Source organism: Kovacikia sp. CALU 1929 (genome assembly GCF_056784235.1).
The window spans coordinates 57,672-115,342 of the sequence record NZ_JBXBCF010000066.1 but is presented as its reverse complement, the minus strand read 5'-3'; the positions used below and the strand labels follow the sequence as shown (position 1 = coordinate 115,342).

42 protein-coding genes (2 of these 42 cut by a window edge) are annotated in these 57,671 nt (G+C 48.7%); 35 read left to right on the top strand and 7 right to left on the bottom strand.

Annotated features, from left to right (window positions below; all coding sequences use genetic code 11):
- The 5 genes from AC1S52_RS14555 to AC1S52_RS14535 all read left to right on the top strand — a co-directional run.
- On the top strand, window positions 1-436 hold the 3' portion of the coding sequence (locus AC1S52_RS14555) for a hypothetical protein (RefSeq protein WP_482029744.1). It extends 5 nt beyond the left edge of the window; only the last 436 of its 441 coding nucleotides appear in the window; the start codon falls outside the window, past its left edge; its stop codon occupies window positions 434-436.
- 9 nt (window positions 437-445) lie between these two features.
- Window positions 446-1,207 carry a class I SAM-dependent methyltransferase gene (locus tag AC1S52_RS14550; RefSeq protein WP_482029743.1) on the top strand — a complete coding sequence of 254 codons (762 nt, stop codon included), beginning with the start codon at window positions 446-448 and terminating at the stop codon, window positions 1,205-1,207.
- Between the two features lie 153 nt (window positions 1,208-1,360).
- Window positions 1,361-2,518: an anhydro-N-acetylmuramic acid kinase gene (locus AC1S52_RS14545; protein WP_482029742.1), complete on the top strand. Its 1,158-nt coding sequence runs from the start codon at window positions 1,361-1,363 to the stop codon at window positions 2,516-2,518.
- Between the two features lie 65 nt (window positions 2,519-2,583).
- Window positions 2,584-3,030 (top strand): hypothetical protein, encoded by a 447-nt coding sequence (locus AC1S52_RS14540; RefSeq protein WP_482029741.1) that lies wholly within the window; start codon window positions 2,584-2,586, stop codon window positions 3,028-3,030.
- 214 nt (window positions 3,031-3,244) lie between these two features.
- Window positions 3,245-4,786 carry a serine/threonine protein kinase gene (locus AC1S52_RS14535; RefSeq protein WP_482029740.1) on the top strand — a complete coding sequence of 514 codons (1,542 nt, stop codon included), beginning with the start codon at window positions 3,245-3,247 and terminating at the stop codon, window positions 4,784-4,786.
- Window positions 4,787-4,959: 173 nt separating this feature from the next.
- On the opposite strand, the gene AC1S52_RS14530 is transcribed toward AC1S52_RS14535, so the two are convergent.
- Together AC1S52_RS14530 and AC1S52_RS14525 are read right to left on the bottom strand one after the other, a co-directional pair.
- Window positions 4,960-5,841 (bottom strand): universal stress protein, encoded by an 882-nt coding sequence (locus AC1S52_RS14530; protein ID WP_482029739.1) that lies wholly within the window; start codon window positions 5,839-5,841, stop codon window positions 4,960-4,962.
- A 414-nt stretch (window positions 5,842-6,255) separates the two neighbouring features.
- Window positions 6,256-6,486, bottom strand: a complete 231-nt coding sequence (locus AC1S52_RS14525) for an NblA/ycf18 family protein (protein WP_482029738.1) — start codon at window positions 6,484-6,486, stop codon at window positions 6,256-6,258.
- A gap of 559 nt (window positions 6,487-7,045) precedes the next feature.
- Between AC1S52_RS14525 and thrC the strand changes: the two genes are divergently transcribed.
- On the top strand, window positions 7,046-8,362 hold the full coding sequence (thrC, locus tag AC1S52_RS14520) for a threonine synthase (RefSeq protein ID WP_482029737.1): 1,317 nt from the start codon (window positions 7,046-7,048) through the stop codon (window positions 8,360-8,362).
- A gap of 159 nt (window positions 8,363-8,521) precedes the next feature.
- Complete coding sequence (locus tag AC1S52_RS14515; RefSeq protein WP_482029736.1) at window positions 8,522-8,797, top strand: MoaD/ThiS family protein; 276 nt, start codon at window positions 8,522-8,524, stop codon at window positions 8,795-8,797.
- A 126-nt stretch (window positions 8,798-8,923) separates the two neighbouring features.
- On the opposite strand, the gene AC1S52_RS14510 is transcribed toward AC1S52_RS14515, so the two are convergent.
- Entirely contained in the window at window positions 8,924-10,549 is a 1,626-nt protein-coding gene (locus tag AC1S52_RS14510) for an HD domain-containing phosphohydrolase (protein ID WP_482029735.1), read from the bottom strand.
- Window positions 10,550-11,796: 1,247 nt separating this feature from the next.
- On the opposite strand from AC1S52_RS14510, the gene AC1S52_RS14505 reads away from it, so the two are divergent.
- The 3 genes from AC1S52_RS14505 (at window position 11,797) to AC1S52_RS14495 (ending at window position 14,236) form a co-directional block, all read left to right on the top strand.
- A complete protein-coding gene (locus AC1S52_RS14505) occupies window positions 11,797-12,618 on the top strand; it encodes a creatininase family protein (protein WP_482029734.1) in 822 nt (273 codons plus the stop codon).
- 215 nt (window positions 12,619-12,833) lie between these two features.
- A complete protein-coding gene (locus AC1S52_RS14500; protein WP_482029733.1) occupies window positions 12,834-13,499 on the top strand; it encodes a MotA/TolQ/ExbB proton channel family protein in 666 nt (221 codons plus the stop codon).
- A 125-nt stretch (window positions 13,500-13,624) separates the two neighbouring features.
- Window positions 13,625-14,236, top strand: coding sequence for an ExbD/TolR family protein (locus AC1S52_RS14495; protein WP_482029732.1), 612 nt, complete (start codon window positions 13,625-13,627; stop codon window positions 14,234-14,236).
- 97 nt (window positions 14,237-14,333) lie between these two features.
- On the opposite strand, the gene rpe is transcribed toward AC1S52_RS14495, so the two are convergent.
- A complete protein-coding gene (gene rpe / locus AC1S52_RS14490) occupies window positions 14,334-15,041 on the bottom strand; it encodes a ribulose-phosphate 3-epimerase (protein ID WP_482029731.1) in 708 nt (235 codons plus the stop codon).
- A 134-nt stretch (window positions 15,042-15,175) separates the two neighbouring features.
- On the opposite strand from rpe, the gene AC1S52_RS14485 reads away from it, so the two are divergent.
- The 6 genes from AC1S52_RS14485 to AC1S52_RS14460 all read left to right on the top strand — a co-directional run bounded on the left by AC1S52_RS14485 (window position 15,176) and on the right by AC1S52_RS14460 (window position 28,307).
- Entirely contained in the window at window positions 15,176-16,909 is a 1,734-nt protein-coding gene (locus AC1S52_RS14485; RefSeq protein ID WP_482029730.1) for a S8 family serine peptidase, read from the top strand.
- Window positions 16,910-17,147: 238 nt separating this feature from the next.
- Entirely contained in the window at window positions 17,148-22,403 is a 5,256-nt protein-coding gene (locus AC1S52_RS14480) for a PAS domain S-box protein (protein ID WP_482029729.1), read from the top strand.
- A gap of 132 nt (window positions 22,404-22,535) precedes the next feature.
- Window positions 22,536-23,900 carry a hybrid sensor histidine kinase/response regulator gene (locus AC1S52_RS14475; protein WP_482029728.1) on the top strand — a complete coding sequence of 455 codons (1,365 nt, stop codon included), beginning with the start codon at window positions 22,536-22,538 and terminating at the stop codon, window positions 23,898-23,900.
- A 172-nt stretch (window positions 23,901-24,072) separates the two neighbouring features.
- Window positions 24,073-25,899 (top strand): sensor histidine kinase, encoded by a 1,827-nt coding sequence (locus AC1S52_RS14470; RefSeq protein WP_482029727.1) that lies wholly within the window; start codon window positions 24,073-24,075, stop codon window positions 25,897-25,899.
- A gap of 79 nt (window positions 25,900-25,978) precedes the next feature.
- The gene (locus AC1S52_RS14465) at window positions 25,979-27,526 is read left to right on the top strand and encodes a response regulator (protein ID WP_482029726.1); all 1,548 of its coding nucleotides are present in this window, start codon (window positions 25,979-25,981) and stop codon (window positions 27,524-27,526) included.
- Between the two features lie 394 nt (window positions 27,527-27,920).
- On the top strand, window positions 27,921-28,307 hold the full coding sequence (locus tag AC1S52_RS14460) for a response regulator (protein WP_482029725.1): 387 nt from the start codon (window positions 27,921-27,923) through the stop codon (window positions 28,305-28,307).
- A 4-nt stretch (window positions 28,308-28,311) separates the two neighbouring features.
- Here AC1S52_RS14460 and AC1S52_RS14455 read toward each other — a convergent pair whose 3' ends face one another.
- Window positions 28,312-30,579 carry an MHYT domain-containing protein gene (locus AC1S52_RS14455; RefSeq protein ID WP_482029724.1) on the bottom strand — a complete coding sequence of 756 codons (2,268 nt, stop codon included), beginning with the start codon at window positions 30,577-30,579 and terminating at the stop codon, window positions 28,312-28,314.
- Window positions 30,580-31,121: 542 nt separating this feature from the next.
- On the opposite strand from AC1S52_RS14455, the gene AC1S52_RS14450 reads away from it, so the two are divergent.
- The 17 genes from AC1S52_RS14450 (at window position 31,122) to AC1S52_RS14370 (ending at window position 53,552) form a co-directional block, all read left to right on the top strand.
- On the top strand, window positions 31,122-31,439 hold the full coding sequence (locus AC1S52_RS14450; protein WP_482029723.1) for a hypothetical protein: 318 nt from the start codon (window positions 31,122-31,124) through the stop codon (window positions 31,437-31,439).
- 198 nt (window positions 31,440-31,637) lie between these two features.
- The gene (locus AC1S52_RS14445) at window positions 31,638-32,714 is read left to right on the top strand and encodes a putative bifunctional diguanylate cyclase/phosphodiesterase (RefSeq protein ID WP_482029722.1); all 1,077 of its coding nucleotides are present in this window, start codon (window positions 31,638-31,640) and stop codon (window positions 32,712-32,714) included.
- Between the two features lie 264 nt (window positions 32,715-32,978).
- Window positions 32,979-34,568 carry an ATP-binding response regulator gene (locus tag AC1S52_RS14440; protein ID WP_482029721.1) on the top strand — a complete coding sequence of 530 codons (1,590 nt, stop codon included), beginning with the start codon at window positions 32,979-32,981 and terminating at the stop codon, window positions 34,566-34,568.
- Window positions 34,569-34,577: 9 nt separating this feature from the next.
- Window positions 34,578-39,011 (top strand): PAS domain S-box protein, encoded by a 4,434-nt coding sequence (locus AC1S52_RS14435; RefSeq protein WP_482029720.1) that lies wholly within the window; start codon window positions 34,578-34,580, stop codon window positions 39,009-39,011.
- Window positions 39,004-39,366: a CHASE2 domain-containing protein gene (locus tag AC1S52_RS14430; RefSeq protein WP_482029719.1), complete on the top strand. Its 363-nt coding sequence runs from the start codon at window positions 39,004-39,006 to the stop codon at window positions 39,364-39,366. Before AC1S52_RS14435 ends, AC1S52_RS14430 begins: the two co-directional genes overlap by 8 nt.
- Window positions 39,367-39,398: 32 nt before the next feature.
- Window positions 39,399-42,155, top strand: coding sequence for an ATP-binding protein (locus AC1S52_RS14425; protein WP_482029718.1), 2,757 nt, complete (start codon window positions 39,399-39,401; stop codon window positions 42,153-42,155).
- A 97-nt stretch (window positions 42,156-42,252) separates the two neighbouring features.
- Window positions 42,253-44,121, top strand: a complete 1,869-nt coding sequence (locus AC1S52_RS14420; RefSeq protein ID WP_482029717.1) for a methyl-accepting chemotaxis protein — start codon at window positions 42,253-42,255, stop codon at window positions 44,119-44,121.
- A 69-nt stretch (window positions 44,122-44,190) separates the two neighbouring features.
- Window positions 44,191-45,330: a response regulator gene (locus AC1S52_RS14415; RefSeq protein WP_482029716.1), complete on the top strand. Its 1,140-nt coding sequence runs from the start codon at window positions 44,191-44,193 to the stop codon at window positions 45,328-45,330.
- Window positions 45,331-45,837: 507 nt separating this feature from the next.
- Window positions 45,838-47,505 (top strand): bicarbonate transporter BicA, encoded by a 1,668-nt coding sequence (gene bicA, locus AC1S52_RS14410; protein WP_482029715.1) that lies wholly within the window; start codon window positions 45,838-45,840, stop codon window positions 47,503-47,505.
- Between the two features lie 92 nt (window positions 47,506-47,597).
- On the top strand, window positions 47,598-49,010 hold the full coding sequence (locus AC1S52_RS14405) for a cation:proton antiporter (protein WP_482029714.1): 1,413 nt from the start codon (window positions 47,598-47,600) through the stop codon (window positions 49,008-49,010).
- A 225-nt stretch (window positions 49,011-49,235) separates the two neighbouring features.
- Window positions 49,236-49,571 (top strand): cation:proton antiporter subunit C, encoded by a 336-nt coding sequence (locus tag AC1S52_RS14400; protein WP_482029713.1) that lies wholly within the window; start codon window positions 49,236-49,238, stop codon window positions 49,569-49,571.
- Window positions 49,568-50,998: a cation:proton antiporter gene (locus AC1S52_RS14395; RefSeq protein WP_482029712.1), complete on the top strand. Its 1,431-nt coding sequence runs from the start codon at window positions 49,568-49,570 to the stop codon at window positions 50,996-50,998. Before AC1S52_RS14400 ends, AC1S52_RS14395 begins: the two co-directional genes overlap by 4 nt.
- A complete protein-coding gene (locus AC1S52_RS14390; RefSeq protein WP_482029711.1) occupies window positions 50,995-51,396 on the top strand; it encodes a cation:proton antiporter in 402 nt (133 codons plus the stop codon). Before AC1S52_RS14395 ends, AC1S52_RS14390 begins: the two co-directional genes overlap by 4 nt.
- Before the next feature lie 144 nt (window positions 51,397-51,540).
- Window positions 51,541-51,798 (top strand): hypothetical protein, encoded by a 258-nt coding sequence (locus AC1S52_RS14385; protein WP_482029710.1) that lies wholly within the window; start codon window positions 51,541-51,543, stop codon window positions 51,796-51,798.
- Between the two features lie 188 nt (window positions 51,799-51,986).
- On the top strand, window positions 51,987-52,268 hold the full coding sequence (locus tag AC1S52_RS14380) for a monovalent cation/H(+) antiporter subunit G (protein WP_482029709.1): 282 nt from the start codon (window positions 51,987-51,989) through the stop codon (window positions 52,266-52,268).
- Window positions 52,258-52,893, top strand: coding sequence for a DUF4040 domain-containing protein (locus AC1S52_RS14375; protein WP_482029708.1), 636 nt, complete (start codon window positions 52,258-52,260; stop codon window positions 52,891-52,893). The genes AC1S52_RS14380 and AC1S52_RS14375 overlap by 11 nt, the downstream gene beginning before the upstream one ends.
- Window positions 52,890-53,552, top strand: a complete 663-nt coding sequence (locus AC1S52_RS14370; protein ID WP_482029707.1) for a Na(+)/H(+) antiporter subunit B — start codon at window positions 52,890-52,892, stop codon at window positions 53,550-53,552. Before AC1S52_RS14375 ends, AC1S52_RS14370 begins: the two co-directional genes overlap by 4 nt.
- 62 nt (window positions 53,553-53,614) lie before the next feature.
- Here the strand turns inward: AC1S52_RS14370 and AC1S52_RS14365 are convergent, their stop codons facing one another.
- A complete protein-coding gene (locus AC1S52_RS14365; RefSeq protein ID WP_482029706.1) occupies window positions 53,615-54,859 on the bottom strand; it encodes a cation:proton antiporter in 1,245 nt (414 codons plus the stop codon).
- Window positions 54,860-55,528: 669 nt separating this feature from the next.
- On the opposite strand from AC1S52_RS14365, the gene AC1S52_RS14360 reads away from it, so the two are divergent.
- Complete coding sequence (locus AC1S52_RS14360; RefSeq protein WP_482029705.1) at window positions 55,529-56,020, top strand: hypothetical protein; 492 nt, start codon at window positions 55,529-55,531, stop codon at window positions 56,018-56,020.
- 453 nt (window positions 56,021-56,473) lie between these two features.
- Window positions 56,474-57,127: a L,D-transpeptidase gene (locus AC1S52_RS14355; RefSeq protein WP_482029704.1), complete on the top strand. Its 654-nt coding sequence runs from the start codon at window positions 56,474-56,476 to the stop codon at window positions 57,125-57,127.
- Window positions 57,128-57,155: 28 nt separating this feature from the next.
- Here the strand turns inward: AC1S52_RS14355 and AC1S52_RS14350 are convergent, their stop codons facing one another.
- On the bottom strand, window positions 57,156-57,671 hold the 3' portion of the coding sequence (locus tag AC1S52_RS14350) for a ferritin-like domain-containing protein (RefSeq protein ID WP_482029703.1). The gene runs 174 nt beyond the window's last position; 516 of the gene's 690 nt are visible here — the last part of the coding sequence; its start codon lies off the right edge, out of view; the stop codon is at window positions 57,156-57,158.

The following is a 57,671-nucleotide window of genomic DNA, read 5'->3' as shown; positions in this document are numbered from 1 at the left end:
TCAGAAACCATTTTTTGCTGTTGTGTTGTCCCTGATTCCCACCATTGCTCTTGCCACGCCTGATTTGCCAAAACCTAACCCCAATGGTGATTATGCAACGCGCACAGGGCATCGACTTTGGGTAGTGGTTGATTCTGACCCGCGTGGATTAAACTGCCGTTGGTCTCCGGCAATGCCCGCTAACTGGTACGCTCCTTCAGCCGCACTGCCACCTGCCAATATAGGTCAGTGGCCCATTGTGCGACGCTTTAAGAGAAATGCAGTTTTGACCGCCAACACCGCTCCGGCTGGGTTTGGGCTGATGTACGATACTAGCAATAAACCCTGGCTCAAGGTCAATGTGGGCACTAAAGAGCAGATCTGCCTGGTTCGCGCTAATTCACAGTTTATTCAACCTATCCGACGCAAGCCAACAGGCGGTACTAATTTAAGGTAATTGCACAGAATGACAACAACGCCATTTAAAGATTACTTCTCTAAACTGGCACAGGGCTATGCCCGTTACCGCCCCCATTATCCCCAATCCTTGTTTGAATATCTGGCAAGTCTCATCCCTGAGGGCACGGTTGCCTGGGACTGTGCCACAGGAAATGGGCAGGTTGCGCTCAACCTGACGAATTATTTTCAACAGGTGTATGCGACCGATGCCAGCCCGCAGCAAATTGACCAGGCATTCCAGCATGAGCGCATTCATTACCAGGTTGCCCCAGCCGAGCGAACAAAACTGGCAGATCATTCGGTTGATCTGGTAACCGTAGGGCAGGCACTTCACTGGTTTAATCTGGAACAGTTTTACAGGGAGGTGCAACGAGTTGCCAAGCCAACGGGCATCGTTGCTGTCTGGTGCTATGGTTTTTTTGAGATCCCTGGGGTCACTGAATCGATTCACCAGGCTTTGCAGGATTTCTTTGCGCTAATTGAGCCATTTTGGACTCCAGAACGGGATCTGGTAATTCAGCATTATCAAACAATCCCTTTTCCTTTTGAGGAAGTGGTAGCTCCGACTTTTGAAATGGTTGTGGATTGGACAGTCCATCATTTGATTGGCTATCTAAGTACCTGGTCGGCTGTGCATTTGTTTTCTGAACAAGAAGGGATGAAGGTGATCTCCTCTGCCTGGAAGCGCATAGAAAATGCCTGGGGAGATCCTGAGACTACTCAACCGATTCAATGGCAGATCCACTCCAGGATTGGCAGAGTCGTGTAGGAGTATGCCGCCAGATAAATCCAAATAAACATTAGTCTATAGAAATTCTCAGCTTTGTGAGGTACGTTTTTGGCCGTTCTTGGTCATTGGTCATTAGTCGTGAGTGTTCCAGCGCGTGGCATAATCACAATCACGATCCCTATACTCACCAAAATGCTCCTCATCGGACTCATTAGCGGCACCTCTGTAGACGGCATTGATGCTGCACTGGTCGAAATTTTGGATTCTGATGGAGCATCCCTGCAAGTCAAACTTTTAGCTGGAGAAACTTACCCCTACCCGGCTGAACTGCGTGAACGAATTCTTGCGGTGTGTGGAGGTAGTCCTCTGTCAATGGAGGAGTTTGCCGGACTCGATGATGCGATCGCTCATCAATTTGCCCAGGCAGCCCTCAATATCCAAACTGGACATCCCCCTGTGGACGCGATCGGCTCCCACGGGCAGACTGTGTTCCATCGGCCCGCTTCGCCCCGCACCCCTCACTCTTCCATCGGCTACTCCCTTCAACTCGGACGCGGTGCCCTGATTGCGCACCTGACAGGCATTACCACAATCAGTAATTTCCGTGCCGCTGACATTGCGGCTGGAGGACAGGGTGCCCCTCTGGTCTCTGCCCTGGATGTTGCGCTCCTCTCCCACCCAACCCTCAGCCGCTGTGTCCAGAACATTGGTGGAATTGGCAACCTCACCTATCTTCCTGCCAGGTCCCAGCCATCCCCCCCGGCTTCTGCCATCCTGGGATGGGACACCGGACCCGGCAATGTTTTACTCGATCTGGCAGTCCAGCGTCTATCAGGAGGAACAAAAACCTACGATAAGGACGGAGCCTGGGCAGCCAGTGGCACCCCCTGCATAGAATTAGTCGATCAGTGGTTACAGCAAGGGTTTTTCCAAATCCCCCCTCCCAAGTCCACCGGAAGAGAATTATTTAGTCCTGCTTATTTGGAGCAGCGTCTCGCAGATGCAGCCCAGCACTGCCTCACGGCTGCGAATACTCTGGCAACCCTAACCGAACTGACCGCTGCTTCCATTGCGCTCAACTACCATCGCTTTCTACCCCAACTGCCTGATCAGGTTTTACTGTGTGGAGGAGGCAGCAAGAATCTATACTTGAGGAAGCGGCTACAAGCCCATCTGGAAGCCTCTTCTGTTCTCACAACGGATGAAGTCGGATTGAGCGCAGACTTTAAAGAGGCGATCGCCTTTGCCCTGCTTGCCTACTGGCGGCAAAAAGGCATTCCCGGTAATCTTCCTGAAGTAACCGGGGCAGCGAAAGCCGTCCTTTTAGGGGAAATTTACCAGGTGGATTGAACAACTGCGTGATAGCATGAATTACCGCTGGCATAGCCAAACGCAATCATCGCAAGGATAGGGCTGTGGCTCACACCTTTCTAATGCAGGCAGGACGCTGGTCCCTTCAGGGTAGCTGGCTTGAACGCAACGGAGCACCCATTACCGTTAAAGGTCGAACCCTGGTAGGTTGGAGCCGGGATAACTGGTTCACACTGGTGACGAAGCTGATTTTTCCGGGAACTGACCGGGAGGAGATCTCCTTTCAGTATCGTGGGCGTATGGATGCTGGAGAGCGCCAATACACGTTTGTTTTACAACACAGCCTGTTGGGGCGGGTTGAAGGTGAGGGTTGGGTAGCTCCCGAGTCCATTATTCAACGCTACTGGGTTTTGGGTGATCGCCAGCGTCGCAGTGGGTTTGAGACCCTGTACCGCATGAATGACGACACCTATTACTTTTCCAGTGGCATTATGGCAGGGCACTACCTGACAAGCACGATGGAAGCGATCCTGGAACGCCAGTCAGACTAGCCCTCATTACTAGTCCTCATTGCTTCAGATCACTGCCTGAGTATAAATTTGGGATGACCAGATCGCTACAATAACTTTACGGGATTACTAGAAATAAAGGTGTATTTACGATAATCGAATTGGCGTTTCACGGTTTCCTGCATTGATTGCTCTGTTTTGCGGATCATCAAAACGCATTGGAAAACCAGCGTGGGATTTCTCTTGCAGTGAATGTATGACAACAGATCCCTATATTGGACGGCTGCTCTCAAACCGTTACCAGATTGTAGAACTGGTTGGCAAAGGAGCAATGGGAAGAGTCTACCGGGCAGAAGATATTCTCCTGGGAGGAGTGATCGCGGTCAAACTCCTATCCCATGCCTTACTCAATAAGAAAATGCGCGATCGCTTCAAAGCTGAAGCTCGTACCTGCGCTCAACTGGGTCAAAAAACAATTCACATTGTCCGTGTGACTGACTATGGCGTAGACGATGAAGATATTCCCTTCTACGTGATGGAGTATTTACAGGGCGAAAGTCTGAGTGAAATCATCAGCTACCAGCCCGTTCCACTGCTCCGCTTTCTCAGCCTATCGCGCCAAATTTGCCTGGGATTGCAGTGCGCCCACCAGGGAATGAAGGTTGACAACAAATTGTGCCCCATCATTCACCGGGATATTAAACCCAGCAATATTCTGGTCAGTCAGGACACCAGCCTTGGAGAACTGGTCAAAATTCTTGATTTTGGCATCGCCAAATTGATCCAGGAAGATAGCGGCCAGACCAACTCTTTTATGGGAACGCTGGCGTATTGTTCGCCGGAGCAAATGGAAGGTCGAGAACTGGATGCCCGCTCCGACATTTACAGCCTGGGCGTGATGATGTTTGAAATGCTAACAGGCAAAATGCCCCTCCAGGCTGAAACCCACTCCTTTGGAGCCTGGTATCGGGCACACCACTCGCAGTCACCCCACAGTTTTACAGCCGCCAACCCCAGCCTGAAAATACCCAAGGCGCTGGAAAATTTGGTGATGAGCTGTTTAGAAAAAACCCCAAAGGATCGCCCCCAATCTGCGTCTGAGGTTTTGAGAGCCTTGGAGCCTTTGGAACAGCGCTACAGTGCCAGTCGAAATATCAGCGATCGCATCAGTGGTGTCCTACCCAAAAAATTAGACAGCGTCGAACTCGCTTACAAAAATCCGCCCTTTGTTGATGAAATCTGCCAATCGATAACCTGGCCTCCCAGTAAACCCACCGCCCAAATTGTCTTTGCCCAGAAAATTACCACCAGTAAAGGCGCACTGCCCGCCATTTGGGTCATGTTGCCCCAGCAGCAAATTCAAAATCTTCAAGTTTATAAGCTTTATAACAAGATTTACAAACAATTTATTTGTATCATGCAGCCCCATCCCATGCTGTTGTGGATTACGGCTGTTTACAATCCCTACCAGGGGCATGAGCAAGGACCCCGATGGATGCCCTGCTACCTGGATCTAAAGACTCCTCACGGACAGGAAACACTCCGCTTGCTGGCTGACAAAGGTCAATATCAGGTTCTACTGTTTGCCCTCGAGCGTCCTGAACAATGCGCTCACACTATTTCTGTGGGCATTAACGCTGCCCAATGTTCTGACCTCAAGCAATGGGCAATTACCAGCCCCTCATCTGTATCAGTTGGCAAACCAACCTTCAGCAAAGACCTGTTGAAAGCAGAACTAGAAAAACTCAAGCCCAAAGTCTCAGAAGAGATAGGAAACGACTCCTTTCCACCCCTTTAATTCGCGTTCAAGGGTAGTAGTCCGTCAGGATAGATTTGAGTTACTCCTCAAATCTACAAAACCGATTTTTGAGATGTTTTGACAGACCAGTAGGGATGACCAGTAGGGATAGATGGTGGGTAAGGGAGAGAACCCATCCCCGCTGCTCCCCTACTCTCCCATCTCCCTGCCATTTAGCGGCTCTGAGGTGGAAAGTAAATAATTGGATGCCAGCTTCGGTGCATTAGTTCACGGGTGAAGCTAGGAATTGACCATTCCTGAGGCTTGCCCAAACGGCTAGAGGTCACTGCGATCGCACTAACATCTGCCATCTGCGCGGCATCCAGGATTTCAACGATTGAGTCACCCTGACGGACTTCTGTAGGTTCTACAGATAGATTGATTGACTCCAACCCAGCTTTGACTTCGTTTAGCTCCTTCATAGCTGGTTCCACCTGGTAATCCTTGGGCAATCCGCGCCGGGTCACATCATCGACAACCCAGCAGAGATGACACTGTTGTAAGGAGTTTGAAGGTCTTTCCGCAGCCCTGGATTTAATTTGCTCAACTAAATACCTGGCGGTATCCGTTCCGTCGTAGGGTATCAGCAAGTTACGAAACAAATGCCGACAGCGTAACTCTAGTTCCTCACTGGTGTAGGTCGAGATTAGCTGAGGACGAACAATCATCAAAGGTACTCCCGTCCGTTCACATACTTTCATAGCAGTGCTGCCGAATAACTTTTCCGTAATTCGACTGCGAACGGGCATTCCTAGAATAATCAAATCAGCCTGGTAGCGTGTAGCAGTCTGCAAAATCAGGTCGCTTGGTCGCCCCGACTCAACCTCCACTTTGACTTCAACCCCTGCCGGAACATTTTGCAAAGCAACGCTCAAGCGTTCACGCGCTTTTTCAACCGCGACCTGATCCACTCTGGGAATTGTTCCACCGTCCAGGGATACGGTATGGAAAAAAATGATCTGGCTTGCGCCAGTTTCCGCTAAAAAGGGAACAAAGTGTGCAAAACGATGTAACCCATCAGAGAAATCGGTACAAAAGAGCAATCTTTGAAACATGGAAAATTAAGCTGCAAAGTTCAGGCTTACATGCTCCTAACACTAACACTCCAGACATCAATTAGCGCTAGTTTGGCAACCATTTCGCAGTGTCAGGTGCCAGATCGGAAGGATACTTTTAAATCTTTTGAATTGATTCCAGGCTGGCTTATACCAGCAACACAACTTGGAGTCAGGCAACTATCAGGCAACTAAAATAATAGAATAAATAAACCTATCGCTGCTTAGACCTTGAAGATAAGCGAGACGAAACAACCCATAGATACGAAGAATAGTTTAAAGGTTAGCAAACCCATCGTTTAGACAGTCCTCATCAGTCAGGAGGACTCGCACTGACGCCCCGTCGTCCCCAGCTTCTTTCCCACAAAGGAACAAAACAAGAGATAGAGGTCGCCCCTGCGATTGATCCAGAGACTACTGGAACTGGGGACCCGGCTCCAAACCCCACTCGTGCTTCAAGAAATGCTTATACATATTTTCGCGCATCACCATCTGCTCGTAGAGCTTGACCAGAAAATCTTGAGCTTGTTCACGACTCATTTTCTGGACCTGGGTTTCGAAGGATCGAATACTGAATTGTTGCTCCAGAGTTAACTCAATCGGTGTATCCATCATGTTCGACTCCAATATGAGAGAGTAGGTCATCAATTCCCACGACTCCAGATGCCCAGAGCAATGGTTTTGTTATAGCGACTGCCGGGTTATCCAGTATGGTTCCCCAATCAGGGCACCCAGCAACACTTCGTATTACAGAATATAACAATTGTTTGACAAAGTGCGTATACCCCCAAGTGGGTAATTTTGTCAGCTTTTTCTGACACCACGGGATGATTTTTTGATATTTGCATAGGATTTTCATCATCTAAATCCCTCCTATGGCAGGAGTTTGGGGGTGGCTTGCGGTTTCCGTTCTGTTCCATTAGAGAAGAGCAAATAGCCTTTGATAACGACTCGCTAACTAGATCAAAGGTTTAGAAGAGTCTTGTCTGACTTGCCCAGACTTTCAGTTACTGAGACAACACTTTGGACTGAGTAATGAATTTTCACCTGCGAGTAGGGGCTTTCAGGATACCCGATAAATTTTGTCGGGTATGTTTGACCGTGCATTTAGCCCGTGCTAGTATCGATTCCAACGAGTGTTTAATGAATGTTCAATTTCACCGAATCGCTCCCACCGATTGCTCCTACGAAGAGACTTTGACCCATGACCCAGGCAACGCAAACCCAGGCAACCCAACTAAAATCTCAGTCGGCGGCTACTTTTCGAGCGCTGAAATGTAAGGAATGCGGAACAGAGTATGAGCCGAAAGCGACTCACGTTTGTGAGTTTTGCTTTGGTCCCCTTGAAGTAGCTTATGATTACGATGCCCTGCGGCAAACGGTGACTCGTGAAAGCATTCAGGCTGGACCCCATTCCATTTGGCGCTACCGCCCATTTCTGCCTGTAATGACCGATCAGCCAATCGATGTGGGCACAGGCATGACTCCTCTGGTTCAGGCAAATCGGTTGGCTCGTCGTCTCGGGCTAAACAAGCTTTACATCAAAAATGATGCGGTGAACATGCCGACGCTCAGCTTCAAAGATCGGGTGGTATCCGTTGCTCTTACCCGGGCGCGGGAGTTAGGGTTTTCTACGGTATCCTGTGCCAGCACCGGCAATCTAGCTAACTCCACGGCAGCGATCGCAGCTCACGCGGGACTGGACTGTTGTGTCTTCATCCCAGCAGACCTGGAAGCCGGAAAGGTCATCGGTACGCTGATCTATAGCCCGACGGTGATGGCGGTTCAGGGAAATTATGACCAGGTCAATCGTCTTTGCTCTGAAGTGGCAAACACCCACGGTTGGGGATTTGTCAACATCAACCTGCGCCCCTATTATTCAGAGGGATCAAAAACCCTGGGCTACGAAGTGGCAGAGCAGCTAGGCTGGCAATTGCCTGACCATATTGTGGCTCCCCTGGCGTCTGGTTCTCTGTTTACCAAGATTTATAAAGGTTTCCGTGAATTTGTTGACGTGGGGCTGGTGGAAGATAAAGCCGTTCGCTTTAGTGGTGCCCAGGCAGAAGGTTGCTCACCGATTGCCCAGGCATACCGGGAAGGGCGTGATTTTATATCGCCAGTAAAACCCAACACAATTGCTAAATCGATCGCGATCGGTAATCCGGCAGACGGGGTTTATGCCGTTGACATTGCCCGTAAAACCAATGGCAGCATTGAATCGGTAACGGACGCAGAAATTATCGATGGTATTAAGTTACTGGCTGAAACTGAAGGTATCTTTACGGAAACTGCTGGGGGAACGACTGTTGCCGTTCTCAAAAAACTGGTAGAAGCCGGTAAGATTGATCCCGATGAGACCACCGTTGTTTACATCACAGGCAATGGCTTGAAAACCCAGGAAGCCATTCAAGGGTACATTGGTGAACCTCTAACGATTGAGCCGAAGCTCGATAGCTTTGAGCGTGCCCTGGAGCGCTCTCGCACATTAGAACGCTTAGAGTGGCAACAGGTGCTGGTTTAGTTAAGAATGAGGGATGAAAGATGAAGGATAAAGGATAATCTGTAAACCTTTAGCTCCTTTTGCGCTTCTTCCTTCAACTTTTCGCCTTCCCCCTTATTGCCTGATGCCTCCTAGCATTACACCTGGTTTGTTATAGCTTTCATCCTTCTTCTTTTAACCATGTCTGTCAAAGTTTTGATTCCCACTCCCTTGCAAAAATTAACGAACGATCAGGCAACCGTTGAATGTAATGGCAGCACCGTTGCCGAATTGCTCGAATCCCTGGAGCAAAGCTGTCCCGGTATAAAAGCCCGTCTCTGTGATGAAAAGGGCGAACTGCGGAGATTTGTCAATTTCTACGTCAACAGTGAGGATATCCGATTCCTGGATGGGGCTAACACATCTCTGAATGATGGCGATGAAGTCAGCATCATTCCTGCGATCGCAGGGGGCTAGTGTTTCACGGCAACCGTTTTTAGCCAGTTTTTGTCAGGCAGGTTGGTTGAACGCCAGTGAAGCCCAACCTTTTCAAGGCTTAGATCATGGCGCAAAGCCATAGCGCAAAGTTAAGCCCGCACTACATTAGTCCTTGCAGGTGTGCCCCAGGACTGAAAAGATCTGACGATGCTCAAACAGATCAACCAGGTGCTGGTTTAATTTGTCCTGGCTTGCCTCCTGGCGGAGAATTTTGATAGCAGTGCCGACAGACAGCCCCCGTTTATAGGGGCGATCTCCGGCTGTCAGAGCATCATAAATGTCTGAGATCGCCATAATTTGGGACTGAATTGGGATTTCTGACGCTTTTAACCCCAGGGGATAGCCTGTCCCATCCAGTTTTTCATGATGCCCATAGGCAATGGTGGGTACGTCTTTAAGCTGCTTCGTCCAGGGGATGCGCTGGAGAAATTGATAGGTATGAGTGACGTGGGACTGAATTGATTCCCGCTCCTCTTGGGTCAGGTTGCCCCTGGGCACTATTAGTTGCATCAGTTCCGCTTCAGTGAGCAATGGTTTTAACTGACCATCCACATCCTTGTAAGTATAGTCAGTGAGTTCCTTTAACTGTTTCAGGGGTTCTTCTGCCAAAATCCGGGGTTCATTGGTTTCTAACAACATCTGCCAGTAGTCATCCAGTTGGGCGATCGCAGTTTCTAGCTGCTGATCCAGGTTTGTCAGGTAATGGCAGTGGGGGCATTCCACTTCCTGCTCATGGTTTGGGCGATGACTGGGATGCTCAATCAGATGTCGGTACTTAGCTTGAGCGCACTCCATTTCCAGAGTCCGACGAACCAGGGCAAATCGGTTTCGCACCACCTCAAGCTGCATCGGGTAGAGTTTCTTCTGTTTGCCTAAAATAGCTTCTGGAACACCCACCTTGCCAAAATCATGGAGCAAAGCGGCATAACGGATTTCCTGAATTTGCCGCTCGTTGAAAGAAACCAATCGCAAAGGACCCGCAGGCACCGCACTGGCTTCTTCACTCAGGCGGACCGTCAAGTCAGCGACTCGTTCAGAATGACCCGACGTGCAGGGATCTCGCGCTTCAATAATTTGAACCGATGCTTTGACAAATCCTTCAAATAGGTTCTCGATACTCTCCTGCAACTGGTTGCGCTCAATCGAAATGGCTGCCTGACTTGCCAGCGATCGCAAAACCCGCTCTTCCCAAACAGAGTAAGGCTGTGTAGCCTCCAACGCATTTTCTGCAGTTATGGTGATGTCTGACTGAATCTTGCGGTTGATTAGTTGCAAAACCCCAATCGTTTCCTGTTCCTGGTTTTGCATAGGCAAGATCAACACTGAACGAGTTCGATAATGGATGCTGCGATCAAAACTCCGATCCAGTTGATAGGGAACGCCCTCAGGCAAGTCATAGGCATCCAAAATATTCAAACTTTCGCCCGTCAAGGCTACGTACCCTGCCAGACTTTTATAGGTCATTGGCATCGCAAATTCGCGGAAAGAGGCGGCTGGTTTAGAGTCGTTTTGAGCCACCTTAAACCAGAGAACTGGAACCTCACTATTGCGATCAATCAGATAGACGCTTCCAGCATCACTTGAGGTGATTTCCCGACTCTTGGTTAAAATTAATGACAACAGCTCACCCAAGTCATAGGTGCTAGAAAGCGCTGTGCCAATTGCTAGAAGCTGCTCAATCAGTTCAGCCCGTTCAATCGATTCCTGAGAAAACTCTCGGTTATCTTTCATAACCAAACCTCAGAACGGCGCATGGCAGTCATCCTGAAATTCGCTCAACGGCTCAGAATTTCCAACAAGGCTACACAAACATCCTCTCTCACTCATCATGGATGGCAATTTACATCGAGTTTTACTAAAGAGCACCAGCTAAATCAATAACACTAGACAACCAAATAAATCTAAACCTACCAATCAGATTTCACTAGCTACTGTTCCCTGTAACAGAGTTACCCCAACAGGGCAACTTTAGACCTCACCATTCCTTCATCTTTTTCCAGTACAAAACTTCTGAATGGAATTGCTAGTAAAACTTAGTGTAAATCTTACTTACTCATCTGCCTGGTAGCTTCTGCCTCCTTCAGAATGAACATCGAATTTATGCTGCTTAGGATTAAATTAACTCAAGTTGTTATAGCATTTCCTTTCTGGGTGAGGTACATCTCATCTATTTGACTCAAGGGTTCTACGGCTATCCCTATACCTCACTGGATTCAAAAACGCTATAGTCAGAGGCGAGGTAACAGATGCAATTAAAAGAAGCTGACCAAAAGCTTGAAAGCTTTGGAGAAAAGGAAATGACTACCGAAATTATAGCGATTTATGCCGCCACGGGTGCCTTACTCAAACCCATTGAATATGAGAAAAACTACCGGGTCAGCGGTAATCCCTACTGAGGACAGTCTTATCTCAAAAAGCATGAATTGATACTGGGATCCTCGGTAGATTACCGCATAAGTCCAGATACTATTGAGGCGTAGTGAGTGAGTAATTAATTTTGCACCGTCTGATACCATTTTGGGTTTCGGATTTTAGATTTTGGATTGTAGAAACCCTGCATAGGCATGGTTCTAATCCTTCATCTGCCGCATCTTCAATTTAAATTGGTATGACCGTCAAAAAGGTTCCCCTCGTTCCAAGTCTCTGACTTGGAATGTCAGGTCGGAGGCTCTGCCTCCACTCGCAAAGAGGCAGAGCCTCGCTGTTCGGTTCCCAGGCAGAGACTAGGGTAGTTTTTTAACAAGCCCTAACCCTACTCCGCACTCGGCACTATTTGAACAAGGGTTGCCGAACTTACGTTGGAGTTTAATAGTCAGCTTTACCTGTTTGAGCAGGGTAAGGGGTCGCTAACCATGCTCATCCGCTGTTGGTGGGCGCCTTGGGTTGCCGACTCGTTGCACTCTGCACGCTCAATTTTTCCCCCTAACCTGTACTCTATACGCATAGCCATTCTGCCCATCCCACCCTGCCTGCCCACTATGATGCACAGCTTTATCTCCCCGGAGCGTTTTTTCCCCTATCTCACCTGGACGGATATTCAGGCAATGCCCGATAAGGAGAATGTAGTCGTGATTCAACCCGTGGGTGCGATTGAACAGCATGGACCCCATTTGCCACTGGTGGTGGATGCGGCGATCGGGCTGGGGGTGTTGGGTCGGGCACTGGCAAAACTGCCGCATACAATTCCTGCCTACGCTCTGCCTTGCCTCTATTACGGGAAGTCGAATGAGCACTGGCACTTCCCTGGAACGATTACCTTAAGTGTTCAAACGCTGTTAGCTATCTTGATGGAGGTGGGGGAGTCGGTTTACCGTGCTGGGTTTCGGAAGCTGGTGCTGATGAACTCCCACGGGGGACAACCGCAGGTGATAGAAATTGCAGCGCGGGATCTGCATCAAAAGTATGAGGATTTTGCTGTCTTTCCGTTGTTTACCTGGCGGGTGCCTAATGTTGCGGCCGACCTGTTAACGGCAAAGGAACTGGCGTTAGGAATCCATGCCGGAGATGCAGAAACCAGTCTGTTACTTTCTCTATTGCCCGATCAGGTCAGGATGGACCGGGCAGTGGTGGAATATCCCCAGGGCTTACCAACCGACGGCTTGTTGAGTATGGAAGGCGCTCTGCCATTTGCCTGGGCGACACGGGACATTAGCCAGAGTGGCACGCTGGGTGACCCAACTACTGCGACCAAGGAAAAGGGCGATCGCATTCTAGAATCCCTGGCTGAGGGGTGGGTTCAGGTCATTCAGGATATTCATCGTTTTCAGCTACCCAAGGCATGGAAGGGACATCATATTTGACTGAAATTTTGCCAGTTTGATTGAAACAGGTTGGTAAGTCTCTAGAATTGAAATGCTGAAATTTGGATTTGCTACTAGACGTGAGACTCTGGGGGATAGACTGGAAGTCATCTAAATTCTCTGTGATAAGTTTGAAACCTTTATCGGGGTCTAGAGTCAAAATTCTATGGGCTATTCAGTCCAAAGCAGGGAGAGTACGGAGGTTAATGTAGATTGTGAACGTTGGAGAACTTTTTCAGAGAGGCGGGATTACCATCATCCCCCTGCTACTGCTTTCGGTACTGGCTCTAAGTGTCATCATTGAGCGCCTGTGGTTTTGGTCCAGTGTTTTGACCAAGGAACGGGAAATTGTCAATCGAGTGCTGGATGCATCCCGACGGGATTGGCTATCGGCAGCGGAAATTGCTAGACAGGCTTATGACCAGCCAATCGGTCGGTTTCTCTTTAGTCCGCTCCAGTTAAAAAATCCTGATCCTGAGATATTTAGACTGGCGTTGGAAGCCACGGCGGATGATGAACTGGCATCCATGCGGCGAGGAGATAAGGTGCTGGAAGCGGTCATTGCCCTATCGCCGTTGCTGGGTCTGTTAGGCACCGTGATTGGATTGATTATTTCTCTCCGCTCCATCCGCATTGGTGATATTGGTACGGCTTCAACGGCAGGAGTCACGACTGGAATTGGTGAAGCGTTGATCAGCACTGCCTTTGGATTAATTGTGGCAATTTTCAGTCTGGCGTTCTATCGTCTATTTCAAGGTTTTATTTTCTTTCAGGCACGAGTTTTTCGGAGAGCCGGAAACGAGCTGGAACTCCTTTATCGCCTGCGATGGGCGCAGAGTAGGGATCCTGATGGGGAGAGCGAACCGCCTTTGGAGGGATAAGGTTAAGGAGTCAGGCGAACCGATTATCACCTCCTCTCTCTCCCCCTCTCCCCTCTTGCTTTCCTCTGCCCCTTGCTTCCTCTGTTCCTTTCCTTGCCCACTCGTTCACTCACACCACGCTCACGATGAAAGTTAACCTGGATTCCCCAACGGATGAGGTACAGATTCAACTCATTCCTCTGATTGATGTGATTTTCTGTATCCTGACGTTCTTTATCCTGGCGGCGTTACAACTGACGCGGCAGCAGGCAATCAATATCGATTTGCCGAAGGCGAACACAGGCGTAACCCAGATGCGAGATATGCTGGTTGTGACGATTAATGCAACCGGGCAAACGTTTATTGACCGCCAGTTTGTCGATCGCAGTCAGCTTTACCAGTCTCTTCAGGCATACCGTGAAAAGAACCCTGGTGGTCTGCTGGTGTTGTATGCCTCCCAGACCGCGTTTTATAACGATGTGGTGCAGGTTTTGGATTTGATGCGGCAGGTGGGGGGCGATCGCGTTGCACTGGCAACCTTACCGGCGAACACCAGTTCTACTCCCGGTACTAGCCCGCCTCCTGGCACGACAGGATTTCCTCCTGGTGTCAGTCCAACTCTGACTCCTTATAACCCGTTTGGAACGCCCAGTCCCTTACCGACCTTTAATCCAGACCAGTATCAAATCCCGCCAACGACTGGACAGCCGCCTGCTGGAGCTATTCCCGGTGGCACACCAACCCCAACCGTTCCTTGAGCTGAAGTAAAATACCAGGACTCAAGCAAGATCCCCGGAATCTTCGAGATTCCGGGGATCTTAGATTTGTTGGTTCTGTCCCTTTCACCCAACAGGCTTAAACTTTGGCTAGTTCGGGGGTGGGACGCTTGCTATTGCGAATGCCTGAAATCTCTGCTGCATAGTCCTTCGCTTTGAAAACAGCAGAACCCGCCACGATCGCATTTGCCCCAGCTTCCAGCACCTTCCAGGTATTGTTTGCCTTCAAACCACCATCGACCTCAATCCAGGGATCAAGTCCTCGTTCATCACACATCTGGCGCAACTGGCGGATCTTGGGCACAGCCGATTCAATAAAGCTCTGTCCCCCAAATCCGGGGTTGACGCTCATAATCAGCACAATGTCGCAGAGTTCCAGAACGTATTCCAGCAGTTCTAGCGAACTACCAGGATTGAGAACCGCACCCGCTTTCTTACCCAGTTCCTTAATCTGCCCCAGCGCACGGTGAATATGGATTGTGGAGCTAGACTCCGCATGAACCAGGATGTGATCAGCACCGGCTTTAGCGAAATCGGCAACGTACCTTTCTGGTTCCACAATCATCAGGTGAACATCCAGAGGCTTTTGGGTCACAGGACGGAGTGCCTCCACAATCAGGGGACCAATGGTGATGTTAGGGACGAACCGACCATCCATGACATCGACATGAATCCAGTCTGCCCCAGCGGCATCAACGGCACGAACTTCTTCTCCCAGGCGGCTAAAATCGGCTGATAAGATAGATGGAGCAACAACAACAGGTTTTCTGGATGGGGTTTGGGTCATGGCTGGCAGTGTCTCCTAGCGGTGCTTGATTGGTAATTATTTTAACAAAATGTGATAAAAGTCCTGAATCATTCTCAGGATTTGCTCCCTAACGGCTTCGTTCATTCCCGTCAAACTTTTGTGGAGAGGCATTTGTGGCGCGGCAGCAATTTTTCAGTCGGTGGGCATGGATGGCGCTAGGGCTGACATCCGTTTTTCTTGGAAAGGCAGTGATAGCCGAGGATTTGCTCCGTTCCAGCTCAATTGGTGAAGCGGGGATTGATGCCATTCGGTTACACAATTCTCCCTATAACTTAACGGGACGCAAAATTGCGATCGGACAGGTTGAGATTGGTCGTCCTGGTCAATTTGGGATTGACAAAGCGGTTGCCCGCAACCAGGCAATGGCGATCCATCGAGTGTTTTACCGCAATGCCCCTCCCCGAATTAATACCAATGTGGATGGTCATGCCCAGAATGTCGCCAGTATTATGATTAGTTCGGCTAAGGCGATGCGAGGGGTGGCACCGGGGGCACGGCTCTATTCCTCAGCCGCCGGGACTCCGAAACGCTATGGTCAACCAGAAGAATGCCTGTCTGCCCAGCATATTGCGATGCAAAACGGGGGAGACGTGCGGGCAATTAACTTTAGCTTTGGTGAAGCGCTGCGGCAAGACCCTCGCCCAAAACCTCTATTGGATGGCAATGCGCTGCTGACTCAATGTGTGGACTGGTCTGCTCGTGTCCATAATGTTCTCTATGTGATTGCGGGCAATCAGGGAAAGGGTGGCATTTCAATTCCAACAGATAATTACAACGGGATTAATGTAGCGTTTACAACCCGTCTGGAAGGGCTATTTAAGAAGGTGGATTTTGCCAATTTGGGCGACCCCTCCGGCTCAGGGTCAGGAATTGAGGGGATTGAGAGCAATGTTGGTCCTCGACGGGCGATCGGGCTGGTCGCTCCGGGCAATGAAATTGCGATGGTGTCGCTGAATGGAAACCTGAACACGTCTAGTGGTACCAGTTTTGCAGCCCCCCATGCGACCGCAACTGCGGCACTGCTCCAGGAATATGGCGATCGCCAGTTGCGGGTAAGCTGCAAAAAAACACCGGGTTGTGCCCTTCCCTGGAGCCTGGATGCCCGCCGTCATGAGGTGATGAAAGCGGTTTTGCTAAACTCGACGGACAAAGTCAAGGATGATGGCACAGGGTTGCACCTGAAAATGACCCGCACCATCCTGGATAAAAATAACCGCTCCTGGGTGCAGTCGGATGCGTTCAAAAGCCGTAAAATCCCCCTCAATATTCAGATGGGAACTGGACAACTGAATGCATTTCGGGCATATCAGCAGTTTAGCCCTGGTCAGTGGAGTCCGGAGTCACCAGTTCCGGCGATTGGATGGGACTACCGGACGGTGAGCTGGGCGGCAGGGGAACCGAAGAGTGGAGGAGGCGAGGGGCAAGGGAAACCGGGGGAGGCACTCTCAACTCAAAACTCTCAACTCAAAACTCCAAATTCCCCAGTTGCTTCATTCCGGGATTACGTGTTGGAGAAGCCGTTACAGAAAGGTAGCTTTGTCTCGGTAACGCTGACCTGGAATCGTCTGGTGGAATTACTGGATAAAAATCAGAATGGTGAGTTTGATCTGGGTGAAAGTTTCCGCGATCGCGGACTGAACAACCTAGACCTTTACCTGATGCGCGCGGAAGACAATGACATTCGCCAAAGCATCTGGTCATCTATCAGCGAGGTAGACAGTGTGGAACACATTTTTCAGCAGATTCCTGAAACGGGTCGCTATAAGATTCGAGTGGTGTTTCAGAATCGAGTCAATGAGATAACTCAAGCCTATGCGATCGCCTGGTGGACGATGCCTGCCCGTTAATCACGAGTGTTGCAAACATTAAATTTTGCAATATGGGGGTTTGGGGACTTCGCCTTCAAGAAGGGGTGTTTGGAGTAATACCAATTCTTTATAAGGTTGCACTGAACAAGGGGCTTAATCCCCTTGCCTTACAAGGGTTAATTCTGCTCATTCTTAAATGAAATTGGTATGAGGCGGTAGGTGTGAGGAATAGTAATGGATAGATTATGTAGCTAAGCACAATAGTGCTTCAAAATAAGTGACTCAAGATAGCTGGTTCAAACGTCTCCGTAAACCGATTTCCCTTCGGTTCCTTCTGGTGGTGCCCTTTGTTTTGCAAACGGTGGGAGTCACGGCATTGGTGGGTTATCTTGCCTACCGGAGCGGACGGGAGGATGTGGAGAATTTGGCACATCAGCTATTACAACAAACCTCAGAACGGGTTAGCGATCGCCTCGATGATTATCTACATCCTCCTTCACAAAACGGGGCAGCAAACCGTCCGGTCCTGAAACAGAAAACCCTTAGCCAATTTCTCAGTCAACTGCGTTTTGCACCCTTAGGTCAGACTTTTATCCTTGACCGTTCTGGAGCGCTGATTGCCAGTTCGACGCTGGAACCACTGACTAAGAACTTCCAAAACGGTTCTTCCAGCCGCATTCAGGCAATTCATAGCCAGGACTATCGAACCCGGATTATTACCCAGCAATTAATCAACCAGTTGGGCGATTTGAGGGTGGTGGAAACGTCCCAGCAACTGAGCCTGATGCTGGATCACCAGCGCCAGTTTGTTCGTGTTACTCCCTCCAAAGATAATGATGGCTTGGGCTGGCTGGTGGTGATTGTGGTGCCAGAGTCCGATTTTATGGCAGAGATTCATACCCACACCCGTACTACAGTTCTCCTATGTAGTGCAGCATTGGGACTGGCGATCGCCCTCGGACTTTTCACAGCTAAACAGGTAACAACGCGAATCTCCCAAATTAACCGGGCAAGTCGGGCGATGGCAAACGGCGACCTGGAACAACAGCTCACAACCGAGAGTTCGGTTAGCGAACTGAAAGAATTGGCACAATCCTTTAACCAGATGGCAGACCAGGTGCGTCACTCTTTCAATCGCATCCAAACTGCCCTGGACGAGTCGGAAGCAAAATTTACCACTATTTTCCGCACTAGCCCCGACCCAATTGCGATCATCACCCTGGCGGAGGGGCAGGTTCTGGAAGTCAACGATCGCCTGCTGGAGTTTTACGGCTACAGCCAGGAAGAACTAATTGGCAAAACTGCCTTAGAACTGGGCATATGGGTCCACCTGGAAGACCGTCAACGCTTCCGGCACTTGCTTCAGACTGAAGGCACCGTTCACAACCTGGAAGTGGAAACCCGGCTCAAGTCAGGCACAACCAAAACTGTCCTGGTTTCGGCTGAAATTCGATCCCTGGAGGGACAGGATCGGGTCATTGTCTCTGCCACAGATATTAGCCAGCGCAAACAGTTAGAACAGGCACTCTATGCTTCAGAAACTCAATTAAACGATATTTTGAATAGTGCCTACGCCTCATCCATTGTTAGATTTCGGGTATTTCCAGATAGAACCTGGGAGTATGATTACCAATCTCCTGGATGTGAGGCACTTTTTGGCTACACAGCGGCAGAAATTTGTAGCGATACAACCTTATGGATGTCACAAGTCTATGCCACGGATCGAGAAGCAATTATTTATCCATTATTTGAAGATATTTTGAATGGCAGAACCTGCACAGTCGAGTTCCGATTTCATCACAAAGATGGTTCGCTGCGTTGGATTTCTGCAACCTATACATCCCGTTTCAGGGATGCAGCCGATTGCTGGATAGTCACTGGTGTCAGCAAAGATGTGACCGATCGCAAACAGGCGGAAGCCCAGGTTCATGAAGTCAAACAACGATTAGCACTGGCGACCAATGCTGCCCGGATTGGCATTTGGGATTTTGACCTGGCTGAGAACCGACTGATCTGGGACGATCGCATGTACGAACTCTACGGGTTGGTGCCCGCCGAGACGGATGAAGTCTATGAAACCTGGGAACAGCGACTACATCCGGAGGATCGGTCAGGAGTTCTGGCTGAACTTGAGGCAGCCCTTGTGGGACCAAAGGATTTTCACCCCGAATTTCGGATACTGTTGCCAAATGGACAAATGCGCTTTATTGAAGCCCATGCGAGGGTACTGCGGGATGCTGAAGGAACTGCCGAGCGGATGATTGGAGTGAACTGGGATATCACCGATCGCAAAGCCGCTGAACTGGCACTGCAACAAAGCGAAGCTCGTTACCGTGCCATTGTAGAAGACCAGACCGAACTGATAGCGCGTTTCCTGCCCGACACCACATTAATATTTGCTAACGATGCTTACTACCGGTACTTCGGTATTAACCCGCAAGAAGTCATTAGCAAAAGTTACAATCCCGTGATTTATGAAGCCGACCGAGACGAGGTGTCTGAATTGGTGCGATCGATGAATGTCACCAATCCTACCGTCACTATCGAGAATCGGGTTATAGTCAATGGCGAAATCCGCTGGACCCAGTGGGTAAACCGGGTATTCTTCGACCAGCAGGGAAACTTTATTGAGTACCAGGCTGTTGGGCGCGATATTACTGATCGTAAACAGGCGGAACGGGCACTTCAAAATACAACTCAACGGTTACAGGCATTTTTAGATAATTCTCCTGTACTGATTAGCTTATTTGATAGCGAAGGGCGCTACTTACAGGTTAACCCCGCCTATGCCGCCCTAATGGGTCGCTCTGAAGCAGACATTATTGGGCATACCTTTGCCGACTTTTTCCCTGCATCGGTAGTCAGCACGTTTCAAACTCGCATCGACTCGCTGGTTCAGCACAGGGCACCCCTGGCAGTAGAGGATGAAGTTGTCATTAATGGACAATGCCAGACATTTCAGTCTACGCTGGTGCCTGTGCTGGATGGTGACGGAAACCCGACAGCCTTCTGGTCCCTAGCGATTGATATCACCACGCGCAAACAAGCTGAACGTGCCCTCCAGCGACTCAATGACGAACTGGATCAACTGGTCCAGCAACGTACCCAGGAACTCAGTCAGAGCGAGGAGCGTCTCCGTTTGGCGTTAACAGCGGCAAACCAGGGTCTTTACGATCTGAATTTGCAAACCGGGGAAGCCATTGTCAGCCCGGAATACGCCATGATGCTGGGGTATGCTAATCCGGCTGTCTTCCAGGAAACCAATGCTCAATGGCTCAATCGCCTCCATCCCGATGATCTGGAAGCAGTCGTCACAATCTATCGTGCCTACGTCGCCGGACAGATTCCCAAATACCAGGTAGAGTTTCGTCAACGCACCCAGGATGGACAGTGGAAATGGATTCTCTCCTTGGGAAAAATTGTCGCCTGGGATGAGGCAGGGCGACCTCTGCGGATGTTGGGAACCCATACCGACATTAGCGATCGCAAACAGGCTGAACAAGCTCTGCAAGAATCTCGCAATATGTTGCAACTAGTTTTGGACACCATCCCTCAACGAGTTTTCTGGAAAGATCGCCACTCCAGGTTTTTAGGTTGCAATTCTGCCTTTGCCAGTGACTTTGAACTAACGGTTGAACAGATTGTGGGTAAAACCGACCTGGAATTGCCCTGGGCAGAATGGGCAGAATTCTACCGGGCAGACGATGCAAACGTCATGCATACCCAGATCTCCAAACTGAATTATGAAGAACCAACCAGCAGTTTAACTGGGCAGCAAAGATGGATCCGAACCAGCAAAATCCCCTTAACTAACAGTCTGGGTGAGGTGATTGGCGTACTGGGTTGCTACGACGACATTAGCAATCTGAAGCGGGCAGAAACTGACTTACAACAACTCAACGCAGAACTGGAACAGCGGGTCGAAGATCGCACCATTGATCTTCAGCAAGCAATGGAAGCCGCAGAAATTGCCAACCAGGCAAAAAGCGTTTTCCTGGCAAACATGAGCCACGAACTGCGAACCCCCCTGAATGTCATCCTCGGCTTTACCCAACTACTCTGTCGTGACCCTGCGCTCAGTTTAGAACAGCAAGACTACATTCACATCATGCATCGTAATGGAGATCACCTACTGCATCTAATTAATGACATCCTGGATCTGTCTAAAATCGAAGCCGGACGCATTATCCTGCAAAATAACAGCACAAACTTGCATGAACTATTGCACGACCTACAGCAAATGTTTCAGGAACGGGCAACCGACAAAAAGATTCAGTTCAGGCTAGAACTAGCTCCAGAGACCCCTCCCTATATCCTGACCGATTCCAACAAGCTGCGTCAGGTTCTGATTAACCTGCTGCACAATGCAATTAAATTTACCCCCGAAGGAATGGTGACCCTGAGTGTGGAAACCGGGAACCGAAAACTGAAAACCAGGGACGGGGAACCCGGTAGTGACCGCAACCAGGAAGCTCTAACAACCAGCAACCGTTCAGGTGAGCGCCAGCTACGAACAAGGGCTAACCAGATGCCCAACACCCTGCTTTTTGCCGTCAAAGACACTGGAGTGGGTATCGCTCCCGACGAACTGAACACTATTTTTGATGCTTTTACCCAGGCTGAGGCTGGGAAGCTTTCGCTGGAAGGAACGGGTCTAGGATTGACAATTAGCCGCAAGATTGTAGAGTTGCTGGGGGGAAAACTAACCGTTTGTAGCGCCCTGGGGCAGGGTAGTACATTCAGTTTTTCTATCCCGCTCTGCCCTGTTAGCGCAGCCGATGTGCCCGTCACTGCCCGTCCAGGCGCGGTGATTGGACTGGCTCCGGGTCAACCCGCCTACCGCATTCTGGTAGTAGACGACCAGCCCGATAATCGGAAACTGCTGGTCAAACTGCTGACTCAGGTAGGGTTCGAGGTGCAAGAAGCTGGCAATGGACTAGAGGCGATCGCCCATTGGCAGCAATGGCACCCCCACCTGATCTGGATGGATATGCTAATGCCAGGGATGGATGGCTGCGAAACAACTAAGCGGATCCGAGTAGAGGAGAGTGGGAGCGTGGGTGGGAACCTGGCATCCCATTCCCCCATCCCCGCAACCGCCCCATCTCCCACCAAAATCATCGCCCTCACTGCCCAGGCATCCAGCGATGAGCGCATCCGTGCCCTGAATGCAGGCTGCGATGATTTTGTCAGCAAACCGATTCAGATGGACATCGTTTTAACTAAAATGGCAGACCATTTAGGACTCTTTTATCTGTACGAAGGAGTGACCACAGTCCAGAATACCGAGTTTACCTCACCCAGTTCTGACATCCTTGCTCCCTTAGCCCTCCAGGTCATGCCCCCCGAATGGATTGGGGCACTTCGTCAAGCCGCCCTCAATTGTGATGAGGAAGAAACATCCCGGCTGATCCAACAACTCGCAGCCCAGCACGCAACCCTGGCATCTCAATTAAACCGTGTGCTGCGAGACTATCAGTTTGAGGTGATTGTGCGGCTGACCCAACCGCAACATCCTCTGCCGAATGAATAAGTCCCTGCTCAGTAAAGGGTTGAAGAAGTAAAGACTTTATAAGTAAAGACTGAATGAACCCGGAAAGGTGGGAAAAATAAGGCAAAAATTAAAAACCTGATAAACGCCTTTTATGCGATCGCCCAGATCACCATGACAAACACCGAAACCAGGATTCAGGCAGAGAAGTTAAAAGCAAATAGTGCTAAAGCAAATCGCATTAGAGCGAACATTCTAGTAGTGGATGATCATCCGGACAATCTTCGGACGCTTTCCTTGATTTTACAGGGCGAGAACTACAAGGTGAGAAAGGCAACCAGTGGTGCGATGGCGTTGGAAACGGTTGCCGCCCAATTACCCGAATTAATTCTGCTGGATATTCGGATGCCAGGGATGGATGGGTTTGAGGTTTGCGCTGCGCTCAAGCGATCGCCCCCCACTGCCAAAGTCCCCATCCTGTTCATCAGTGCTTCCAGCGATGTGGAAGATAAGGTCAAAGCTTTTGAAGTCGGGGGAGCCGACTACATCACCAAACCTTTTAGAGCGCAAGAAGTGCTGGCGCGTGTGCGGCATCAACTGACCATCCAGCAGCAGCAGCAAGAGCTGATGGCTCTCTACCAGCAGATGCAGCACCTCAATGCCCACCTGGAACAACAGGTGCAGGAACGCACCCAGGAACTGCAAAAGGCGTTGGCGAAACTGCAACGCATGAATCAGCTTAAGGATGACTTTCTCAGCACCATTTCCCACGAGCTACGTACTCCCCTCGCCAATATCCGCGTCGTACTGCAACTATTGATGCTTGCCAGTCGTCAGGGACAGGGTTTCTTTCAAAAATTATCGGATGCAGAGGCACCAGAGGCACCTAACCAGAAAATCGCTCAGTATCTCAACATCTTACAAGACGAGTGCGATCGCGAACTTCATCTGGTTCAAGATTTACTTGATTTACAACACCTGGCTGGAGAAGTTCAACCCTTAGACCTGACAATTACTGATCTCCATCATTGGATCCCCCATATCGTAGAGCCATTTGAACTTCGTGCCCGGGAACAACAGCAAACTATGACAATTCAACTTGCTCCCGAACTTCCCGCATTGGAAACCGACTCCTCCAGCCTCAGCCGCATTCTGACCGAACTGCTCAACAATGCCTGTAAATACACCCCCCCAGCGGGAAGCATTACGGTAGAAGTCAACATTGAACAGGAAGATGGAGAAGGCGAACGCTGGAGAGATAGAGAAGTAAACCGGGAACCCAAAATCGAAACCCCAAAATCGAAAATTGTCATCCGCGTCAGTAATTCTGGTGTAGAAATTCCGGCTGAAGAACTCCCGCATGTGTTTGACAAGTTCTACCGCATTCCCAGCCACGATCCCTGGAAGCACAGCGGTACAGGCTTAGGCTTGGCGTTGGTGAAAAAGCTGGCAGAGCATTTGCAGGGTTCCATTGAGGTGTCCAGTGGAACCAATCACACTTGCTTTACCCTCAAATTACCCATCATGGCGAACCTTTAGGATGATGAACTTAACCTTCCCGCACGTCCTCTTAAAGCCTGAACCACCCAGATGCCTGCCGTTTAGAACCAAGTGGGAATTATAAAATTTATACCGTTAGAGCTACATTGCCACGAGCTTGTCACATTTTCTCCTTAGGCTTTTGGGAGGTTTCTGTACAAGGTTCCCATCGATGGCACAGGCTGAATTGCCCATCCCTCAAAAGGTTTCCCAATGGTTTCACAGCACCTCGGTCAACCGAAGACTGAAGCACCTTGCTTTTCCGCAAATTAAGGAATTACTAAAACCCAAGTGGCACTATCTCTACTATCTGCTGGCTGCCTTTGATTTGCTCGCAATCTCAGCCAGTTTGTATCTCAATCATCAAATTACAACCATTTATGCCCAATCAGTCAAACTAAATCGGGATTGGGCAATCCGATTGCAGCATTATTCTGAGCTAGACCAACGGGCAGCAGCAGTGAATGCACCTGGCAATGATATTTTTGACTCGCACAACGTGGTGCTAGAGTCAGAACGATTGAATACAGCGTTGCACCACTTTAATCAAAAAGTGGCTGCCACCCGATGGGAATTGCGCATCCATGTAGATAAGGTTCAGGCAAGCTCGTTACTAAAGCATCTGGATACTTTAGAGCAAACCATGACCACGATGGTGGACGAAGCCAACCTGATCTTTTCCGATTTCCGGCAGAATCAGCCCGAAAGAGCAGGCAGACGCATGGCAACGATGGATCGCAAATACTCCGAAGTTAACCAGGTATTGAACCGCCTGCGTCAGGATGTGGGTACGATTCAGCAGCAGGTGTTTACCCAACAGGAACAGGAAACTGAGGCGCTGAAACAGTATGAGGTTGCGATCGCTCTAATGATTCTCATCATGATCGTCAGCGTTACCGTTTATGGTCATAAGCTGGCTCAACAGATGCAGGCAACCTTGCGGGAACGGGAGCAATCGTTTCAAAAGTTGCAACAAGCAGAAACCTTTTTGAGGGACCAGACTGCCCAGCTTGAACGCTCATATAAGGAGCTACAAGCCATGCAAGCCCGGTTGGTGGAATCAGAAAAAATGTCTGCTCTGGGGGTGATGGTGGCTGGGGTTGCCCATGAGATTAATAACCCGGTGAATTTTATTCATGGCAATCTCAAACATGCCCAGGAATATTCCCAGGATTTATTGGATCTGGTGCATCTTTATCAAAAACAAGATGCTAAGTTGATAGCTCAAATTCAGGAGAAAACTGAGGCGATCGACCTTGAATTCATTGAAAAAGACTTACCTAACCTATTCCGTTCAATGCACGTTGGCACCAATCGTATCCGCGAAATTATTAAATCTCTACGCAACTTCTCGCGCCTGGATGAAGCAGAGTTTAAAGCGGCCAATCTTCACGAAGGCATTGATAGTACATTAATGGTTTTACAAAGTCGCCTCAAAGAAAGAACCAATTTTATTGGTATTAAAGTCATTAAAAACTATGGTACTCTCCCCTTCGTAGATTGCTACCCTGGTCAACTGAATCAGGTATTTATGAATATTTTGAGTAATGCGATCGATGCGATCGAAGAAGGCTTAGAACAAAGCGAAGACCATACTGGAGAACATGTAAACCTTACAGCTCAAAACTCTCAAATTGAAACTCTTAACACAAACCTCTCAACTCAAAACTCTCCCACTATCACCATTCACACAGCGGTCTTACCTCAAAATTCCATTGCCATTCGAATTGCTGATAATGGTTCCGGCATTCCAGAAAGTTATCGTTCCAGGATTTTTGATCCCTTTTTCACAACCAAAACGGTTGGTAAAGGAACCGGGTTAGGGCTATCAATTAGCTACAAAATCATTGTAGAAAAACATGGTGGACGGCTCCAGTGCTATTCAGAGGTAGGGCAGGGCACCGAATTTGTGATTGAAATTCCCATCTTACAACCGGAACTAGCTCCCTCCTGTCGTCTTCCTAAACCTGCAAGCGCAAAACTTTGCACACCCACCTGATACCTGCTACAGCTAGCATTCCATCGCAAAAATCAGGGCATGATAAACACAGAACGATATGCGAAAATCCGGGGCACTTATGAGAATCCTATTGGTGGATGACGATGAACCTCTGACTCAAACCCTGGTGAGTCATTTGGCATCGCAACACTATGCGGTTGATGTGGCAATGGATGGTGAAGACGGGTGGGACTACACTCAGTCTGCAACGTATGACCTGATTGTGCTGGATATCAACCTGCCTAAACTGGATGGCATTCGCCTCTGCCAAAAATTGCGGCAAACCAATTACACCTCACCCATCCTACTGCTAACCGCTCAGGGAGGTAGCTCAGACAAAGTCATGGGACTCGATGCTGGGGCAGATGATTATCTGGTCAAGCCCTGCACTATTGAAGAACTGTCTGCCCGCATTCGGGCATTGCTGCGTCGCCAGCATTCCTCCGCTCCCCCTGTTCTGACATGGGGTGATCTGACTTTAGATCCAGGCACCTGTGAAGTCAGGTATCAAGAGCAGTTGTTGGTGCTGTCGCCCAAAGAGCATGGTTTGTTAGAGCTATTTCTACGTAATCCCCAACGGGTATTCAGCAGCAGCAGCATCTTGGAAAACCTTTGGGGGTTTGATTCTCCAGGGGAAGAAACGGTTAGAACCCACATTAAACGATTGCGCCGCAAGCTCAAATCGGCAGGAGTGGAGGATGTAATCGACACCGTTTACGGGATGGGATATCGTCTTAAACCGCCAACAGAAAGAGTAACCCTAAACCCAAACAAATTATCAACGGCTGACCAGGCAAGGGCTGCCGCGATCGCCCTTTGGGAACAGTTCAAGCCTTCCATCCTGGAGCGCATGACCAGCCTGGAGGAGGCAATGGCTGCCCTGAAAACAAACCATCTGACTGAGGAACTGCGTCAGGCTGCCACGGCGGCGGCTCACAAACTGGCAGGTTCTCTGGGGATGTTTGGCTTCCCAGCAGGCTCACAACTGGGGCAAGACATTGAGCACTGGTTTCAGTCAACCACTGGGAATGAGAAAATTGAACAACTACAAGCCCTAGTGGTGGAGTTACAGCAAACCCTTGAGCAACCACCCCAGCCCTCCAATAAAGATTTACTGATGGTGTTAAATCAGGAGAGCGAAGATGGAGGGGGGAAAGCCGCTCAACCACCGCCCCCCCAATTACCGCCATCAAGCCTGACTATAGAACCAACGTCACCAGCCTCCCCCATAAAAGTGCTGGCAGTGGATGATGATCCCCTGGTTCTGGCAACTCTACAGCAATTTTTGCCCTGTTGGGGCATTCAGATCGCCACACTCAGCGATCCGTTACAACTGTGGCAGGCTCTGGCAGGTGAAATGCCTGACCTGCTGATCCTGGATGTGGACATACCTCAGATCAACGGCATTGAACTGTGTCGAGCAATTCGCAGCCAGAGTGCCTGGAACGGATTACCAATCCTGTTTCTGACAGCCCATCGAGAGAGGGAAGTCGTCCTGCAAATTTATAGTGCTGGAGCAGATGACTACGTTATCAAGCCCTTCATCGAGTCGGAGATTGTCACTCGCATCTTCAATCGCCTGGAACGGAATCGGCTACTACGGCTCTGGCAGGCACCAACCTTGTAAACAATGCCGCCTTTGAGCGGGAGCCGTGCAGAGGGGTTTACTGCCATTACAAAGAGCAGCAGCAAATGGACATGCGTTACTTTGCCCATCCGGCTTCAGTACTTATACGGTACTTGTTGGCAATAAATTTTTATCTCACCCATACTTACCTATCTCAGTCTGGAGTATGATGGCAAAAATCGATAATTGTGCTCCGCTTCTCTGCTGTGGGAATACTAACCTATGACAGAGGCTGAAGGCAATCTCCCCAAAAGAAGTTAAACCCAACATATTCCGGGAATCTTGCCCGTGAAGCAGGCGACATGTTCACTCTACGGTTTTGACTTTCGGAAAACCTTTTACGGAAATTTCCTAAACGCTCTGTCGCTATGATTGGCTCTATGAACTAAATCGTATGAATGTGAAACAAATTCTGGTGATAGACGATGAGGCAGATATCCGTGAAATTGCCAAAATGAGTCTGCAAATCACCAAACAGTGGCAGGTACTCACAGCCGCTTCTGGGGAGGAAGGGTTGGCGATCGCGGCTAAAAAGCAGCCCGATGCCATTCTCTTAGATGTTGTTATGCCTGAAGTGGATGGGCTGGTAACCCTCAAAACGCTCAAAGATAATCCGGCAACCCAACCAATTCCAGTCATTATGTTAACGGCGACCGGAAATATTGTCAGTGAACGCCAGTATGCTGAACTGGGCGCTCAAGCGGTTCTGACTAAACCTTTTGATCCAGGGGTATTGGGCAATCAAATTGCCGCAGCCCTTAACTGGAAAGCTGATGTGTGAGTGGCTACTGACTCACAGGAAGTTCAATGATAAATTCTGAACCTTTCCCTGGGCTTGAAAAACAGTGCAGCTTACCACCATGCTTTTCAGTAGTAATCTGGTAGCTAATCGATAGCCCCAGTCCAGTTCCTTTGCCGACCGGTTTCGTGGTGAAAAAGGGATCAAACAGCCGTTTTTGAAGATGAGCAGGAATGCCCAATCCGTTATCGGCGATCGCAATTTGCACCCAATGAGAATCCAGCACTGAAGTGCAAATCCTAATCTGATTGGGGGCTGCCTGAATCTCTTCAAAGGTCCGTTGGGTATTCGACTCTTCCAGGGCATCAATGGCATTGCTGAGAATATTCATAAACACCTGGTTGAGTTGACCTGCATAGCACTCGACTTTAGGCAAATGTTCATAGTTCTTAATCACCTGAATTTCAGGACGTTTGGCACAGGCTTTTAAGCGATTTCCCAAAATCACCAGGGTGCTGTCAATGCCTTCATGGATGTCTACATCTTTCAGATCGGCTTCATCCAGCCGGGAAAAGTTGCGCAGTGAAAGCACAATTTGGCGAATCCGATCAGTGCCCAGCCTCATGGACTGAAGGATCTTGAACAAATCCTCAGCCAGGAAAGTTAAATCAATTGCCCCAATTTCATCCTGAATGACCTGGGGTGGATCGGGATAGGTTTGCTGGTAAAGGCTTAACAGGCTTAGTAAGTCATGAGCATATTGATGAACGTGATTCAGGTTCCCATGCACAAAGTTGATTGGGTTATTGATTTCATGGGCAATCCCGGCTACCATCTGCCCCAAACTAGACATTTTTTCAGCTTGAATAATTTGGGTTTGAGTCCGCTGCAATTCATCCAAAGCGTCTTCTAAATCCTTTGCCTGTTGGCGAATCTGGATTTCTGCCAGTTGGCGATTGCGTGCTTCGATCGCAAGAGAAACCAGATCGCCAATCGCCCGCGCAAAACTCTCATCCTCTGGCATCCATTGCCGCTTCTCTCCAACCTGCTCAATACACAGAACCCCAACCGTTTCTGCCATTAACCGAATGGGAACGTCCAGCATTGAGCAGATGTTGAGGGGCTGGAGATAGACTTGAGAGAACTCGCAGGTTCTTGGATCAATGTGAGCATCATGGGCAGCAATTAGATCCTCGCCATCTAATGATTGAAAATAGGCTGGAAAATCTGTCATCGCAAGGGACATTCCCTGCTGATAGTAGCCTGAATTTTGCTCAAATAGGCTGGCACAGGAAAGTCTCAGCCTGTCTTCGTCGTATAACCAGATGCTGACTCGATCGGCTTTGATCGTTCTTGCCGTGGCAGCGATCGCTGCCTGCACAGCCGCGAGTAGATCTCCCTGCCGAATTGCATAGTGCTTGGAAAGCTCGATTAAAACATGGTTATGGCTCCGCAACTGCTCAGCCCGCTCCCGTAAAGTCGCCTGTACTTGTTTGAGGTCAGCTTCAACTAGTTGAAGCTGCATCATTTGTTGTTGCAAATTTTCATTGGCAGCGACCAGAGCGGCTGTGCGCCTACTCACCTGAGCTTCTAATGTCACCAGCAGCGCGATTCCTAAAACACTAAACGCAAAAATACTGACCAGAATGGCAAGCACAGACGAATCAATCGAAGCCAATGAGAAAGGGGTTTCTGAGGCAAGTGGATAGAAACGGACAGTGGTCATCCCTGTGTAGTGCATGGCAGAAATGGCAACTCCCATCAGGGTTGCACTGCCAATTTTTTGCCAGCTTTGCCTAAATCCAGGTTGCAACTCCTGGATCTGTAGAGTCAACCAGAGGGCAACGGCGGAGATGGCGATCGCAATTCCCACGGATAAAGCGACGAGCCAGCCGTTGTAATTAGCCAGGGCAGGCAACTGCATCGATACCATACCCAGGTAATGCATCGTGGCAATCCCACACCCCATTAACAGGCTTCCACCCAGCCAGTGGAGGATTCCCAATTGCCTTCGGCTTACCAGAAACAGGGCAATGCCCGATGTCAGAATTGCCACAACCAGAGATAGAAGGACGATCGTGCCATCATAGGTCACCGATATGGGCAAGCAAAATGCCAGCATCCCGACAAAATGCATTGACCAGATGCCAATTCCCATTGATACAGCACCACCGAGCAGCCAGCCTATCTGCTTCCATCTGTGGCTTGTGGCGATTTGGTGAGACATGGTTAGCGCTGTGTAAGCTGCCAGAACCGCGATCGCGATCGAGACTACAACAAGTACTGGGTTGTAAGTACTACTTAAGTGATCCACTGGTAGATTCAAATCCTAAATCTTTATGAGAGCCATGCCTTCATCGTTCCTATTCAACGAGGTGAAGACAGGATTTTAATGAGCAACGGACATTTCCCTGCTCTAAAGGTAAGAAAAAATTGTGGCAAGCTTGTGACGCTCACCATTCCACGAGTTTGTCACATTCTTTTTTTATCTTTAAGTGGAAATCTATTTTTGCGGTCTGAGGTTGTAATGGGAGGTGGGCATCGAGTTCGCCCTGCATGAACGCCTTGGTGCCACCACTTTTGAATGAGGAGATCGGTAGGATTATCTGTAAAACGGGTTTTGAATCTACTCAATCCTCTCTAACCGTGGGGTTGAGCGAAGTCGAAACCTACCAGTTGGATCAGCAAATTAACTCAGGAATAAAATTAAATAAAATCCAGTTTTCTAGGATGGGTTAGGCGACAGCCGTAACGTATCAATCCCAGGCTATCATGATCGCATTTTCAATGGGTATGAGTTCAGTATCCGCTTAAAATGCCCCCAGCAGAGTTGTTAAGCCCAGTGCCCCCAGAACCGTGTTGCTCCAAGCAGATTACCTTAGCCCAGTGCCCCCCCAATCGGAATTGGGCAGAGATGACACCCCCTTAGTCGTAAATGAAAGCCTGGTAACCCTATTCAAGTATTGGAACGAAGGGATTCAAATGGGAATTCGCTATAACAACGAACTCTATGGGCACTTTCAATCCTTTTCCCCCGATGAGCGACTAAAAGCCTATGAAGTTGCCTATGGGCAGGCTGAACAAGGCACCATGGTTTGCATTACGGTTTCCAAAACCCACTACTCGATCTGGCTCAGCTTGCGATCATTCAGCCGTGATGCAGACAGCCAATGACCGTCTATAGAATGAATGCAAGCAGGTTTAGAACGGTTCACCCCTATCTCTAGATTCAACTAACAAGCCATTTATCAGGTTCAAGATGAGACTTTCCCCAACCATCTGCTACTACATGGGATCAATCCAACCTGTGCCTTTTCATGGTTCATCTGAAAATAGATCAACGCAGTTTCTGTCAGGGTTTATATGCTAATCATGTCTGAGGAACCTAATCAATCGAGCGATGGACAGCCCTACGATACTGAAAACTGCCTCACTAATCTGCTGGAAAACACGACACTATTTATTTGTCATGAATTGCGAACACCACTGACTTCAATTCAGGGAGCGTTGGGGCTTCTGCACACGGGTCAGTTGGGCTGTTTGTCAGATGAGGGACAGCACATACTAGAGATCGCCATCAAAAACGCAAACCGTCTAACTCGGTTAGCCAATGCGATTGAAAACAAACCTGTTTTATCGATGACGGTTCTCTCAGAAGAGGTTATTCAGCAGTTACAGCTAGAGAATGCGTTACATGAGGCACTCAATCGGCAGGAATTTTATCTGATGTATCAACCGATTGTTTCTACAGAAAATTATCAAATTATTGGATTTGAAGCATTAGCCCGCTGGAACCATCCCACGCAAGGGTTAATCCCTCCGACGATCTTTATTCCACTAGCCGAGAAGATTGGATGTATTCATCCACTAAGCATGAAGATTCTAGAGCAAGCTTGCCATCAACTCTGCACCTGGCAGCAACAGTTTCCTGCAACTCCGCCCCTCACCATCAGCCTCAATCTCTCAGCTTTACAACTGTTGCAACCCAGTTTAATTCAGGAGATCCAGCAAATTCTTGAAAAAACCGGGATTACCCCAAATAGTTTGAAGCTAGAAATTACTGAAAGCGCCTTGATCGAAAACCAGCAAACTGCTATTACGGTACTTTCACAACTTAGAGGCATGGGAATTCAGCTTTATGTCGATGACTTCGGTACAGGTTATTCCTCATTGGGACGGCTCCAGGAATTGCCAATTGATGTTTTGAAAATCGATCGCTCCTTTATCCAGAGTAAACAATGGGATATTAGTGAAACGATTGTTCGATTAGCCGCCAAACTGGGGTTAGATGTGATTGCAGAAGGGGTTGAAACCACGGAAGAGCTAGCAGCGTTGCAGGCAGTGGGGTGCAACAAAATGCAGGGTTACCTTTTCTCCAAACCACTGGATAGTCAGGCAGCCAGTGGTTTGATAGAGTCTTTCTACTCCGATAATTCCTACTCTGTATAAAAGTTATGATGATGCAGCAATTTTCCGAAACCCATACGAGTGCATGTCACCTTTGTACCCTCACCCTAAATCCCTCTCCCCAAGGAGAGGGACTTTGAATCCTGCCCCCTTCTCCCTGGGGAGAAGGGTTGGGGATGAGGGTAAATCAGGAACTTGCAAAAGTGACATGCTCCCAACCCATGCTCCACTGGCAAATATTCTGGCGAACTGGATCAGCAACTTTCAATTTGATCAACTTCTCATGCTCACTCAACCCGATCTCAAATGAATCCTGATTCAGCAAACACCTCTAAAGGCAACATTCTTGTAGTTGATGACTTACCCGATAATCTACGTGTATTGTCAACAACCTTAGTGGAATGTGGTTATAAAGTTCGCTGTGTTAGAAATGGTGAGATGGCGTTGGTCAGCATCAGCCATTGTCCACCAAATCTGATTCTGCTTGATATCCGCATGCCAACAATGGATGGGTATGAAGTTTGTCGGCAATTAAAAGCCAATCCTGCTACAAAAAACATTCCAATTATTTTTCTGAGTGCAGCCGATGATGTGGCGGGCAAAGTAACAGCCTTTGAAATGGGAGGCGTTGACTACATTACCAAACCGTTTCAAACCAAAGAAGTTCTGGCTCGAATTACCAATCAACTGACAATTCAAAGGCTCCAAAATCAACTGACTGAGCAGAACCAACGCTTACAGCAGGAGATTGATGAACATAAACAAACAGAGTTAGCCCTGCAAGATGCTAAAGATGCTGCGGAAGCTGCGAACTATGCAAAAAGCAAGTTTATAGCGAGAATGAGCCACGAGCTACGCACTCCATTGAATGCTATTCTCGGCTTTGCTGCACTGATGAAGGGCGATTCATCCCTGACTCAGGAGTATCAGGACTATGTAGACAGAATTAGTCAAAGTGGAGAATACCTGCTCAAATCAATCAATTATATTCTGATGATGGCAAGTGCCGAAGTCAACCAACTTTCGCGGAACGAACACAAATTTGATTTGTATCAGCTAGTCAACGCGATCTCCTCAACCTGGCACCCCAAAGCCCAAGCAAAAGGTTTACAGTTCCTGATTGAATATGCTCCAGGTGTTCCTCGCCATGTTTACGCCGATGAAACCAAACTACGCCAGGTCTTAATGAACCTGCTAGAAAACGCCCTTCAGTTTACCCAGCAAGGTAGGGTGGTCCTGCGAGTGAAAGTAGAGGGTAGAGAAGTGGAGGCGTGGAGGCGTGGAAAAGACAATCACAACGCCTCTATCCATCCTCCACCTCCCCTACCGTTCCATCCCTCCATTCCCCTCATCTTCGAGATTGAGGACACTGGATCTGGCATCGCTTCTGATGAAATGAATGAGGTATTTCAGGTCTTTTCACAAACAGAGACAGGACAAAAATCCGGACGTGGCATAGGTTTAGGGCTGTTTATCAGTCGTCAGTTTGTGCAGGTGATGGGGGGAGACATTACGATCACAAGTGCCCCTGTCCAGGGAACGATGGTTCGGTTTTATATTCTCGTCCACCCAGCGCAGTCAGATTTGGAGCAAATTCCATCGTCTGTTCAAGCGGGCGATCGCAGCCCCTCTGATCCCATTCCCACAGTTGCCAGCCAACCTCCCATGACGGAAGCCTTGATGCTAGAAGCCATGCGTGTGGAAATGCCTATTACCTGGTTGATCCAACTTCAGCAGGCAGCAATCAAAGGGTTTGATCACCAAATCCTCCAATTGATCGAGGAGCTTCCGGCAACCCATGCCCCCCTTGCCAGGATGCTAACGGATTGGAACCAGAATTTTCAATTTGAGCGGATTGTGACCGTTACCCAAAAAGTTTTGGAACGCACCTCCTGATTCAAATTCATGGATACCCTACTCTCCAATGCGATTGATCGTCATCCTCCCACAATCACAACGAAGGCGCTTGTGCCAGAGGCGATCGCATTGTTGCACCAAACAGCAGCGCCCTGCGTTCTGGTCGTCGAAGCAGATTCTGCTAAATTGGTTGGTTTATTCAGTGAACGTGATGTGGTGCGGTTGATTGGGTCGGGCACAGATTTCACCACTCAGCCTGTTTCAACCGTAATCAGCCCTCAAGATTTAGCCTTGAAGACTTCAGATCTCCAGGCGATAGAACCTGTATTACTCCTGTTTCAGCGCGCCCAACTCCGCGCCGTGCCGATTGTCGATGACCAGGGACAATTGGTTGGTCTGATCACCTCAAATGGCTTATTGCAGGCAATCGGTTTTGGGAAGGCTCTTAAACAGCAGGGCAATCAGGAAGAAGTTCGTCCATGGGAGACCTCCGGAGATAACCATCAGCAGATAGAACGATCCCTGCAAAAGCAACTTAACCGTGTCCTTATCCTTCAGAAAATTACAGATGCCATCCGTGCCCAATGCGATCCTCAATGCATTTTTGAGACGGCAGTTACCCAGATAGGGCAAGTCTTTGGCGTATGCCATTGTCATCTCTTAATCTATACCCCTGCACCAACTTCTCAACTGACGATCGCCGCTGAATATTCTGTCTCAGGGTCTACCACTCCCATCGCTCAAATTCTCCTGACCAAAAATCCTTTCGTACTCCAGATACTTGTTCAAGAGCAGGCAATGGCTACCTCCAATGTCTACGCTAATCCGCTATTACAGTCGATGGAGTCCCAGTGTCAACAAACCGGGCTAAAGTCAATCCTGGCAATTCGCACCTCCTATCAAGATCAACCCAACGGTATTCTGGTTTTGTACCAGTGCGATCGCTTCCGCCAGTGGAGAACTAGCGAAGTTCAAGTCCTGGAAGCGATCGCATCTCAGGTTGGCATTGCTCTGGCTCAAATTGGGTTATTGGAACAGGAGAAACGGCAACGGGAAGCGCTCGATCAGCAAAACGTTCTCCTGCAACAGGAAATTCGTGAACGGCAAGTTGCACTGCGTAGTCTGCAAAAAGCAGAGGAACGATTGGAACTTTTCTTTACTCAATCCTTAGATGGGTTTTTCTTCATGATGTTGGATCAACCCGTGCATTGGAACAGCATGATGAATGATGCTGATCGGGAAAAGATCCTGGATTATGTTTTTGCTCACCAGCGAATTACCAAAGTGAACGATGCCATCCTGATACAGTATGGTGCCAGCCGAGAGCAATTTCTCAATCTCACGCCCAGTGATTTGTTTGCCCATGATTTGGACTATGGTCGTCAGATCTGGCAACAGTTTTTTAATGCGGGTAAGTTGCATATTGAAACACAAGAACAGAAATTTGATGGCACACGGATATGGATTGAAGGAGACTATATCTGCCTTTATGATGCCGAGGGCAGAATTACCGGACATTTTGGAGTTCAGCGGGATATCACCTCGCGCAGACATGCTGAAGAAGAATTACGCAGGAATGAGGAGCGCTGGCAATTAGTGATTCAAGCCAGTAATGATGGCATTTTCGATGTAGATTTGACCACCGGAAATGGCTTTTATTCCAGGCGGTTTAAGGAAATGTTGGGCTACTCAGACCAGGAGTTTGCCAATACCAGAGACCAATGGGCAGATCTTTTGCATCCCGACGATCGCGACCGGGTGATTGCGACCAAAGCCTCCTACCTCCGGCGAGAAATCCCTCATCTGATACAGGAGTACAGACTGCGCTGTCAGGATGGCACCTATAAGTGGATCCTTGATCGGGCTTTAGCCGTTTGGGACGAAGCTGGAAACCCTATCAGGGTGTTGGGTACCAGTACCGATATTAGCGATCGCAAACAAGCCGAAGAAGCGTTGAAACGGCAACAGGAGTTTCTTCGTAATGTAATTGACATTCCACCCAATCTCATTTTTGCCAAAGACTGGAACGGTAGATTTGTTCTGGCAAATCAAGCCACTGCGGGAATTTATGGCACCACAGTTGACAATCTAATTGGCAAAACAGATGCCGACTTCAATCCCAATTTGGTTGAAATCGAACGTTTTCTTCAGGACGATCGAGAAGTCATTAGCACTGGAAAACCCAAGTTGCTCGATGAAATCGTGACTTCTGCCACAGGTGAGGTTCGTTACTTTCAAACCATTAAAAAACCAATTGAGGCGACTGATGGTCAGTCGGTCTTTGCACTGGGGATTGCGACTGATATTAGCGATCGCAAACAATCAGAAGCAGCCCTGGCAAAACGAGAACGGTATTTAGCTGCATTAGTAGAAATTCAACGCCTACTGCTTGCTTCCAAACCTGATCAAACCAACGATCAGGAAATTCTCCAGCAATTAGGTTTAGCCTCTGACGCATCCAGAGTTTACCGGTTTGAAAATCATTGGGATGCAGCAGGTAACCGGCTTATGAGCCAGCGAGCAGAATGGTGTGCCGAAGCGATCGCTCCCCAAATTGACAATCCCCTGTTACAAAACCTCTCCTATCAAGATTTCTTTCCCCGCTGGACAAAAACGTTATCACGGGGAGACATCATCAACGGTATCATCGCAGATTTTCCAGCTTCAGAACGTCTTGTCCTGGAACCGCAGAGCATTCTTGCCATTCTGATTCTGCCCATTCTGGTGGGAGGGCAATTTTTTGGATTTATCGGTTTTGATAATTGCATAACTGCCCATGAATGGGACAGTCTGGAAATCAGTCTTCTGGGTGCCGCCGCTTCTGCCCTGTCCCTACACGAAGAGCGCAAACAGGCGGAGGCAGCCCTGGCAAAACTCCTGGTTCAAACTCAAAAGCAGTCTGTTGCTTTAGAAAAAGCCAGAGATGCTGCGGAAGCTGCCAATCGTGCTAAAAGCGAGTTTTTAGCCAACATGAGCCATGAGCTACGCACCCCACTCAATGCTATCTTAGGCTTCACCCAGATAATGGGACATGACACCCTGCTTAACCCGGAAAACCACGGATATGTCAATATCATTAACCGCAGTGGGCAACACTTACTGGCGCTGATCAACGACGTATTAGAAATGTCCAAGATTGAGGCAGGCAGACTTAAGCTCCATGCAACGGACTTTGACCTCTACTACCTGCTGGATACGCTCTACGAAATGCTGTATCTCAAAGCCAGTGCGAAGCATCTACAGCTTACGTTTGAGCGAACCTCCAACCTACCTCAATATATTACTACCGATGAAGGAAAACTGAGACAAGTCTTGCTTAATCTGCTGGGTAACGGAATCAAGTTTACCCAACAGGGCAGTGTAACACTGCGTGTCAAGGCACAACGCAGTCAGGCAGAAGTGGTGCGGAATAGCCATACGAATTGGAACGAAGTTTCGATTCATCCCACTTCCAATATGCCCCCCTCCCCGCCGATCACTCTCTGCTTTGAGGTGGAAGACACGGGCACGGGCATTGCACCGCAGGATCTACAACGGCTATTTAGCCCCTTTGTGCAAACCCCCTCAGGGCAGCAATCTTCTGAGGGCACCGGGTTAGGATTAACCATTAGCCAAAAATTTGTTCAGTTAATGGGGGGGGAAATCACCGTTGCAAGTGTAGTTGGTCAGGGTAGCATCTTTCGGTTCGATGTTCAGGCTGTCCCTGCTCCAGGGGCACTACCCCCCATTCCCTACCCAACTCAACGGGTCGTCAGTTTGGTGCCCAACCAGCCCCCCTCCCGTGTGCTGATTGTAGAAGACCATAGGGAAAACCAGCTAGTTTTAGTGAATCTATTGCAACTTGTCGGCTTTGATGTTCAGGTTGCCAGCAATGGGCGGGAGGGTGTTACTTTGTGGGAAAGCTGGCAACCCCATGTGATTTTGATGGATATGCGAATGCCAGTGATGGATGGGTATGAGGCGACTCAGCAGATTCGAGCAAAAGAGCAGCAGCGTAAAGGCGATGGGGGCAAGGAATCTCTTGTCATCACCACCACCAAGATTATTGCGGTAACAAGCAGTGCTTTTGACGAAGAGCGGTTGGCTATTTTAGAGGCAGGGTGTGATGATTTGATTAGTAAGCCGTTTCGGCAAGAAGAGATTTTTGCTAAGTTAGCGCAATATTTGCATGTTCAATATACTTACGCAACCAAAGATGAGAGAGGAGCGATGGAGAGTGAGTATCACGACTTTGGCTCATCTCTGCTCTACCCCTTGAGGGAAAATTTAGTTCTAGATCGCTCATCCCTGAGTGGAATGCCTGATGAGTGGATTTCTAAGCTGCATGAAGCAGCTATTTTGGGCAAAGATCGCTGGTTACTGGAATTAATTGGGCAACTTCCAAGTACCCATTTTAATCTGGCGCAAGTTTTAAAGGAATGGATCAGCAACTTCCGGTTTGACAAGATTGTAGAACTGACAGAGTTTGTGGGTTATGAATAAGCTTCTATGCAAACACGCATGGCGGCTCCTTCCAGGTGTAATGACCGCGATCGCGATCGCGCTGCTGCTGCGGCTCGGTACTTTTCAGCCACTGGAGCAGATCGCCTATCATCATCTCTTTCAAGCTCGCGGAGCGATGACCTGGGATGGGCGATTGGTCGTAGTGACAATCGACGATGCCAGTTTAAAGAGATTGGGACGCTTTCCCCTGTCACGACGATATTACACCCAACTACTCAACACCCTCTCCGATGCCGAGCCTGGTGTCGTCGTTATTAACCTGCTCTGGTCAGAGCCAAGCCCAGAGGATGCCCAGCTTTCCGAGGCGATGATGCACAGGGGCACGTTGTCCTAGCACAGGGTTGGGATCAAACGGGAAAAGCCTTGATGCCAGTGCCCAACTTAGCGGCGGCGGCGATCGCAACCGGGCATGTGCTGAAGCGTGAAGACACGGATGGTTTAGTTCGGCAGGTTGATCTGCAAGTAGACGGACAACCAGCCCTGGGAGTGGCAGCCGTTCAGTCCTATAGCCTGATACAGACCTCTGTCCCCCTACCCGATTTAACTCAACCCTTCTGGGTTAACTGGGTCAGCCCCGCATCAGAACTGCGTTCCTATTCGTTTGTAGATGTGATTGATGGCAAAATTGCTCCCAATGTTTTCCATAACAAGATTGTTTTAGTCGGAGTTACGGCTGCTGGACTGGACCGCCTCATCACTCCCTTTGATCGAACTCCCCCCACCAGTAACGTCTACCTCCATGCAACCCTGATCCACAATCTGTTGCAGCAGAAATCCCTCAATCCCCTCCAGACAAGGGGGCTATGGCTACTGCTGCTATTGAGCGCACCGGGCTTAAGTTGGCTAATGTCAGCCTGGAACACCCGGCAACAGCTAGTTGTCATTGCCGGACTGTGTGTCGGCTGGGGTTTGTTGGGTCTGCTATTATTTAATGCCCACTACTGGGTACCTATCTCGCCTCCGATCGCCCTATTTACCATGACCGCGGTCATGGTTGCCCTGAGTGATCGCCTATGGGAAGACTATTTGCTTCGCCGCCAGATTGCCCACCTCTGGAAACACTACCGTCAAGACTTAATTGTCAATGCGGTAGAAACCGAGGATCCGTTAATTCCGATGCAGAAGCAGAAGTTACCCCAACCCCAAAATGCCTTGTCGCGGGTAGCTCAATTGGCGGTTCTGGCAGAACAATTAGGGCGTTCCCAATCGACGCAAACGACGATCGCCCAGACCCTCCCAATTGGGCTGCTGGCAGCAGATCTAAATGGGGAGGTCTGGTTCTGTAACCCAGTTGCGGTTCGATCGCTTCAGGTGAAGGTCGGTAGCTACCTCACGACTAAACTGGTACCCAACTGGCTTAGCCTAGAGCAATGGCAGACTAGCCTGGCTTGTTTGAAAGCAGGAAACCCAATTAAACATAGCAATCTACAACAAGGCGATCGCTGGTTTGACATAACATTGCAACCCTTGACCTATCCCACGTTTACTAAAAACAATCAACCAAGCAAGTTAGACGGTTTTCTACTTTTATTAGAAGACATCAGCGAACATCAACAGGCAGAAGCTGAACTGCAACAGGCGAAGGAAGTAGCGATTCGCGAAGCCACCCGTAGTGAAAAAGCAAACCGCGCCAAAAGTGAATTTCTGGCAAACATGAGCCATGAATTGCGAACGCCCTTAAATGTCATCCTTGGTTTTACCCAGGTGATGAACCATGACAAGTTCCTAAGTGTAGACCATCAAAACCATCTGGAAATCATCAACCGTAGTGGACAACATTTGTTGGGATTGATTAACGATGTATTAGAAATGTCCAAAATTGAAGCGGGCAGGGTCAGGTTGAATCAAACAAGTTTTGATCTTTACCACCTGCTTGACGACTTGGAAGCCATGCTCCGAATTAGAGCAAATGCCAAACAACTGCTGCTGACGTTTGAGCACCCGCTAAATTTACCCCGCCACATCACTACCGATGAAGGCAAGCTGCGTCAGGTTTTGCTGAACTTGATTGGCAACGCGATCAAATTTACCGAAATGGGAAGAGTAAGCCTGCGGGTATTCACCGAGCAAGAACACTCCCCCGCTCTCTCCGATCCTATCCACACCCTGGCGTTTGAGGTTGAAGACACGGGACCTGGAATTACCCCAGAAGAACTTAAGCATTTATTTCAGCCCTTTGTTCAGGCTAGAGCAGGTCAGCAGGCAAATGAGGGAACTGGTCTGGGATTGGCGATCAGTCGGAAATTTGTCAACCTCATGGGAGGGGACATTATGGTGTGTAGCGCGATCGCCCAGGGAAGCATCTTCAAGTTTCACATTCAGTTTAGCCAGACTGAAGCCGCCGACATGGTGACTCCCTTGAACACCGCTCAAGTGGTTGCTCTCGCCCCAGGTCAACCCACCTATCGCATTCTGATTGTCGAAGACCAATGGGAAAACAGTGAATTTTTAGTCAAGTTATTGGTTCCCCTGGGCTTTGAGGTCTGGGAAGCCAGAAATGGAAAGGAAGGCATCGCTGTTTGGGAACAATGGAAGCCACACTTGATTTTAATGGACATTCGTATGCCCGTGATGGATGGCACTGAGGCAACCCAAAAAATTCGGGCGATCGAACAAGCCAGAAGGGTCAGCAGACCCCACCAAAATTCGATGGTTGCATCTCTGCCATCCTCACCGCTCCATCCTTCTCCCCCTACTAAAATTCTGGCGCTCACCGCTAGCGTTTTTGAGGAGAACAAAGCCGCTGCTGTGGCGATCGGCTGTGATGACTTTTTACGCAAACCGATTCAGGAAAACACTCTGCTGATTAAATTGGCAGAACATTTGAGGGTGCGCTATCTCTACGAAGATGCTAGTCCGACAGAAGCAGACAGGAGCGAACAACTGACTACTCCAACCGGGGATTTAAGGGTTCACCTGGCTGGAATGTCAATTGAATGGATTAACCAACTTCATGAGGCTGCTGTCAGAGGCTCTGATTGCCTAATCCTCCAGTTAATTAAGCATATTCCTGCCACCCAGGCTTCCCTGGCGCAGGCTTTAACCCACTGGGTAGACGACTTTCAGTTCGATGAAATTATCCATCTAACTCAGCCGTTTATTGAAGTAAAGGAGTTGCCATAAGACCTGGGGCAAATTGGAAAACACCAAACCTTGTCCCTATAATCCCAACCCCCAAACCCAACTTCATTGACACCTGAACCTCACACCTGCTAAGGGTATGCTATTGCCTCGCCTTCAGTCTCCAGACTCTCAAAGCTTTCGTGGGATACCCCTGCGCCTGATCCTGGTAGTGCCGTATGTACTCCAGATCGTTGTAGCCGTGGGTTTGACTGGCTGGTTTTCCCTTCGCAATGGGCAGCAAGCCGTAAACGATCTGGCAACTCAACTACGCAACAAAACCAGTACTCAAGTCACCCATCACCTTGAGGATCAGTTGCTGCTTCCCCGCCACATTAATCGACTCAATTTAGATGCCATCAACGTTGGAACGCTTGACTTGCAGGACTTCGATCGCATGGAACGAACCTTCTATCAACAGATGCAAATTTTTGATGTTGGTTACATTAACTTTGCCAATCCCCAGGGTGAATTTATCGGCGTTGAACGGTTAGAGAATGGCATGTTTTTAATCAACGAAACTCGCAAGCCTTCCCTTTCCAGCATGTCTGTCTTTAGAGTTGATGCGCAGGGAAACCGCACTACCTTAGAAAAAATTTTGTCTGACGAACCTCCAGTGCAGGAAGAAGGCTGGTACGCTGATGCAGTTCAGGCTAAAAAACCTGTTTGGAGTAACATTTATCAATGGGATGACAAACCAGAAATTTTGTCAATTTCGTCCAGCTATCCTGTCTATAACGATCAACAGCAGTTGCTAGGTGTGATTGGCGTTGATCTGCTGCTTTCAGGGCTGAACGATTTTTTGCGCAACGTGGAGGATAGTCCCTCAGGAGAAATTTTTATCATTGAGCGCAGTGGGCTGCTTGTAGCCAGTTCAGCCGCAGAACTGCCTTTTATTATAGAGGCAGGCAAAGCGCAACGAATGAGTGCGGCTCAGAGTCGCAATCGGTTAATCAAATCAACCTTTGAATATCTAAATCAGCGCTTTAGTAATCTGGATCAAATTCAAACTATTTACCAATTGAACTTTTCAATGGCTGGAGAACAGCAATTTGTCCAGGTGACTCCCTGGAAAGACCAGCATGGATTGGACTGGCTTGTAGTGGCGATTGTTCCAGAGGTCGATTTTATGGAACAGATTAATGCGAATACTCGTACCACCATTTTGCTATGCTTGCTTTCCCTCGCATCAGCCATTCTGCTGGGTTTAGTGACTTCGCGTTGGCTAAGCCAGCGGATCCAGCATCTAGTCAAGATCAGCCAGGAAATTGCCTGTGGCAACTTTAATCACACCGTTGAAGTGAAGGGAATCAGGGAATTGGAAGACCTGTCCCAGTCTTTTAATCAGATGGCGGCTCAACTGAAAGCATCCTTTACTGAACTCGAAGATCGGGTTGCCCAGCGAACAGTGGAGCTTTTGGAGGCTAAGACGGCTGCTGAAGCTGCCAGTTATGCAAAAAGCCAGTTTTTAGAAGCCATGAGCCACGAATTACGCACTCCGCTCAACGCTATTCTGGGGGTTGTTCAAGTATTTCACCATGACCCGTCGCTGACTACGGAACATCAAGATCGGTTAAAGATGATGCATCGCAATGGTAATCATCTTTTGGCTTTAATTAACGACCTACTTGAGATTGCTAGAATCGATGGGGATCAATCTCCCTCAAGCAGCAATCGTTTTGATCACGAATTAAGCTTAAAACCGGAAAGCAGCCTTCACACCGATGCAGAAAACACCGACCAAAGGCTCTTGGTTTATCTGGCTCAAATGTCTCCAGAGTGGGTCACTCAATTGCACCAGGCTGCGATTAAAGGCTTTGACCAAGAGGTTCTACAGCTAGTGACACAAATTCCAGCAGATTTTGTTCCCCTATCGGTCAGTTTAAAGAGTTGGGTTAAAGATTTTCAGTTTGATCGGGTGATCGATTTGATTCACCAAATAGATAATAAGTATTCACTGTTGGATTAGCTAGTAGTGCACCTGTCAATTGGTTATAAGCATATTTTTTCGGTAACCAGTAATTTGAGGAGAAGCTTTATGAGTGGCTATGTGGACAAAGGGTTAAGTGGTGATATTTTGCTGGTGGATGATACTCCAGATAACCTGCGTGTCCTGTCTGCCATGTTGACTAATCAGGGATTTGAAGTTCGTAAAGCTTTGAATGGACAGCGGGCGATCGCCTCTGTCCAGGCAGATCCCCCAGATTTGATTCTGCTTGACATCAAAATGCCTGAAATGGATGGTTATATGGTTTGTCAGCACCTCAAAGCGGATCCCCAAACCCGTGAAGTTCCCATCATTTTTATCAGTGCTCTGGATGATGCCTTAGACAAAGTCAGAGCCTTTTCTGTGGGCGGTGTAGATTATGTTACAAAACCTTTTCAAGAAATCGAGGTGTTAGCCCGGATTGAACACCAATTACGCATTCAAAGGCTACAACAACAACTGAGGGAGCAAAACGAGGAACTGGCTCGATCCAACCGGGAACTAGAACATTTTGCTTATGTGGTTTCCCATGACTTACAGCAGCCCTTGCAGAGCGTTACAGGGTTTGTCAAGCTCATCCATTTGAAGTACGAGAATTACCTGGATGAAGTCGCATTTGATTATCTCAATCGAATTCATGATGCAGGCAACCGAATGCAACGATTGATTCAGGACTTACTTGCCTATTCTAAAGTAGGCAAACAAAATCAGGAATTTGAGCCGATTGACTGTAACCATGTGCTGAAGCAGGTATTAGATAATTTGCAAATTGAGATCAGCGAAAAGCACGTCGATCTATCCCACGATTCACTTCCTACTGTCATGGGGAATGAAACTCAACTGATTCAGCTTCTACAAAATCTAATTAGTAATGCCATTAAATTTGTGTCTCCTGGCATCACTCCCCAAGTAAAAATTTCAGTTGTCAAACAGGGAAGTCAATGGCTATTTGGAGTGCATGACAATGGAATTGGGATTGAATCTAACCATCTTGGACAGGTCTTTGAAATCTTTCAACGAGTTCAATCGGCTAAACACTATCCTGGCACTGGCATTGGTTTAGCTACTTGCAAGAAGATCGTTGAAAATCATGCTGGTCGAATCTGGATCAATTCTCAACTGGGTATCGGAACAACCTTCTATTTCACCATTAAGGATCCTGGATTAAATAACCTAACAGCAGCCAGATAGATTGCGGATCAATCTACCTGATGTTCTGTAATATAGTTGTCTCGACTGTAAGCAGGCAAGATGCTTGTCCTACGCTTGTCGCCTCCACCCGCTGATTATATTTTCTAATTAAAGCGATTAGCTAAAAAGAATATGAGCTAACCCTGGAGTCAATCTATCGAAGAGCAAGAAATGTTCAATGGTAGAAATGGCTTTTTCTTAACTATTGCTAAAGACTTTGTAGTATTTTTAGATACTAATACCTGAATAAGGACTTTGATTCCCATTGGGTATGGCTTCTGACTGACCGATAAATCTTTTGGCTCCAGCGGCATAAGCCGCCGTTATATAAGCAAAACCTGCCTACGCGGGTGATGCAACGTTTTTCCAAACCTATCGCTTTAAAGCATCATGGCAGAGCCTATGGGGTTTGTCCAATTGATGCTGATCGATAACCATTTTTGATCAACTTCACTGGCATACAACTTTGCCGTGAATTACTTCTGTCCTTTATTTCATTCACCCCTGATGTCAATTACTAACCAGATACGTTTCAATAACCTACGCGGTGACATTTTTGGAGGTGTCACGGCGGCAATTATTTCCTTGCCCCTTGCCCTTGCCTTCGGAGTCGCCTCCGGAGCGGGTCCGATCGCGGGACTCTATGGGGCGGTCTGCGTTGGCTTTTTTGCTGCCCTGTTTGGTGGTACGCCAACCTTGATTTCTGAACCTACAGGACCAATGACCGTTGTGATGACGGCAATTGTGGCAAGTCTGACTGCCAGCAATCCCGAAAACGGTTTGGCAATGGCGTTTACGGTTGTCATGTTGGCGGGGCTGTTCCAAATTGTTTTCGGGATTTTCAAACTCGGTAAATACATTACCCTGATGCCCTATAGCGTCATTTCTGGCTTTATGTCAGGAATTGGCATAATTCTGATCATCCTCCAAATTGCTCCTTTCCTGGGTCAGCCCGCACCGAAAGGAGGAGTGTTGGGCACTGTTACCGCTATTCCCCAACTACTGGCAAACGCCAGTCCACGAGAAGCGATTCTGGGAGGGTTAACCCTGGCAATCATTTTCTTCATGCCCAAAAAGCTGAAACGAGTGGTGCCACCCCAACTGGTTGCACTGATTGTTGGTACGCTTGTTTCCCTTACCCTATTTGGGGATGTAGACATTCGTCGAATTCAGGATTTGGGTGAAATCCCAATGGGTCTACCGAACTTCCGCCTGCCCACCTTTACCCCCGGTGAGTTGACCAGGATGTTCGTGGATGGTGTGATGCTGGGAATGCTGGGTTGCATTGATACCCTGTTAACGGCAGTGATTGCCGATAGCCTCACCCGAACGGAGCACAAGTCTAATAAGGAATTGATTGGTCAGGGCATTGGCAATATTGTTTCGGGCATCTGCGGTGGGTTACCGGGTGCGGGTGCGACGATGGGCACGGTGGTAAACATTCAGACAGGCGCGACCTCGGCAGTTTCAGGAATATCCCGGGCACTGATTTTGCTGGTGGTAGTGCTGGGTGCGGCTCGATATACCCAACCGATTCCGATGGCGGTGCTGGCAGGAATTGCCCTTAAGGTGGGGATTGATATTTTGGACTGGAGCTTTTTGAAGCGATCGCACAAAGTTTCGCTCAAAGGTTCCCTGATTATGTACGGAGTATTGCTTCTGACAGTGTTTGTCGATCTGATTGTGGCGGTTGGAGTGGGTGTATTTATCGCTAATATCTTGACGATTGAACGATTGAGCAATTTGCAATCTCAGGAAGTAAAACTGATTACGGACACGGATGACGATGTGCGGTTAAGTGCCGAAGAGAAGCAGCTTTTGGATAAGGGGGCGGGTCGAGTGCTGCTATTTTACTTGAGTGGTCCGATGATTTTTGGCTTGTCGAAGGCGATCGCCCGGGAACACAATGCCATGAAAGATGCCAATGCATTGGTTATGGATCTGAGTGACGTACCCTTACTAGGGGTGACGGCTTCACTGGCGATCGAAAATGCAATTCGGGATGCTTATGATAAAGGACTTCAGATCTATGTGGTGGGAGCCAGTCCCAAAATTCAAAACCGTCTAGCACGACTCGGTCTGTTTGAGCTAATCAAGGCTGAGCATATCCTGGATAATCGCAGTGAGGCGTTGCGTCAAGCGGTTGATCAGGTTTATAGCCCAGGTGTAGCTTGATGGCTCTTTCTGAGCAGGGCACACGGCAGTGTGCCCCCCGATTTATTTGATATCAGCTTCGTTGGAAACTGTCCTTAAATAAAGACTCGCCTATGTTTTTGACCTCTGCGATCGCTTATTCCCTCTCGTCTCTGCCACCAATTCCATTCCTGGCAACGGCTGAGCCAGAAAATGCTCCCATTGTTCTGACTGGGGTTCTGCTCAGTCTGGTTGTGATTTACCTTGCCAGCAAGTTCGGGGCTGAGATTTCCAAGCGTCTGGATTTTCCACCCGTTTTGGGAGAACTGGTTGCCGGGGTGGTTGTCGGTGTATCGGCTTTACACTTGGTGGTTTTTCCCGAAAGCGGGATGCAAGCCGCCGACTCGGTCATCATGTCCATTCTGCAATGGATCAATGGACTGACCCCGGAGGCATTAAGCAGTGTTTTTGAGTCTCAGAGTGAAGTCATTTCGGTTCTGGCGGAACTGGGTGTAATCATTTTGCTGTTTGAGATTGGGCTGGAATCCGATTTGCGCCAGCTTAAGGAAGTTGGCTATCAAGCGGCGATCGTTGCCTGTGTTGGGGTGGCAGTGCCCTTTGCGGCTGGTACCGCTGGATTGATGATCGGGTTCCATGTTCCGGCAATTCCAGCCATTTTTGCTGGGGCAGCCCTGACAGCCACCAGTATCGGCATTACCTCCAAAGTGTTATCTGAACTGGGGCGGCTCAAGTCAAAGGAAGGGCAGATCATTGTTGGGGCAGCGGTGATTGATGATGTGCTGGGTATCATCGTCCTGGCAGTGATTGCCAGTTTAGCCAAAACAGGCGAAATCGATGTCACTAATGTGATTTACCTGATTGTGAGTGCAACGGCGTTTCTCATCGGTTCTATCTTGCTGGGGGGCATCTTTAACAAGACCTTTGTGGCAATTGTGGAAAAGCTCAAGACCCGTGGCAATATTGTCATTCCTGCATTTATCTTTGCCTTCTTTATGGCATTCCTGGGCAGCGCCATCCATCTTGAGGCAATTTTGGGTGCCTTCGCCGCAGGTCTGGTGCTGGATGAAACCGATGCTCGTAACGAGTTGGATGAACTAATTAAACCGATCGCCGATCTACTCGTGCCTATCTTCTTTGTTACAGTGGGTGCCAGAGCAGATCTGGGAGTCCTCAATCCAGCCATCCCAGAAAACCGGGCGGGCTTGGTTATTGCGGTCTTCCTGATTGGCGTTGCGATCGCTGGCAAAGTCGTGACGGGCTGGGCAGTATTTGGTCAACCGGGGATTAATCGGCTGGCGATCGGCGTAGGAATGATTCCACGGGGCGAGGTAGGGCTAGTGTTTGCCGGTATTGGGTCTGCCAGCGGCGTATTGAGTAAACCCCTAGAAGCCGCCATTATTATCATGGTGATTCTAACCACATTTCTGGCACCCCCCTTCCTCCGGCTTGCTTTTGGACAGTCCCCAGAGCCACCTACCACTGGAGAACCTTCCCTGGAGCCAGAAATAGTGGGAAGTGAGGGATAAGGAGTGAGGGGCAGGAGTTGAAAATGAAGAGTTACAGCAGTTTTCAGATGCGTAGATCACGGCAAGATGGGGAGTAGGAAGTGGGGAGTAGGAAATTGTGTGGCTTAACCAAATGAAAATCGCTGTAAAAGTGGAAAGTTGAGACTCGAAATCTTTCCTCCTTCCTCCCTCCTCCTTTCTCCTTCCTTCTTCCTCCTTTTCTATCCCCCCCTCACCTTCCTTGCCATGCTAGAAGCCTGTGTATTTGCAACCATCCTGTGCGGTTTTTTTGGCATTATTCTGAAAAAGAATCTGGTGATGAAAATCATTTCTATGGATGTCATGAGTACAGGTGTGATTGCCTACTATGTGCTGATTGCATCACGGCAGGGTTTAGTCACCCCTATTCTTTCAACCACCCCAAAAGGTGCTTACGCCGATCCGGTGCCCCAGGCGGTCATCTTGACCGCGATTGTGATCGGCTTTTCGATTCAGGCATTGATGCTGGTCGGTGTGATGAAACTGGCACGGGATAATCCGACCCTGGAAACGAAGGAAATTGAGCAGAATAATGCGCCATGAGTACCCTGACCATAGCCTGGATTACTCTGCCATTTTTTGTCGGGTTCATTGGTTACATGATCCCCAGTTTGGCACGCTATCTTTCCCTGGCGGCAGCGATCGCGTCCACAGGCTATGCCCTGTTGCTCTTTACTCAATTGCCGCTGACCCTACAATTGCTAGATAGCTTTGGCGTGACCTTACTGGTCGATCCATTAAGCGGCTACTTTATCCTGACCAATGCGCTGGTAACAACGGCAGTGATTCTCTACTGTTGGCGCAGCAGTAGAACTGCTTTTTTTTACATGCAGACCATCATTCTGCATGGCAGTGTCAATGCCGCCTTCGCCTGTGTGGACTTCATCAGTCTCTATGTCGCCTTAGAGGTGATTAGCATTGCCGCGTTTTTGTTGATTGCATACCCCCGCACCGATCGCTCAATTTGGGTGGGGTTGCGCTATCTCTTTACCAGCAACGTCGCCATGTTGTTTTACCTGGTAGGCGCAGCCCTGGTTTACCAGGCAACCCATTCTTTTGCCTTTACCGGGCTACGGGAGGCACCCCCAGAAGCAGTTGCTCTCATCGGTTTGGGGCTTCTGGTTAAGGGCGGCATTTTTGTCTCAGGATTGTGGCTGCCATTGACCCATTCCGAATCAGAAACCCCCGTGTCAGCCATGCTATCAGGGGTTGTGGTTAAGGCGGGGGTTCTGCCCCTGGTCCGCTGTGCCCTGCTGGTGGAAGAAATTGATCCCCTGATCCGGATCTTTGGCGTGGGAACTGCCCTATTAGGGGTGGGCTATGCCGTCTTTGAAAAAGATACCAAGCGGATGCTGGCTTTTCACACGGTTTCACAGTTGGGGTTTGTCCTGGCGGCACCGGAAGTGGGGGGCTTTTATGCGCTGACCCACGGTTTAGTCAAGGCGGCACTGTTTCTAATTGCAGGTGCGCTCCCCAGTCGCAACCTGAAAGATCTGCAATCCCAACCCATCCCTACACCCATCTGGATTGCCCTGGTGATTGCCAGTTTTTCGATCTCAGGATTTCCCCTGCTGTCTGGCTTTGGGGCAAAGGTTCTGACCATGAAAAGTCTGTTACCGTGGCAGGTGATCGGCATGAACCTGGCAGCACTGGGAACGGCGATATCCTTTGCTAAATTCATTTTTCTGCCCCATCAGAAGGACGAACACGTTAAGGTGCATCCAGGTTTTTGGGCAGCAATAGTTTTGCTGATTGGAGGGCTGGTGCTGGCAAATGTGGTCTATTACGAGGCATATACCCTGGCAAATATCGCCAAACCCCTGGCAACGATCGCCCTCGGTTGGATAGCCTATTTTCTGGTTTTTCGACAAACCATGATCAAACTGCCCCGCTTATTGGAGCAATTTGATCACCTGATTGGGATGATGAGTTTGATGTTAATCCTACTCTTCTGGATGGTGCTGGCATGATTGGCTATCTGAATCTGCTACTGCGGCTGGTCATCTGGTTTTTGCTAACTGCTAATTTCACGCTGCCAAATATCATCATTGGTGTTGGTGTTGCCCTCCTGCTACCCCGCAGCTATACCGCTCCAGGCGCATTAAAAGATTGGCTACGGGTATTGTGGGAAATCGTGGTAGCAATTCCCCAGGCGTATCTGGAGGCATTTGAACTCATCGTCCGTCCTCACCGGCAGGAAGAGATCACAATGGAGCGAGTCAAACCCCGGCGATCGCCCGGACTGATCTTTCTAGACATTTTCCTGATTACCTTTACCCCGAAAACTATTGTTTTGAAATATCACGAACTGGGTTGGTATGAAGTTCATTGGGTGAGGAGGCAGAAGGGGACAGGGGGGAGTAGTTGAGAATTGAGAGTTGATAGTTGAGAAGTAATGACAATGGGTAATTAATCGTCCTTTGTCCTTTGTCCTTTGTCGTCTGTAAATACCACTGACTAATGACTAATGACTAATGACTAATGACTACTGCCCCCTCCCAGGACTCAAGAAATGATGGATTTAATGCTAATAGCCATGATTTTGGCTTTGCTGATTCCCATGTATGAGGCATGGCAGGATGATGACATCTGGCAAAAAATGCTGGCGTTTGCGAGTATTGCAACGAAGACATCGGTGATGATCCTGTTTATTTCTGTTCTGCGGGATGACTGGATGATGGGAGCAGTTGGGGTGATTATCCTGAGTGTAGGAAATGCTGGATTAATGCTTCTGGCGCAGGTTATTAAACGAGTGAATGAATATAAATAAATGAATCGAGCAAATGAATAAACATAATCAAATCAAAAATCAATCAACGTATAGCCATAGACACCTAATTTAGGATGGGGTGCAGGGGTGGAACTCCTGGCTGGGACAGTGCCCCCACATCCCCTTTCCCCCCAATGTACTAAGCAACCTGGCGATAGCTATAGATTAACGAATACAGATGAATAATCATGATAAATATCCTTAGCTACATTTTCATCGGAGTAGGAATTGCATTCTGGTTCTGGGGCACTTTTCCCTTGCTGGGCAAGCGATCGGTGCTGTTCAAACTGCACAGCCTTTCGGTTGCTGATACCCTCGGCTCCATGAGCATTATCTTTGGTCTGCTCCTGAAGGTTCCCAGTGAATGGTCGTTGCTTGTTCTAGCGCTCATTTCCCTGGCAATCTGGAATACAGTGCTGGGGTATGTTCTGGCGTACTGCTCTAGCAGTGGAGAGAGTGATGAACGATAGCTATGTGCATATCATCGTTGCTCTGTTGCCACTGGCGGCGTTTATGCTCACTATCCAGGTCAACCCCTATCATGCCCTGGTGATTCGGGGCATCTTGGGTGCGGTAGCAGCACTGGTCTATGCAGTTTTAGGTGCAGCAGATGTGGCGCTGACTGAGGCATTGGTGGGAACGATGCTGGCAATTACGCTCTATGCCGTGGCGGTTCGGTCATCAATGGTGATGCGCCTGGGTGTGTTGAAAGATAATTTACTGGATGCCGAAAGGGACCCGGAAAATCCCCACGCCTTTGTCCAACTGATTGCGGATTTCCGGACTGTTGCGAGCAAATACCATTTGCGGCTGGATCTGATTCCCTATACCGATCGCCAGTCCTTACATCAGGCATTAATGAAAAAAGAAATTCATGCCACCTGTGTCCAGCGATCGCCCCAGGATGCTCCAGACCCTCACACCCTGCATCCCGTTCAGCCGACCTACCACACCACAACCCGAATTCGCCGTCTTTACGAGATTTTGCAAGCCGAACTGAACTCACCTGCGACCAGTCTGGTCTATGAGTCTGTGTCCGATGCCAATGCATCTGATTCTGGAGAAGAAGCACTAATGGAGAGAAGCACTCAATGAAATGGCTCTACATCGCGGCAGTCCTTGCTCTGTATGTCAAATTTCTAATCATGCCAAACCCAACCGCAGACGTACCAGACCTCTCGCTTGTCGAAACCATTGTTCACGATAGTGGCGTGCCTAATGCCGTTTCGGGCATTATTTTTAGAAATCGGCTGTACGACACGATTTTTGAGGTCATCGTATTTACAATCGCTATCATGGGTGCCCACTTTCTGCTGGCAAACGAACGACCGTTCTACACCATCCATCAGTTCACCGATCAACCGTCGATAGTGCTGGCACAACTGGGAGCAACGATTGCTGCGATCGTTGGGGTTGAACTAGCGATTCGGGGACATCTCAGTCCGGGGGGTGGGTTTGCTGCGGGAGTGGCGGGCGGCACAGCGATCGGACTGGTAGCGATTACCTCATCCCTGGAGTGGATGCAGTCAATTTACCAGCGCTGGCACGCTGCAACCTGGGAGAAAATCTCCGTGCTGGTTTTCATGATGTTGGCAGCGCTCACTCTGGTCGGGATTGAATTGCCCCACGGTGAGTTGGGCACCCTGGTTAGCGGTGGAGTTATCCCCCTGCTCAACATTCTGGTTGCAATCAAAGTCGCCTTGGGATCCTGGGCAGTGATTCTGGTATTTATTCGTTATCGAGGGTTGTTGTAGAAGTAGGGTAAGGGTAAATTTGGCTTTGATGCCTGCTTCAGCAACCCTCTGCAAGGTAGGTATTAGTGTGAATCCGCTACTGGGGGACTGGCTTGTTCAATATAACGTCCATACAGCTTCATTAGAGGAGTGGCAGTCATTCCATGGATTGTGACTGAAACGACCACTACGGTGAAGGTTGTCCAGGCAATAAGTTCTCCGATTTCTCCCTTTAAGCCATGACCCATAGCATAGGCAAGATAGTAAAGTGAGCCAACTCCACGAATTCCAAACCAGCCAAACAGCCAACGGGTTGCTGGATGGATGGGAGAGCCGATTGTACTGATTAATGCCCCAATAGGACGAATCAGGCATAACAATAATGTAGTAACTAACAAGGCTGGGGGCGCAAAGCGGAGGATTGGCTCAATGCGCAAAAGCGAACCCAACAGCAAAATGGTTCCTACTTCAGACAGCTTTTCAATTTGCTCCATAAAATGTAAACGGGCAAGGGCTTTTTCAGAGGAAAGGCAGTGGTATCTCATCACAACGCCAGCAACAAAGACTGCCAGAAATCCATAGCCATTGACCAATTCAGCCAGGGAGTAGGTTAGCAGAATGGTGCTGAGGGTAACAAAATCCTCCATCAACTCATCAACCGGACGATAGTATTGCAGCCGAGACTGCAACCAACTGATTGTTTTAGCTACGGCAATTCCGACGACCAAACCTGCCGCGATCGCCCATATCAAATCGACTGCAACCCATTGAGCAAACCAACTTTGCCAGTTGTTGTTGTCTAACCAGTGCAAGCCAAAGTAAATAAATGGAAAGGCTAAGGCATCGTTTAATCCCCCTTCTGAGGTCAAGCCAAAGCGTAATTCATCTTGATCTTGGGGATCGTTTAACTGCACTTCAGATGCCAGCACGGGATCAGTTGGAGCCAAAATGGCCCCTAACAGGATGGCAACCCCCCATTCCAGGTGCAAAAAATAGTGCCCGATGATGGCGATCGCAAAGATCGAGATCGGCATTAAAAATCCAATCAGCCGAATTGTCGAATTCCACGCCCACGGTTTAAGAGGGCGGTTCATCTTTAAGCCACAGCTAAACAGAGAAATGAGAACAACAAACTCAGTCAACCGTTCTAAAAATTCGGTGCCTGGTCGGATTTGAATCAGGTTAAATCCATAGGGGCTAAGGGCAATGCCAACAACCAGATAAATTAGGGCATAGGAAAGCGGTAATCTCTTTATCCATCCAGATCCTAAGGTAACTGTCAGTAGCAGTAACCCGATTACCAGCAAATCTAAAATATAGATATCCACAAAGTACACATAAAAGCTTGCTTTAACACTGTAGGAACATGATCAGGCAGGTTTGATTCATCTTAGGATAGATCTTTACTCAGCAATAAATATTCGGATGGAGCAGTGCTTACAATCTCTGATCAGTCAGCCAATTGACTCATCATTGAGGCATTAAAATCAAACTATTTTTTTGCTTGCCTGCAATCCATAGCAATCCAGAGAGTTACAGGAAAAACAATTCCTCTGCACTGGAAGGATGAATACCAATGGTCATGGTTAAAATGCAAACCCTTCAGGATGATGAATTTAATTTTGTCATCCCACTGAAGTAGGAAAGTTCAAAAATCTGCCTGAGTGTTTTGAATCACTTGACAAAGTTGCCCGACAAAAGAACACAGTTCCCTGGGGCTGGAAACTAGAGGGCGATCGCAGCTAGGCATCTAACTTTATAGATTGGCAAAAGATGTTAACAAAAATACACTCCTGCTTAACGTTTGGATCACCCCATCAGCGGACAAGAAAATTTTGTCTCTGAGCTACGTTTTAGGAATCGCTTTCGATAAGGGTCCAAAACTCAAAACTCAGAGTTAATTTTGCCCTTAGTCCTGTTTTTGATGCACTGGCATCACATCAGAACCATCAATAGACAGGCTTTTACGTATTTCAACCCAACACTGAGGAAAAGCAATGAACTTGAGAAATAGCGAACGTTCCGTCAAAAAGTTAGCAGGCATAGCTGGTATTGTTAGTGCCAGTGCATTGCTCAGTCTCCCAGCTTTAGCATTGCTCAACGCTCAGTCTTCTACAGCTAACTCCACAAACTCCAGTGAGCAACTTGTGTCTCAGACGGGAGGAACCGGAGGGGCTGAAGGTACAACAGAGAGTACCCCAAGCACCGGAACAGACGGTTCAGTAAATCCCAGCACAACGACTCCTGGGGCAGACACAATGACTCCTGGGGCAGATACAATGACTCCTGGGGCAGGCACAACCACTCCTGGCGCAGGCACAACCACCCCTGGCGCAGGGACTGGAACTGTGGATGGCACCTTTGATGGCACGGGTGCAGGCGCGGGTGCAGGTGCAGGAGGCACTGGAACTGTGGATGGGACGACCGGTGAAGGGGCTGGTTATGGTGCCGGTGGTGTTGAAGATGAGGGTGTTCGTGCCCTCTGGTAGGTAGTAACATCCCATCGGGCAAAGAATTTCTAGATCAGAAATAGGTTTGCTAAGGAATGGGAATTAAATAAGTTCGAGAATTGGGTAGGCGCGGGTTTCCGTGAATGTCTTCATAAGTTGGTTGACTGACAAAAGTGCTAAGAGACTCACCGCTTCGTTGCTCACTAGCCCAGAAATTGATTTCTGGGCTAGGCAGGTGAACGGTGAAGCCAGTCAAAGATTTGTCAGTTAATCAGCTTCATGGGATGCTGATTGACTTTAAAGTCGATCCGTAGAGTTTGCGGTATTTATTTAATCCGTGATTTTGAAGGATAGCGTCAGCTACGCTGTTAGAAGGCAAAATTTCTTTTTTAGAACATGCTGCGACCGTTAGATGGATAGGTATTTATCCACCCATCTATTCCAGGGCGAGCAAGCTACAGCATCAGTGAACATTAAATCAGTGAACAGTAAATGGTTTTGCCGAAAATCATTACACGTCTGCTTCCAATCGCCGGTTTAAGTTGGCTTGGGTGGTTGTATTTAAATCCCTCAATCTCCTTAATTCCTAAAGCTTCCCAATCGCCTGAAGTCTCTGTCCAATCGATCGCCCAGCCCAAGCAAACCGCTCCTTCCCCAAAACCATCGCCTGAAGCAGCGGCTCAATCCGCGAAAACGCCTGCCCAATCGTCTTCCTCAACGGAAAAATCTCCTCCATCATTTGACCCAACGGTAGAACCCAATCGCTTGGAAATTCACCTCGGTCGGCGACGGGTGATTTACTTTGTGAGAGATATGGAGATGGAGAGCTACCCGATCGCGATTGGGAGGCAGGGATGGGAAACCCCAAAGGGAAAATTCAGGGTCATGCAAATGCGGGAAAACCCAAAGTGGATCAACCCACTAACCGATGAACCGATTGCAGCGGGCGATCCTAAAAACCCCTTAGGTGCCTACTGGATAGGGTTTTGGACAAACGGCAGGAATTGGATTGGGTTTCATGGCACTCCCAATCCTGAAACCGTTGGACAAGCTGTTTCCCACGGTTGCATTCGGATGTTGAATGAAGATATTGAAAACCTGTTTTATCAAGTTAGCCCAGGAACGCAGGTAATCGTGAAAAAATAGCTGGGAGGGTGACGAGTCTAAGCACTCATCATGCTCCCAGCTTAGTTAACTTGTGATTAAAGGCAGCGATCGCCTGTGTCTCTAGCTCCGCGACTTCTAGAGCATATCGTCTTGCCTGAGCCTTTTGCTCATCTGTGATGCAGTATTTGCTCAAGATGCGTCGTCCCAGTTTCAGGTGGAAATGCTCGTCGAGGATGATGCGCCGCATGGTTTTTTGCAAGTCCTCTGGCAGAAATGGAACAATGCTGTCAAAGGAACGGCAGGCACCGGATTCACCGGCAAGATTGTGTGCGGCAAGGCGCGAAATCGTATCCGGTAGCGAACCATAAAACGTTTCCACCCAGTCCACTATTTCCGGCAGAGGAGACCACTCCGAGAGTTGAGCGCCCATTTGTTCCAGATGTTGGTTCAACCAGTTGAAATGATTTGCCTCATCTTCAATTTGTTGACAGAGCAGCACCAGCGCATCGGTTTCAGGAGTAGATTGCAGCCATTGGCTGATAAACATGATCGCCTGATATTCGTAATAGGTCTGGAAGCTCAA

Bases quoted from the DNA above. Each gene is read 5' to 3' on its own strand.
- rpe (WP_482029731.1), bottom strand. From the start codon at position 15,041: ATGACCCAAACCCCATCCAGAAAACCTGTTGTTGTTGCTCCATCTATC.
- AC1S52_RS14400 (WP_482029713.1), top strand. From the start codon at position 49,236: ATGCTAGAAGCCTGTGTATTTGCAACCATCCTGTGCGGTTTTTTTGGC.
- AC1S52_RS14545 (WP_482029742.1), top strand. From the start codon at position 1,361: ATGCTCCTCATCGGACTCATTAGCGGCACCTCTGTAGACGGCATTGAT.
- AC1S52_RS14550 (WP_482029743.1), top strand. From the start codon at position 446: ATGACAACAACGCCATTTAAAGATTACTTCTCTAAACTGGCACAGGGC.
- bicA (WP_482029715.1), top strand. From the start codon at position 45,838: ATGTCAATTACTAACCAGATACGTTTCAATAACCTACGCGGTGACATT.
- AC1S52_RS14370 (WP_482029707.1), top strand. From the start codon at position 52,890: ATGAAATGGCTCTACATCGCGGCAGTCCTTGCTCTGTATGTCAAATTT.
- AC1S52_RS14510 (WP_482029735.1), bottom strand. From the start codon at position 10,549: ATGAAAGATAACCGAGAGTTTTCTCAGGAATCGATTGAACGGGCTGAA.
- AC1S52_RS14375 (WP_482029708.1), top strand. From the start codon at position 52,258: ATGAACGATAGCTATGTGCATATCATCGTTGCTCTGTTGCCACTGGCG.
- AC1S52_RS14535 (WP_482029740.1), top strand. From the start codon at position 3,245: ATGACAACAGATCCCTATATTGGACGGCTGCTCTCAAACCGTTACCAG.
- AC1S52_RS14495 (WP_482029732.1), top strand. From the start codon at position 13,625: ATGAAAGTTAACCTGGATTCCCCAACGGATGAGGTACAGATTCAACTC.
- AC1S52_RS14390 (WP_482029711.1), top strand. From the start codon at position 50,995: ATGATTGGCTATCTGAATCTGCTACTGCGGCTGGTCATCTGGTTTTTG.
- AC1S52_RS14435 (WP_482029720.1), top strand. From the start codon at position 34,578: ATGGATACCCTACTCTCCAATGCGATTGATCGTCATCCTCCCACAATC.
- thrC (WP_482029737.1), top strand. From the start codon at position 7,046: ATGACCCAGGCAACGCAAACCCAGGCAACCCAACTAAAATCTCAGTCG.
- AC1S52_RS14355 (WP_482029704.1), top strand. From the start codon at position 56,474: ATGGTTTTGCCGAAAATCATTACACGTCTGCTTCCAATCGCCGGTTTA.
- AC1S52_RS14405 (WP_482029714.1), top strand. From the start codon at position 47,598: ATGTTTTTGACCTCTGCGATCGCTTATTCCCTCTCGTCTCTGCCACCA.
- AC1S52_RS14530 (WP_482029739.1), bottom strand. From the start codon at position 5,841: ATGTTTCAAAGATTGCTCTTTTGTACCGATTTCTCTGATGGGTTACAT.
- AC1S52_RS14475 (WP_482029728.1), top strand. From the start codon at position 22,536: ATGACAAACACCGAAACCAGGATTCAGGCAGAGAAGTTAAAAGCAAAT.
- AC1S52_RS14440 (WP_482029721.1), top strand. From the start codon at position 32,979: ATGAATCCTGATTCAGCAAACACCTCTAAAGGCAACATTCTTGTAGTT.
- AC1S52_RS14460 (WP_482029725.1), top strand. From the start codon at position 27,921: ATGAATGTGAAACAAATTCTGGTGATAGACGATGAGGCAGATATCCGT.
- AC1S52_RS14515 (WP_482029736.1), top strand. From the start codon at position 8,522: ATGTCTGTCAAAGTTTTGATTCCCACTCCCTTGCAAAAATTAACGAAC.
- AC1S52_RS14385 (WP_482029710.1), top strand. From the start codon at position 51,541: ATGATGGATTTAATGCTAATAGCCATGATTTTGGCTTTGCTGATTCCC.
- AC1S52_RS14430 (WP_482029719.1), top strand. From the start codon at position 39,004: ATGAATAAGCTTCTATGCAAACACGCATGGCGGCTCCTTCCAGGTGTA.
- AC1S52_RS14395 (WP_482029712.1), top strand. From the start codon at position 49,568: ATGAGTACCCTGACCATAGCCTGGATTACTCTGCCATTTTTTGTCGGG.
- AC1S52_RS14415 (WP_482029716.1), top strand. From the start codon at position 44,191: ATGAGTGGCTATGTGGACAAAGGGTTAAGTGGTGATATTTTGCTGGTG.
- AC1S52_RS14525 (WP_482029738.1), bottom strand. From the start codon at position 6,486: ATGACCTACTCTCTCATATTGGAGTCGAACATGATGGATACACCGATT.
- AC1S52_RS14470 (WP_482029727.1), top strand. From the start codon at position 24,073: ATGGCACAGGCTGAATTGCCCATCCCTCAAAAGGTTTCCCAATGGTTT.
- AC1S52_RS14360 (WP_482029705.1), top strand. From the start codon at position 55,529: ATGAACTTGAGAAATAGCGAACGTTCCGTCAAAAAGTTAGCAGGCATA.
- AC1S52_RS14380 (WP_482029709.1), top strand. From the start codon at position 51,987: ATGATAAATATCCTTAGCTACATTTTCATCGGAGTAGGAATTGCATTC.
- AC1S52_RS14505 (WP_482029734.1), top strand. From the start codon at position 11,797: ATGATGCACAGCTTTATCTCCCCGGAGCGTTTTTTCCCCTATCTCACC.
- AC1S52_RS14465 (WP_482029726.1), top strand. From the start codon at position 25,979: ATGAGAATCCTATTGGTGGATGACGATGAACCTCTGACTCAAACCCTG.
- AC1S52_RS14420 (WP_482029717.1), top strand. From the start codon at position 42,253: ATGCTATTGCCTCGCCTTCAGTCTCCAGACTCTCAAAGCTTTCGTGGG.
- AC1S52_RS14445 (WP_482029722.1), top strand. From the start codon at position 31,638: ATGTCTGAGGAACCTAATCAATCGAGCGATGGACAGCCCTACGATACT.
- AC1S52_RS14425 (WP_482029718.1), top strand. From the start codon at position 39,399: ATGCCAGTGCCCAACTTAGCGGCGGCGGCGATCGCAACCGGGCATGTG.